At 36.6% G+C, this 56,011-nt stretch carries 63 protein-coding genes and 1 tRNA gene (2 of these 64 cut by a window edge); 35 read left to right on the forward strand and 29 right to left on the reverse strand.

All coding sequences use genetic code 11. The annotated features are described in order from the left end of the window. On the forward strand, positions 1-475 hold the 3' end of the coding sequence (locus PMN2A_RS02720) for a transaldolase (RefSeq protein ID WP_011294483.1). The gene continues 524 nt to the left of window position 1, outside the view; 475 of the gene's 999 nt are visible here — the last part of the coding sequence; the start codon falls outside the window, past its left edge; the stop codon is at positions 473-475. Between the two features lie 3 nt (positions 476-478). Here the strand turns inward: PMN2A_RS02720 and PMN2A_RS02725 are convergent, their stop codons facing one another. The 5 genes from PMN2A_RS02725 to PMN2A_RS02745 form a co-directional block, all read right to left on the reverse strand. Then, on the reverse strand, positions 479-1,609 hold the full coding sequence (locus tag PMN2A_RS02725) for an NAD(P)/FAD-dependent oxidoreductase (RefSeq protein WP_011294484.1): 1,131 nt from the start codon (positions 1,607-1,609) through the stop codon (positions 479-481). Then, positions 1,606-2,154 carry a ribosome recycling factor gene (gene frr / locus PMN2A_RS02730; RefSeq protein ID WP_011294485.1) on the reverse strand — a complete coding sequence of 183 codons (549 nt, stop codon included), beginning with the start codon at positions 2,152-2,154 and terminating at the stop codon, positions 1,606-1,608. The genes PMN2A_RS02725 and frr overlap by 4 nt, the downstream gene beginning before the upstream one ends. A 68-nt stretch (positions 2,155-2,222) precedes the next feature. Next, on the reverse strand, positions 2,223-2,936 hold the full coding sequence (gene pyrH / locus PMN2A_RS02735; protein ID WP_011294486.1) for a UMP kinase: 714 nt from the start codon (positions 2,934-2,936) through the stop codon (positions 2,223-2,225). A 97-nt stretch (positions 2,937-3,033) separates the two neighbouring features. Then, positions 3,034-3,726 carry a cob(I)yrinic acid a,c-diamide adenosyltransferase gene (gene cobO, locus PMN2A_RS02740; protein ID WP_011294487.1) on the reverse strand — a complete coding sequence of 231 codons (693 nt, stop codon included), beginning with the start codon at positions 3,724-3,726 and terminating at the stop codon, positions 3,034-3,036. Between the two features lie 82 nt (positions 3,727-3,808). Next, entirely contained in the window at positions 3,809-4,969 is a 1,161-nt protein-coding gene (locus PMN2A_RS02745) for a site-specific integrase (RefSeq protein ID WP_011294488.1), read from the reverse strand. A gap of 71 nt (positions 4,970-5,040) precedes the next feature. On the opposite strand from PMN2A_RS02745, the gene hemH reads away from it, so the two are divergent. The 3 genes from hemH to PMN2A_RS02760 all read left to right on the forward strand — a co-directional run bounded on the left by hemH (position 5,041) and on the right by PMN2A_RS02760 (position 8,485). Further along, positions 5,041-6,216 carry a ferrochelatase gene (gene hemH / locus PMN2A_RS02750; RefSeq protein WP_011294489.1) on the forward strand — a complete coding sequence of 392 codons (1,176 nt, stop codon included), beginning with the start codon at positions 5,041-5,043 and terminating at the stop codon, positions 6,214-6,216. Positions 6,217-6,361: 145 nt separating this feature from the next. Further along, the gene (gene ilvB, locus PMN2A_RS02755) at positions 6,362-8,110 is read left to right on the forward strand and encodes a biosynthetic-type acetolactate synthase large subunit (RefSeq protein WP_011294490.1); all 1,749 of its coding nucleotides are present in this window, start codon (positions 6,362-6,364) and stop codon (positions 8,108-8,110) included. A gap of 27 nt (positions 8,111-8,137) precedes the next feature. Continuing rightward, positions 8,138-8,485 (forward strand): hypothetical protein, encoded by a 348-nt coding sequence (locus PMN2A_RS02760; protein ID WP_011294491.1) that lies wholly within the window; start codon positions 8,138-8,140, stop codon positions 8,483-8,485. 297 nt (positions 8,486-8,782) lie between these two features. Here the strand turns inward: PMN2A_RS02760 and PMN2A_RS02765 are convergent, their stop codons facing one another. Beyond that, positions 8,783-9,670, reverse strand: a complete 888-nt coding sequence (locus PMN2A_RS02765) for a Tab2/Atab2 family RNA-binding protein (protein ID WP_011294492.1) — start codon at positions 9,668-9,670, stop codon at positions 8,783-8,785. Positions 9,671-9,693: 23 nt separating this feature from the next. Beyond that, the gene (locus tag PMN2A_RS02770; RefSeq protein WP_011294493.1) at positions 9,694-10,989 is read right to left on the reverse strand and encodes a S1 RNA-binding domain-containing protein; all 1,296 of its coding nucleotides are present in this window, start codon (positions 10,987-10,989) and stop codon (positions 9,694-9,696) included. 102 nt (positions 10,990-11,091) lie between these two features. On the opposite strand from PMN2A_RS02770, the gene PMN2A_RS02775 reads away from it, so the two are divergent. The 5 genes from PMN2A_RS02775 to PMN2A_RS02795 all read left to right on the forward strand — a co-directional run bounded on the left by PMN2A_RS02775 (position 11,092) and on the right by PMN2A_RS02795 (position 15,612). Then, positions 11,092-11,889 carry a creatininase family protein gene (locus PMN2A_RS02775; protein WP_011294494.1) on the forward strand — a complete coding sequence of 266 codons (798 nt, stop codon included), beginning with the start codon at positions 11,092-11,094 and terminating at the stop codon, positions 11,887-11,889. Positions 11,890-11,963: 74 nt separating this feature from the next. Next, complete coding sequence (locus PMN2A_RS02780; protein WP_011294495.1) at positions 11,964-12,689, forward strand: aldehyde oxygenase (deformylating); 726 nt, start codon at positions 11,964-11,966, stop codon at positions 12,687-12,689. Positions 12,690-12,827: 138 nt separating this feature from the next. Further along, complete coding sequence (locus PMN2A_RS02785) at positions 12,828-13,868, forward strand: long-chain acyl-[acyl-carrier-protein] reductase (protein WP_011294496.1); 1,041 nt, start codon at positions 12,828-12,830, stop codon at positions 13,866-13,868. Between the two features lie 20 nt (positions 13,869-13,888). Continuing rightward, the gene (locus PMN2A_RS02790; protein WP_011294497.1) at positions 13,889-14,878 is read left to right on the forward strand and encodes an acetyl-CoA carboxylase carboxyltransferase subunit alpha; all 990 of its coding nucleotides are present in this window, start codon (positions 13,889-13,891) and stop codon (positions 14,876-14,878) included. 26 nt (positions 14,879-14,904) lie between these two features. Continuing rightward, positions 14,905-15,612, forward strand: a complete 708-nt coding sequence (locus tag PMN2A_RS02795) for an SDR family oxidoreductase (protein ID WP_041711152.1) — start codon at positions 14,905-14,907, stop codon at positions 15,610-15,612. On the opposite strand, the gene PMN2A_RS02800 is transcribed toward PMN2A_RS02795, so the two are convergent. Then, positions 15,609-16,283, reverse strand: a complete 675-nt coding sequence (locus PMN2A_RS02800) for a phosphoribosylanthranilate isomerase (RefSeq protein WP_011294499.1) — start codon at positions 16,281-16,283, stop codon at positions 15,609-15,611. The genes PMN2A_RS02795 and PMN2A_RS02800 overlap by 4 nt on opposite strands. A 63-nt stretch (positions 16,284-16,346) precedes the next feature. Between PMN2A_RS02800 and PMN2A_RS02805 the strand changes: the two genes are divergently transcribed. Then, a complete protein-coding gene (locus PMN2A_RS02805) occupies positions 16,347-17,576 on the forward strand; it encodes a site-2 protease family protein (protein ID WP_041710944.1) in 1,230 nt (409 codons plus the stop codon). Between the two features lie 2 nt (positions 17,577-17,578). On the opposite strand, the gene PMN2A_RS02810 is transcribed toward PMN2A_RS02805, so the two are convergent. Then, a complete protein-coding gene (locus tag PMN2A_RS02810) occupies positions 17,579-18,328 on the reverse strand; it encodes a lipoate--protein ligase family protein (protein WP_011294501.1) in 750 nt (249 codons plus the stop codon). Positions 18,329-18,486: 158 nt separating this feature from the next. On the opposite strand from PMN2A_RS02810, the gene PMN2A_RS02815 reads away from it, so the two are divergent. Together PMN2A_RS02815 and PMN2A_RS02820 are read left to right on the forward strand one after the other, a co-directional pair. Next, positions 18,487-18,891, forward strand: coding sequence for a hypothetical protein (locus tag PMN2A_RS02815; RefSeq protein ID WP_011294502.1), 405 nt, complete (start codon positions 18,487-18,489; stop codon positions 18,889-18,891). A 68-nt stretch (positions 18,892-18,959) separates the two neighbouring features. Further along, a complete protein-coding gene (locus tag PMN2A_RS02820; RefSeq protein ID WP_011294503.1) occupies positions 18,960-19,973 on the forward strand; it encodes a protochlorophyllide reductase in 1,014 nt (337 codons plus the stop codon). Between the two features lie 16 nt (positions 19,974-19,989). On the opposite strand, the gene bchL is transcribed toward PMN2A_RS02820, so the two are convergent. Beyond that, positions 19,990-20,880, reverse strand: a complete 891-nt coding sequence (bchL, locus tag PMN2A_RS02825; RefSeq protein WP_011294504.1) for a ferredoxin:protochlorophyllide reductase (ATP-dependent) iron-sulfur ATP-binding protein — start codon at positions 20,878-20,880, stop codon at positions 19,990-19,992. Between the two features lie 360 nt (positions 20,881-21,240). Here bchL and PMN2A_RS02830 point away from each other — a divergent pair, with 360 nt between their 5' ends. After that, positions 21,241-22,497, forward strand: coding sequence for a ferredoxin:protochlorophyllide reductase (ATP-dependent) subunit N (locus PMN2A_RS02830; protein ID WP_011294505.1), 1,257 nt, complete (start codon positions 21,241-21,243; stop codon positions 22,495-22,497). A 4-nt stretch (positions 22,498-22,501) separates the two neighbouring features. Continuing rightward, complete coding sequence (locus PMN2A_RS02835; protein ID WP_011294506.1) at positions 22,502-24,079, forward strand: ferredoxin:protochlorophyllide reductase (ATP-dependent) subunit B; 1,578 nt, start codon at positions 22,502-22,504, stop codon at positions 24,077-24,079. Positions 24,080-24,090: 11 nt separating this feature from the next. On the opposite strand, the gene PMN2A_RS02840 is transcribed toward PMN2A_RS02835, so the two are convergent. Then, complete coding sequence (locus tag PMN2A_RS02840; protein ID WP_011294507.1) at positions 24,091-24,456, reverse strand: hypothetical protein; 366 nt, start codon at positions 24,454-24,456, stop codon at positions 24,091-24,093. 101 nt (positions 24,457-24,557) lie between these two features. On the opposite strand from PMN2A_RS02840, the gene PMN2A_RS02845 reads away from it, so the two are divergent. Continuing rightward, positions 24,558-25,334: a hypothetical protein gene (locus PMN2A_RS02845; RefSeq protein WP_011294508.1), complete on the forward strand. Its 777-nt coding sequence runs from the start codon at positions 24,558-24,560 to the stop codon at positions 25,332-25,334. On the opposite strand, the gene PMN2A_RS02850 is transcribed toward PMN2A_RS02845, so the two are convergent. Together PMN2A_RS02850 and PMN2A_RS10260 are read right to left on the reverse strand one after the other, a co-directional pair. Then, positions 25,331-25,921 (reverse strand): non-canonical purine NTP pyrophosphatase, encoded by a 591-nt coding sequence (locus tag PMN2A_RS02850; protein ID WP_011294509.1) that lies wholly within the window; start codon positions 25,919-25,921, stop codon positions 25,331-25,333. The genes PMN2A_RS02845 and PMN2A_RS02850 overlap by 4 nt on opposite strands. A 161-nt stretch (positions 25,922-26,082) precedes the next feature. Next, a complete protein-coding gene (locus tag PMN2A_RS10260; RefSeq protein WP_144043258.1) occupies positions 26,083-26,280 on the reverse strand; it encodes a hypothetical protein in 198 nt (65 codons plus the stop codon). Between PMN2A_RS10260 and PMN2A_RS02855 the strand changes: the two genes are divergently transcribed. From PMN2A_RS02855 to PMN2A_RS02895, 9 genes are all read left to right on the forward strand, one after another. Beyond that, positions 26,279-26,590 (forward strand): BMC domain-containing protein, encoded by a 312-nt coding sequence (locus PMN2A_RS02855; protein ID WP_011130577.1) that lies wholly within the window; start codon positions 26,279-26,281, stop codon positions 26,588-26,590. The two genes, PMN2A_RS10260 and PMN2A_RS02855, sit on opposite strands and share 2 nt — an antisense overlap. Before the next feature lie 71 nt (positions 26,591-26,661). After that, positions 26,662-28,074, forward strand: a complete 1,413-nt coding sequence (locus PMN2A_RS02860) for a form I ribulose bisphosphate carboxylase large subunit (RefSeq protein WP_011294510.1) — start codon at positions 26,662-26,664, stop codon at positions 28,072-28,074. Positions 28,075-28,174: 100 nt separating this feature from the next. Beyond that, on the forward strand, positions 28,175-28,516 hold the full coding sequence (locus PMN2A_RS02865; RefSeq protein ID WP_011294511.1) for a ribulose bisphosphate carboxylase small subunit: 342 nt from the start codon (positions 28,175-28,177) through the stop codon (positions 28,514-28,516). 99 nt (positions 28,517-28,615) lie between these two features. Continuing rightward, positions 28,616-31,006 carry a carboxysome assembly protein CsoS2 gene (csoS2, locus tag PMN2A_RS02870; RefSeq protein ID WP_011294512.1) on the forward strand — a complete coding sequence of 797 codons (2,391 nt, stop codon included), beginning with the start codon at positions 28,616-28,618 and terminating at the stop codon, positions 31,004-31,006. Positions 31,007-31,013: 7 nt separating this feature from the next. Further along, positions 31,014-32,573, forward strand: a complete 1,560-nt coding sequence (locus PMN2A_RS02875; RefSeq protein ID WP_011294513.1) for a carboxysome shell carbonic anhydrase — start codon at positions 31,014-31,016, stop codon at positions 32,571-32,573. Then, positions 32,574-32,849: a carboxysome peptide A gene (locus PMN2A_RS02880; RefSeq protein WP_011294514.1), complete on the forward strand. Its 276-nt coding sequence runs from the start codon at positions 32,574-32,576 to the stop codon at positions 32,847-32,849. Continuing rightward, positions 32,849-33,100: a carboxysome peptide B gene (locus PMN2A_RS02885; protein ID WP_011294515.1), complete on the forward strand. Its 252-nt coding sequence runs from the start codon at positions 32,849-32,851 to the stop codon at positions 33,098-33,100. Before PMN2A_RS02880 ends, PMN2A_RS02885 begins: the two co-directional genes overlap by 1 nt. 44 nt (positions 33,101-33,144) lie before the next feature. Next, positions 33,145-33,693 carry a BMC domain-containing protein gene (locus tag PMN2A_RS11070; RefSeq protein ID WP_011294516.1) on the forward strand — a complete coding sequence of 183 codons (549 nt, stop codon included), beginning with the start codon at positions 33,145-33,147 and terminating at the stop codon, positions 33,691-33,693. A gap of 75 nt (positions 33,694-33,768) precedes the next feature. Next, complete coding sequence (locus tag PMN2A_RS02895; protein ID WP_011294517.1) at positions 33,769-34,032, forward strand: 4a-hydroxytetrahydrobiopterin dehydratase; 264 nt, start codon at positions 33,769-33,771, stop codon at positions 34,030-34,032. On the opposite strand, the gene PMN2A_RS02900 is transcribed toward PMN2A_RS02895, so the two are convergent. The 3 genes from PMN2A_RS02900 to gloB form a co-directional block, all read right to left on the reverse strand. Then, positions 34,029-34,259: a DUF3136 domain-containing protein gene (locus PMN2A_RS02900; protein WP_011294518.1), complete on the reverse strand. Its 231-nt coding sequence runs from the start codon at positions 34,257-34,259 to the stop codon at positions 34,029-34,031. The two genes, PMN2A_RS02895 and PMN2A_RS02900, sit on opposite strands and share 4 nt — an antisense overlap. A gap of 87 nt (positions 34,260-34,346) precedes the next feature. Continuing rightward, positions 34,347-34,754: a RidA family protein gene (locus tag PMN2A_RS02905; protein WP_011294519.1), complete on the reverse strand. Its 408-nt coding sequence runs from the start codon at positions 34,752-34,754 to the stop codon at positions 34,347-34,349. 45 nt (positions 34,755-34,799) lie between these two features. Further along, a complete protein-coding gene (gene gloB, locus PMN2A_RS02910; protein ID WP_041711155.1) occupies positions 34,800-35,555 on the reverse strand; it encodes a hydroxyacylglutathione hydrolase in 756 nt (251 codons plus the stop codon). Between the two features lie 50 nt (positions 35,556-35,605). Here gloB and hisG point away from each other — a divergent pair, with 50 nt between their 5' ends. From hisG to PMN2A_RS02925, 3 genes are read left to right on the forward strand one after another with little or no spacing between them, the layout of a single operon-like run. Continuing rightward, positions 35,606-36,268, forward strand: coding sequence for an ATP phosphoribosyltransferase (hisG, locus tag PMN2A_RS02915; RefSeq protein WP_011294521.1), 663 nt, complete (start codon positions 35,606-35,608; stop codon positions 36,266-36,268). Then, positions 36,255-38,051 (forward strand): ABC transporter ATP-binding protein, encoded by a 1,797-nt coding sequence (locus PMN2A_RS02920; protein WP_011294522.1) that lies wholly within the window; start codon positions 36,255-36,257, stop codon positions 38,049-38,051. Before hisG ends, PMN2A_RS02920 begins: the two co-directional genes overlap by 14 nt. 13 nt (positions 38,052-38,064) lie before the next feature. After that, positions 38,065-38,607, forward strand: coding sequence for a GNAT family N-acetyltransferase (locus PMN2A_RS02925; RefSeq protein WP_011294523.1), 543 nt, complete (start codon positions 38,065-38,067; stop codon positions 38,605-38,607). Positions 38,608-38,630: 23 nt separating this feature from the next. Here the strand turns inward: PMN2A_RS02925 and PMN2A_RS02930 are convergent, their stop codons facing one another. After that, positions 38,631-39,335, reverse strand: coding sequence for a TIGR04283 family arsenosugar biosynthesis glycosyltransferase (locus PMN2A_RS02930; protein WP_011294524.1), 705 nt, complete (start codon positions 39,333-39,335; stop codon positions 38,631-38,633). Further along, on the reverse strand, positions 39,284-40,015 hold the full coding sequence (locus PMN2A_RS02935; RefSeq protein ID WP_011294525.1) for a TIGR04282 family arsenosugar biosynthesis glycosyltransferase: 732 nt from the start codon (positions 40,013-40,015) through the stop codon (positions 39,284-39,286). The genes PMN2A_RS02930 and PMN2A_RS02935 overlap by 52 nt, the downstream gene beginning before the upstream one ends. Before the next feature lie 223 nt (positions 40,016-40,238). Here PMN2A_RS02935 and dnaA point away from each other — a divergent pair, with 223 nt between their 5' ends. Beyond that, positions 40,239-41,639 carry a chromosomal replication initiator protein DnaA gene (gene dnaA / locus PMN2A_RS02940; protein ID WP_011293535.1) on the forward strand — a complete coding sequence of 467 codons (1,401 nt, stop codon included), beginning with the start codon at positions 40,239-40,241 and terminating at the stop codon, positions 41,637-41,639. A 36-nt stretch (positions 41,640-41,675) separates the two neighbouring features. Here the strand turns inward: dnaA and PMN2A_RS02945 are convergent, their stop codons facing one another. Next, on the reverse strand, positions 41,676-42,917 hold the full coding sequence (locus PMN2A_RS02945; protein WP_011293536.1) for a glutathione S-transferase: 1,242 nt from the start codon (positions 42,915-42,917) through the stop codon (positions 41,676-41,678). A 41-nt stretch (positions 42,918-42,958) separates the two neighbouring features. On the opposite strand from PMN2A_RS02945, the gene gorA reads away from it, so the two are divergent. After that, positions 42,959-44,320 carry a glutathione-disulfide reductase gene (gene gorA, locus PMN2A_RS02950; RefSeq protein WP_011293537.1) on the forward strand — a complete coding sequence of 454 codons (1,362 nt, stop codon included), beginning with the start codon at positions 42,959-42,961 and terminating at the stop codon, positions 44,318-44,320. A 13-nt stretch (positions 44,321-44,333) separates the two neighbouring features. Here gorA and PMN2A_RS02955 read toward each other — a convergent pair whose 3' ends face one another. Then, entirely contained in the window at positions 44,334-45,428 is a 1,095-nt protein-coding gene (locus PMN2A_RS02955; protein WP_011293538.1) for a calcium/sodium antiporter, read from the reverse strand. A 148-nt stretch (positions 45,429-45,576) separates the two neighbouring features. On the opposite strand from PMN2A_RS02955, the gene pyrC reads away from it, so the two are divergent. Next, positions 45,577-46,641, forward strand: a complete 1,065-nt coding sequence (pyrC, locus tag PMN2A_RS02960) for a dihydroorotase (RefSeq protein ID WP_011293539.1) — start codon at positions 45,577-45,579, stop codon at positions 46,639-46,641. A 137-nt stretch (positions 46,642-46,778) separates the two neighbouring features. Here pyrC and PMN2A_RS02965 read toward each other — a convergent pair. Then, positions 46,779-46,864, reverse strand: a tRNA-Leu gene (locus tag PMN2A_RS02965). A gap of 209 nt (positions 46,865-47,073) precedes the next feature. Between PMN2A_RS02965 and ndhL the strand changes: the two genes are divergently transcribed. The 4 genes from ndhL to PMN2A_RS02985 all read left to right on the forward strand — a co-directional run bounded on the left by ndhL (position 47,074) and on the right by PMN2A_RS02985 (position 48,925). After that, positions 47,074-47,343, forward strand: a complete 270-nt coding sequence (gene ndhL, locus PMN2A_RS02970; RefSeq protein ID WP_011293540.1) for an NAD(P)H-quinone oxidoreductase subunit L — start codon at positions 47,074-47,076, stop codon at positions 47,341-47,343. 3 nt (positions 47,344-47,346) lie between these two features. After that, entirely contained in the window at positions 47,347-47,679 is a 333-nt protein-coding gene (locus PMN2A_RS02975) for a DUF3007 family protein (RefSeq protein WP_011293541.1), read from the forward strand. 83 nt (positions 47,680-47,762) lie between these two features. Next, a complete protein-coding gene (gene trpA / locus PMN2A_RS02980; RefSeq protein ID WP_011293542.1) occupies positions 47,763-48,578 on the forward strand; it encodes a tryptophan synthase subunit alpha in 816 nt (271 codons plus the stop codon). A gap of 77 nt (positions 48,579-48,655) precedes the next feature. After that, entirely contained in the window at positions 48,656-48,925 is a 270-nt protein-coding gene (locus PMN2A_RS02985) for a YciI family protein (RefSeq protein ID WP_011293543.1), read from the forward strand. Here the strand turns inward: PMN2A_RS02985 and PMN2A_RS02990 are convergent. From PMN2A_RS02990 to hisIE, 5 genes are all read right to left on the reverse strand, one after another. Continuing rightward, the gene (locus PMN2A_RS02990; RefSeq protein WP_011293544.1) at positions 48,901-49,272 is read right to left on the reverse strand and encodes a c-type cytochrome; all 372 of its coding nucleotides are present in this window, start codon (positions 49,270-49,272) and stop codon (positions 48,901-48,903) included. The two genes, PMN2A_RS02985 and PMN2A_RS02990, sit on opposite strands and share 25 nt — an antisense overlap. 13 nt (positions 49,273-49,285) lie before the next feature. Then, positions 49,286-49,618: a hypothetical protein gene (locus PMN2A_RS02995; protein WP_011293545.1), complete on the reverse strand. Its 333-nt coding sequence runs from the start codon at positions 49,616-49,618 to the stop codon at positions 49,286-49,288. Beyond that, positions 49,615-49,980: a YkvA family protein gene (locus PMN2A_RS03000; protein WP_011293546.1), complete on the reverse strand. Its 366-nt coding sequence runs from the start codon at positions 49,978-49,980 to the stop codon at positions 49,615-49,617. The genes PMN2A_RS02995 and PMN2A_RS03000 overlap by 4 nt, the downstream gene beginning before the upstream one ends. A 2-nt stretch (positions 49,981-49,982) precedes the next feature. Beyond that, a complete protein-coding gene (locus PMN2A_RS03005; RefSeq protein ID WP_011293547.1) occupies positions 49,983-50,906 on the reverse strand; it encodes a sigma-70 family RNA polymerase sigma factor in 924 nt (307 codons plus the stop codon). Positions 50,907-51,368: 462 nt separating this feature from the next. After that, positions 51,369-52,013: a bifunctional phosphoribosyl-AMP cyclohydrolase/phosphoribosyl-ATP diphosphatase HisIE gene (hisIE, locus tag PMN2A_RS03010; RefSeq protein WP_011293548.1), complete on the reverse strand. Its 645-nt coding sequence runs from the start codon at positions 52,011-52,013 to the stop codon at positions 51,369-51,371. A 77-nt stretch (positions 52,014-52,090) separates the two neighbouring features. Here hisIE and PMN2A_RS03015 point away from each other — a divergent pair, with 77 nt between their 5' ends. Then, positions 52,091-52,561 (forward strand): 6-carboxytetrahydropterin synthase, encoded by a 471-nt coding sequence (locus PMN2A_RS03015; protein ID WP_011293549.1) that lies wholly within the window; start codon positions 52,091-52,093, stop codon positions 52,559-52,561. 55 nt (positions 52,562-52,616) lie between these two features. On the opposite strand, the gene clpB is transcribed toward PMN2A_RS03015, so the two are convergent. The 3 genes from clpB to PMN2A_RS03030 form a co-directional block, all read right to left on the reverse strand. Continuing rightward, positions 52,617-55,208 carry an ATP-dependent chaperone ClpB gene (clpB, locus tag PMN2A_RS03020; protein ID WP_011293550.1) on the reverse strand — a complete coding sequence of 864 codons (2,592 nt, stop codon included), beginning with the start codon at positions 55,206-55,208 and terminating at the stop codon, positions 52,617-52,619. Between the two features lie 379 nt (positions 55,209-55,587). Further along, on the reverse strand, positions 55,588-55,938 hold the full coding sequence (gene petE / locus PMN2A_RS03025; RefSeq protein WP_011293551.1) for a plastocyanin: 351 nt from the start codon (positions 55,936-55,938) through the stop codon (positions 55,588-55,590). 54 nt (positions 55,939-55,992) lie between these two features. Next, positions 55,993-56,011: the end of an NAD-dependent epimerase/dehydratase family protein gene (locus tag PMN2A_RS03030; RefSeq protein ID WP_011293552.1), read on the reverse strand. 968 nt of this gene lie beyond the right edge of the window; 19 of the gene's 987 nt are visible here — the last part of the coding sequence; its start codon lies beyond the right edge, outside the window; its stop codon occupies positions 55,993-55,995.

Consider the following 56,011-nt stretch of genomic DNA (forward strand, 5'->3'; position numbering starts at 1 on the left):
AACGCTTATTTCACCCTTTGTTGGAAGAATTTTAGATTGGTATAAATCTGCTACAGGAAGGGATTCTTATCCAGCGACTGAGGACCCAGGGGTAGTTTCGGTTACTAAAATATTTAATTTTTTCAAGTCAAATGGTTATAAGACAGAGGTCATGGGAGCAAGTTTCAGAAATATAGAGGAAATAACCGAGCTTGCAGGATGTGATCTCTTAACGATTTCTCCCAAATTACTTCAGCAACTTAATGAAACTCATATGGACTTGCCCATTAAGTTGAATGCACAAAAACCTTTAGTCATTGAAGAGAAAATACATCTAGACCAGACTTCTTTTGAACTAATGATGGCTGGAGATAAAATGGCTACGGAAAAACTTGACGATGGAATTAGCGGTTTTAGTAAAGCAATTGATAAATTAGAAAATCAATTGAACGAAAGACTTGAGTTGATTGAAGGAGAAGTTGCCCTAACTCACTGAGCTTTAATTTTGAAAGAGTAATCGCTTGATTACTCTTTTTGCAATGTCTTCATAACTCATCTCACCTGAAAGAATTTGTGCAATTCTTTTTGGAGCAGTAGGCCTTTTTACACCTAATTGGTATCCGACTTTGGGAAAACGATAAAAAACTTGAGAAATTCTTTTACCCCAAGCCATCGAATTCCCCCAGTTTATTTGCATCGTATTTGTATATGCGTCTAAACAATTCACTTCTCCATCTAGCCAATAAATAAGGCTTTTTGCAGCTTCAAATCCACTCATCAAAGCGGGCCTTAATCCTTCCGCTAAAAAGGGATCACATAATGAGGCGGCATCGCCAACCAAGAGAATTCCTTCTCCGTTTAATTTACAGTGGCCATTCCATATCCTTAATTTTTTTTCATGACCAATTACTTCAGAAGGATCAAAACATAAATCAGGAAGAAATGATTTAAGTATTTCATTAACTGGAAGTGAATTCTTATTATCTAGGAAAGTTCCCATCCCAATATTTACTTCATTGTCTAATGGAAAGGCCCATGCAAATCCATTTTTTACTAGACCAAATTCAAATCTAGCAGTTTCATTCCTTAAATTTCCCCTCCTTTTAATTCTCCCTGAGAAAGTGGAGGCAAATTTCTGTTGAGTTGGACCTAAATTAAAAGTTTTAGGCCATGGCGATTGAGAACCATCAGCAATAACAACTGCTCTTGCCTCTATTTGTCTCCCATCAAGAGCGGTAATATGCCAGACATTAGATTTTTTTTTTATATCGACTACCTTAAAAGTAGTCAATAAATTACAACCAGAATTTAGTGCTTGATCTAATAAGAATGAATCAAGTTTTTCACGTTTAACTATCCAAAAGGGAGAAGATCCCGAGAGCTCAGCGACTACCTTGTCGGTATTGCACCAACTAAACTCTACATTTGTTATTACTTCATCAACTATTGGTAAAAGTTTAAAAGGAAACCAGTTTTGCACTGCAGCAGACATTCCACCCCCGCAAATTCTCTCTGAAGAAAAAATATTTTTTTCAAGAATACATACCTTTTTACTATTACTAGCCAGATGAAATGCTGTAGTAGTACCTGATGCTCCCCCTCCAATAATGGCAACATCTATGAGGGTCAAACTTTTAAAATCTCAGCTTCTTTTTCTGAAAGTTTTTTTTCAATATCTTTAATAAAATTGTCCGTCTCTTTCTGAATTGTTTCTTGTTCATCTCTGCTTTGATCTTCTGAAAGATCACCATCCTTTTCAGATTTTTTGACTCTATCTATTGCTTCACGGCGTATATTTCTTAAGGCAACTTTTCCTTCCTCTGCATACTTGGATGCGAGTTTGCAAAATTCTTTTCTACGCTCTTCAGTCAATGGTGGAACATTTATACGAATTATCTTGCCATCATTATTTGGCGTAAAACCTAGATCACTTGTTGCAATTGCTTTTTCGATTGAAGCTAATGAGCCTAAGTCGAAGGGTTGAATTGCTATCGTTTGAGAGTCAGGGGTAGTGATAGTTGCGAGAGATTTTAATGGAGTTTCAGCCCCGTAGTATTCAACTGATATTCTGTCTAATAAAGATGTATTTGCCCTCCCCGTCCTGATGGTATTGAAATTCCTCTGAGCTGCCTCTATAGATTTGCTCATTGTGGTTTTTAGCTCTTGATTTGACATTCAGATAAAGTTATTGCGAATTGATTTTTAAAAGTTTAAAAAGCTTAAAAAGCTTAAAAAGTTTAATTTTAACTTGAATTAGAAATTCTTGATCCAATTGGTTCACCAGAAATTGCTTTAGCAATATTCCCAGGTTGGAAAATATTAAATACAACTATTGGGATTTTATTATCTTTGCAAAGAGCGATAGCAGTGCTATCCATTACTCCTATTTCGTTAGCCAATACATCTTGAAAGGTGAGATTGTCATATTTGACAGCATCAGTGAATTTTTTTGGATCTCGATCGTAAACCCCATCAACTTTCGTAGCTTTGAAAACAACTTCGGCGTTAATTTCAGCGGCCCTAAGTGCAGCAGTGGTATCAGTTGTAAAAAATGGATTGCCGCAACCACCTCCAAAAACTACTACTCTTCCTTTTTCAAGATGTCTTATTGCTCTTCTTCTTATGTACGGTTCTGCAATCTGTTGCATGTCAATAGCAGATTGAACTCTTGTAGGTACTCCAGCTCTTTCTAATCCATCTTGAAGTGTAATTGCATTCATTACGGTTGCAAGCATCCCTACATAGTCAGCCGTGGCTCTATCCATTCCTGCCGCTGATCCTTTTAAACCTCTAAAAATATTTCCGCCGCCAACAACAATTGCTATTTGCGTGCCATTTTCAACCACTTTTGAAACATCCTTGGCAATTGATTGAACAATTTCAGGATCAATCCCATAAGGTTTATCTCCCATAAGAGCTTCACCACTGAGTTTTATTAGTGCTCTAGAGTATGTCATTAAAAATTCATAACAATTTGACAGTAGCAAGTCCTGGGTGAACGTCTTGAAATCTGTATTGGATCCCTTGCGATGGAAATATTCTTAGGACTATAGATTAATATTCAATTCCTTCTTGTGCTTTTATTCCCTGCTCTCTAAAGGGGTGGTGGATTAATTTCATTTCTGTCACAAGATCAGCTGAATTGATTAATTTTTCTGAGGCTCCTCTTCCAGTCAAGACTATATGTGTAAGTTCTGGACGCAAATTTATACCATTTATAATTTCATCTTCATCAATATATCCAAGTTTTATTGCAACAATGATCTCGTCTAAAATTATAAGTTTATAATTTGGGTCTTTAATATATGAGACCGCCTTTCTCCAGCTTGACTTGACTAAATTTATATCTCTATTTCTATCTTGTGTTTCCCACGTGAACCCTTCCCCACATGCATGAAACTTTAACTTATCCCCAAATATTTTGAAAGCTAATGACTCACCTGGTTCCCATCCACCTTTGATAAATTGAATTATTGCAACATTGTGGTTATGACCAATAGTTCTTAATCCCATACCAAGAGCAGCTGTAGTTTTACCTTTACCTTGACCTGTATTAACTATTATTAGACCTTTTTCTTTTTTTCTTTCTTTTAATCTTTGTGTTTGAACTTCTTTTCTCTTTTGCATTCGTTCTTTATATTTTTCTTCGGTCATATTTGGTATTAAATTACCACCCATTCCGATTCTTTCTGCACTCTTATCTAGCTTATTAAGTCTTGAATCCTCTTTAGTGATTTTATTTTTCATTTCCTTGGCTTAAATTAAATAAGTTAATAAAAGAATAATTTTCAAAAAAAGATATAGCTATAAATATTAATTATTCTTCTTGTTAATATTTGACTCTAGATAGAGCACTATCGACTGCAATTTGCTGATCTCTTCTTGTTATCCAATGATGATAGGTTTTTGTATGTATTGACACTGAGTGTCCCATCATTTTTGCAGCTACAGTATTTGGTAGGCCTATTAAGATGGTCCTAACTGCCCATGCATGTCTTAAATCATAGGGGGTAAAAGATATTTCATATCTTCTAAATTGCTCAGATACTCTTCTTCCTATATGTTGAAGAGTTGTCTCTTTTAGATCTGTTTTAATATCTGGGAGTAAATCTGAAGTATCAGTTATGTTCCCTAGCTCAAATAAAGCAACCCATTCAGGATGAAATGGCCAAACTTGATGCTCTCCTGTCTTCGTATTTGGGAAAACCCGGAGTATTTTATCCCCACCTTTTTTTAAACAAGATAAGTCACTAAAAAAGACTTCATGATTTCTAAGCCCATAAGTTGCCATTAACGCATAAACAAATCTCCATTTTGGATTTGGTATTAATTGAAAGCTATTAATAATTTCTTTATCACTAGGTAACTCTCTGAAATTTGATTCGTGTATTCCATAACCACTTTGAAGTTGCTTCCAGTTCTTGGGTAGCTCTACTTTAAGGTGCCTAGCTAAAGCACTTAAAGCAATTCCACATTGTTGCCTGCTCCTTGAATTTTCTCTGTAACTTAAAAGGATTTTCACTAGGAGCTCCTCGCTTAATTTAAGAGTAGATTTATGACTTACTGCAATTAATCTGTTCAAATAGGGTTTGTAAGCAGACTGCCAAGTGCTGATCATTCCGGCTGATGATTTGCTCCTGGATGTATCAGAAAAAAATTGTCTTTTAAAACTTTCTATTTCATTGCTTATTACGGTTTTATTAGTCTTTGTTGATGAGAGAGCTTTCTCTTTAATCCAATTAGACCAACAAAATTGATTTTTTTTAAGTTGAAAATCTATCAATTCTATAGCTTTTCTAGCCTCTTCTAGACCGTTAATGTCGTGTGGAAGTTTCAGACTTATTCTTTGAACTTTAGAAAGATTATGAGATTTTTTATCTGGCAAAGAACCACGAATGTTTAAAACTTTACCCCTTTTCTCAATTCTTAGATTGATTCCCTTTGATTCAAGGTCATGGTTGATATCTAGTAACTTTTGATTCTCGTCCATGATCCTGTAAATTTAGTTAGCTTTACTTTGATAAGGGTTTGTATATCCTTTTATAAGGAGTTTTTTCTAAAATGGCTCGGGTTGGTGTCCTCTTATTAAATCTCGGAGGTCCTGAGAGGATTAAGGACGTGGGACCATTTTTGTATAATTTATTTTCTGATCCAGAGATAATTCGTTTACCAGTGCGTGCTTTTCAAAAACCTCTGGCTTGGCTTATAAGCTTATTAAGAAGTAGTAAATCACAAGAGGCTTATAGATCAATTGGAGGTGGATCACCTTTGCGTCGTATTACCGAGCAACAGGCAAGAGAACTCCAAAGCTATCTAAGAAATATAGGAATAGACGCTACAACATATGTCGCAATGAGGTATTGGCATCCATTTACTGAGTCAGCTGTAGCGGATATGAAGGCTGACGGTGTTAGCGAAGTTGTTGTTTTACCTCTTTATCCCCATTTTTCTATAAGTACAAGTGGATCCAGCTTTAGAGAATTGAAAAGGTTAAAAGATGGTGACGATGAGTTTGCAGAATTATCAATTCGTTGTATCCGAAGCTGGTTTGATCATCCAGCCTATGTCTCTTCAATGGCTGAATTAATAAAGAAGCAAATCTTAGCTTGTGATTTACCCCAAGAGTCCCACGTTTTTTTTACTGCACATGGTGTTCCTAAAAGCTATGTAGAAGAAGCCGGTGATCCATATCAAGATCAAATACAGAACTGTTCACTTTTGATTATTGACCAGCTTGAAAATTCGCTTGGATTCACCAATTCATTTTCACTCGCTTATCAAAGCAGAGTAGGCCCAGAAGAGTGGCTCAAACCATATACCGAAGAAGTATTAGAAAAATTAGGAAAATCAGGTGTTAAGGAACTTGTCGTGGTCCCAATAAGTTTTGTGAGTGAGCATATTGAAACTCTCCAAGAGATTGATATCGAGTACAAAGAAATTGCTCAGAAAAATGGAATTGTTAATTTTAAAAGAGTTCCAGCTCTTGATGTCTATCCGTTGTTTATTGAAGGATTGGCCGATCTAGTTTCTTCTTGCTTAAACGGCGAGGGAATTAGTTTAGAGGAAGCATCAAAATTGCCAGAAAGAGTAAAACTTTATCCTCAAGAGAAATGGCAATGGGGTTGGAATAACAGCTCTGAAGTTTGGAATGGAAGAGTTGCAATGATTGTGTTTCTTAGCTTTTTGATGGAATTAATAATTGGTGGTGGTCCTTTACACCAAATAGGATTGCTCTAAAGAATTAAAATAACTATTTGTGTTGATTAGTTTGATAATCAACTTGCTGTTAAAACTTAGAGAATTTAATTAAATCTTTGCTTAATTTAGTTGAATTGAAATTATGCATACTAAGATTTATTGTTAGTTTAGATTTTCTTCTGCCGTGACCCTGACTTCTACGCCTAATCAAATAGAAGATTCAGGGACACAAACTCAATATGAGATGTCAGGAGCTGATGCCTTGATGGATTCTCTTCGTAGGCATGGAGTCGATACTATTTTTGGTTATCCTGGCGGAGCAATCCTCCCAATATATGACGCGGTTTTTAAAGCGGAGCAAGAGGGATGGTTAAAACACATTCTTGTTCGACATGAACAAGGTGGAACTCATGCTGCAGATGGTTTTGCTAGAGCGACGGGGAAAGTTGGGGTTTGTTTTGGCACATCAGGTCCAGGCGCTACGAATCTAGTCACAGGAATAGCAACCGCTCAGATGGATTCTGTACCTCTTGTCGTCATAACAGGGCAAGTTCCTAGACCTGCTATTGGAACTGATGCTTTTCAAGAAACAGATATTTTTGGAATAACACTTCCAATTGTTAAACATTCATGGGTCGTAAGAGATCCCTCTGAAATTGCAAAAGTTGTAGCACAAGCCTTTCTCATCGCTTCGTCGGGTAGACCAGGCCCTGTTTTGATTGACATACCGAAAGATGTTGGACAAGAGATGTTTAAATATGTTCCTGTTGAGCCTGGTTCAATAAAGCCACTAGGGTTTGAACTACCATTCGCGCCAGAACATAAAGCCATAAGTTCAGCCTTAGATCTAATTGAAAATGCTGAGCAACCACTCCTTTACGTTGGCGGCGGTGTTATTTCTTCGGGGGCACATGAAACTCTGGCTGCGATTGCTAATAGATATCAAATACCTGTAACAACAACTTTAATGGGCAAAGGCGCTTTTGATGAACGTGATCCTTTATCAGTTGGAATGCTTGGTATGCATGGAACAGCTTATGCCAACTTTGCTGTGACTGAATGTGATTTGTTGATTGCCATTGGAGCAAGATTTGACGACAGAGTTACAGGTAAATTAGATACTTTTGCTCCTAAAGCAAAAGTAATTCATTTTGAGATTGATCCTGCTGAAATAAATAAAAATAGAGTTGTTGAAGTTTCTGTATTAGGTGATGTTGGAATTAGCCTTGTTAAATTATTAGATCTCAGCAACCAAAGGAAAACAAATCCAAGAACTTCTCAATGGCTTAACAAAATTAAAAACTGGAAAAATAATTTTCCTTTGATAACTCCCCCTAAAGAAGGAGAAATTTATCCACAGGAAGTTTTAATTGCGTTGAGAGATTTGGCTCAAGATGCTTACATTACAACTGATGTTGGACAACATCAGATGTGGGCTGCTCAGTACTTGTTAAATGGACCAAGACAATGGATTAGCAGTGCCGGACTTGGGACAATGGGCTTTGGAATGCCCGCTGCAATGGGAGTCAAAGTTGCTTTGCCTAAGGAGAAAGTAATTTGTATCGCCGGTGATGCAAGTATCCTCATGAATATTCAGGAGCTTGGAACTATTGCTCAATATAAGTTGAATTTAAAAGTAATTATCATCAATAATCATTGGCAAGGGATGGTTAGGCAATGGCAAGAAAGTTTTTACGATGAACGATATTCGGCATCTAACATGTCTGTTGGGGAGCCTGACTTTATTTCGCTATCTAAGGCTTTTGGAATTGAGGGTATAGTAATTTCAGAAAGAGAAAACCTAATTCCTCAACTCCAAAAAGCATTGGAAAATGAAGGACCAGTTCTTGTTAACGTAAATGTAAGAAAAGGTGAAAATTGTTACCCTATGGTGCCACCCGGGAAAAGTAATGCTGAAATGGTTGGCATATAAGATAAAGAAATAAGTTAAAAACGTTTTATGAATAAATTTTTTACAAAGATTTTAATATTATTAGCTTCTCTTTTTTGGTTTCATTCGGGAGTTGATGCCGCTGAAATTTTACAAGTGACTAGTTCGTCTGTTTTGCTAATCGGAGATCATAATCGTACCTACACTGTGAAATTAGCATGTACAGAAATCACTCCTGATTTAGAAGAAGAATCTCTTAAGTGGCTCAAAAAACAACTACCCAGACATACAAAAGTAAATTTAAAACCTAAAGGATCAGTAAATGGTGTTCTAGTTGCCAAAGTTATTCCTTTTGATAGTGAAATCGACATAACTGAGAAATATATAAATGAAGGATTAGCAACAAATAAATGTTAAATAAATTGTAAACTTCTAGATGAAAATGACTATGAATTAATGAAACTCTATTTTCATTAATTAGCTTTATTTACTCCTATAAGTATTAAATAGTTTTGTATATGAGTATGTACAAAATCTATGTATATTGATTTCATATTTATCTCCTTTTGTAGAAGCTCCTATGGCAAAAATCAAATTATTTTCTTGTAACAGATCAGATTAATAAATTCAATATCCTTAAGGATTTATATTTTTATTTATTGCTATCTGTTTAATCCAAAAACTATATTTGAAATCTATTTTTAGAGGAAATTGTTAATACTCTTCAATATCTTTTAGCATCCAAAACCCATGTAGAGAATTTTCTTCAGGACTTTTTTGAACTGAAATAAATTGAAGTCCATCTGCATATAATTTTGTATTTAGAAAATTATTTTCAATAACTTTTTTAGCTTCTTCTTCGACATCAGTTACTAACCATCTGTCAGCTTGCCCTGCCTCTAGAATTATTTGAGTACCTTCTATTAAAAGCTTTGCTGGTTCAAGTCCCCCTAGCCAAGCTGCAAGTGCCAAGGATCTTTTTGGGCTAAAAAGCCTAATACCTGGAATAGATATATTTTCATTAATTGAATCTTTTATGGGAATTAAATTAGAAAACTCTATTTCCCATTCATCAGCCTCTCTAAGTGTATTTAGAGATAAGGAAGCAAAGCTCCATGATTCACCTCTTACTTCCTCTGGTAAAGGGATGGCTTGGTTTGTAATTGGGTTTGAAGGAGGAGCAAGATTAACGCCGGTATACCCTTTTTGCTGAGGATAGAAACTCCTTTCTCTTTCAATAAGCCACTCCAATAATGAATATGTTCTTCTGCTAGAAATAAGTTCAATTCCTATTTGATCTGCTGCACGTTTTATCATTGTTTTCATAGAGGATCGCCAACATCGAATAACTGATGGTTTATCCCAACCTTGTAAATAAGCTTCATCAATGGCTTCATCAAATGCATCTTTTAACCAAATTGAATTAACACTTGATGCTGGACATATCTTTTCCCATTTAAATGTTTTCTTGTCTTTGAAATTATTTGTAGATGTAATTAATAATTCCCATCTTTTTTTTCCATTTTCATCAATTATTGGGCGGGAATAAAAATCTATTTCCCAGTCTGTTTTTTTTAAATTAGGTTTTTTTGATGCAATCACAATTTTTTTTCTTCAATGTAAAGTTATGAGGATAAGTTGATGTCTTCCTTTTCCTTTTGAGGATCAACTTTTTCTTTATTCAAGCTATTTCGCGCTTTAATCGCTCTCTCATTTGCCTCTTCCATAACTTTTGTCTTATCAGTAATAAGTTCTCCTGGAGGGCCCTCTAAAAGAGCTGTATTTAATCCAATTCGTCCTCTAGAGGGATCTAAATCAGTTATCAAAGCTTTGATGGATTCACCTGGTTGAAAAACTTCTCTAAGGCTTCTCATGCTTCCATTAGTTACCATTGAATGATGCAACAATCCACTTACACCCCTCAAATCAACAAAAAAACCATAAGGTTTTATTGTTAAGATTTCGCCCTCGATTAGTTGTCCAATTTCTAATTCTGAAAATCTTGAAGCAATTGCAGCTTTCTTTTCGGAGAGAACAAGTTTTCGCCTCTCTGGATTTACCTCTAAAAAAGCAGTACTAATTGTTTTTGAAACAAGAGATTGATGATTTTCTCCATCTTCAAGCTGAGATCTAGGAATAAAACCTCTTAAACCTTCGAAGTCGCAAGTAACACCCCCACGGTTAAAACCATTTATTTTAACTCGAATAACTTTTCCTTCTTTTGCAAGATTTTGAACTTTGTCCCAGCTTTTTCTTAGTTCTAACGCCCTACAACTGATTGTTACCATCCCATCTGCATTTTGTTCTCTAGTAACAAGAACTTCGACTTTTAACCCTTTTGGGAAACGCTCTTTTAAATTTGTAATTACACCTAGACCACATTCATTTTTCGGCATGAATCCAGGAGCTTTACCCCCTATGTCTACATAAATACCATCACTTTCAACTGCAATAACTGAACCTTTTGCAATTTCTCCAGTTGTCCCGATTGGTTGGTTTTCTTCTAAGGCTGCTAAGAATTCGTCTTCATCAAAATCAAATTCATCAACTGTTCTACTTTTTTGTTCAAAAATATTTTGATCATCGAAGGCTTCAATATTATTTTTATAGTTAGTATTATTCTCAGATCTTAGAAGATCTTCCATTGTCTCTGACTGGAAATCATCGCTAGAGTCTTTCCCGATTGAATTTTGTTGTTCAGGTGCTTTCTTTAAGTAAGAAATTTCTTTTGGAGCTAGAACCTTTTCAGCAAATCTTCTATCCTTAGGTTGCTCGGAGAATTCTTTCTCAGATGATTCTTCATTGATTATTTCTTCTTCAGGCTTTCGACTGATATGCATAACCTGCAATGGCTTGCGAGGTGCATTTATTGCCGGCCTTTGGGGAGTTGCTTTTTTAGGCTGAGGATCTGACCCGGCCATAATACCCTTGGTAATAAGTGAAACATTCTTACAGCCAAGGGTAAGTTGTTTTTTAATTATTAGGAGATTTCTATCATTTTTCAAACTCGCCGATTTGAGCATTTGACATGGCCTGAGGCCTCTAAAGCCGCTTCAGAGAATGGATCTACATTGGTTTGGCCCTTTGGTGCATGTGAACAACATGGACCACATTTACCTTTGATTACTGATACTTTTTTTGCTGAAAATATTTTAATCAAGACTCTTAATAGGTTGCCAGAAAATATGCCGATATGGATGATGCCATCTCAATCGATTGGTTTTTCTCCTGAACATCAAGCTTTCCCAGGAACTTTGTCCCTATCAGCTGATGTTTTGATTTCAATGGTTACTGATGTTGGCCAGCAAATAGCCTCTATGGGATTTAATAGATTAGTTTTTTTTAACGCTCATGGTGGGCAAATTGGTCTGCTCCAGGCGGTTTCAAGGCAGTTGAGAATTCAATGTCCTTCAATAGCTGTATTGCCTTGTTTCCTTTGGAGTGGTGTCCCAGGATTAGATCAACTTTTACCTGAAAAAGAGGTTGAGGAGGGACTTCATGCGGCATTAGCGGAAACAAGTCTTATGTTGCACATGGCTAGAGATTTGGTACGAAATGATTCTTACTTAGAAATAAAGAATGTAGATAAACAAATAGTTACTACCCCAAAAGGGTGGAGCCTTGAAGGAGCATCACCGTGCGCATGGTTGACAGAAGATTTGAGCTCATCTGGAGTTATTGGCGATGCAAGTTCTTCAAATTCTGAATTGGGTGCCGCTTTAGAAAATGCACTAGTAGATCATTGGATTGCCCTATTTACAAGCCTTTTGGAGAGTGATTGGCCGCCAATTAGGTCAGAAAGGCCTGTTTCTAGCAGTTAAGATGTGGTAACTGAACTACCGTTTTGGATTAAATTCTGTAAGATCACTCAGATTGACAAATTTCTAATAGATCTATGCAAGCTTTTGCATCCAACAATTTAACCGTAGAAAAAGAAGAGCTAAGTTCTAACTCTCTTCCAGATTTCACCTCAGAATCTTACAAAGATGCTTACAGCAGAATCAATGCAGTTGTAATTGAAGGGGAGCAAGAAGCTTATTCTAATTTTCTTGATCTCGCTAAATTGATTCCTGAACATGCAGATGAGCTTGTGAGGCTAGGGAAGATGGAGAAAAAGCATATGAATGGTTTTTGTGCTTGCGGGAGAAATCTTGCTGTAAAGCCTGATATGCCTTTTGCAAAGACCTTTTTCTCAAAACTCCATAATAATTTTTTAGAGGCTTTCAAAGTAGGAGATACGACTACCTGTCTCCTAATTCAATGCATCTTGATTGAATCTTTTGCAATATCCGCATATCACGTTTATATACGTGTTGCTGATCCATTCGCCAAAAGAATCACAGAGGGTGTTGTCCAAGATGAATACTTGCATTTGAACTATGGTCAAGAATGGCTTAAGGCCAATCTAGAGACAGTTAAGAAAGATCTTATGAGGGCTAATAAGGAAAACTTGCCTCTTATAAAGTCCATGCTCGATGAAGTTTCAAACGACGCCGAAGTCCTTCATATGGATAAAGAAGAGTTAATGGAGGAATTTATGATTGCTTATCAAGATTCCCTTCTTGAAATAGGTCTTGATAATAGAGAAATTGCAAGAATGGCTCTTGCAGCGGTGATATAAGGATTTAATATTTTGCATCTTTCGTTATTCCTCAAGAACTTAAAGTTCTTGAGGAATTCTTTTTTTTGTGACCGTGGTGGTCTAATCTTCAAACTTGGATAAATATTTAGTTTCAATTTTGATCTTGCTTGGTGCCAAATGTTTGGTCTAATTGGACATTCAACAAGTTTTGAAGATGCCAAGCGAAAGGCATTAGGCTTGGGGTATGACCATATCGCTCAAGGGGATTTGGACGTATGGTGTACTGCACCTCCTCAGTTGGTTGAGAATGTGAAAGTTGTCAGTGCGATCGGAAAGACTATTGAGGGAGCATATATAGACTCATGCTTTGTTCCAGAGATGCTAAGTCGCTTCAAAACTGCAAGAAGAAAGGTTTTGAATGCAATGGAGTTGGCGCAAAAGAAAGAGATCAGTATCACTGCTCTAGGTGGCTTTACATCAATAATTTTTGAGAATTTTAATTTGCTCCAAAATCAACAAGTTAGAAATACGACTCTTGATTGGCAAAGGTTTACCACTGGTAATACTCATACAGCTTGGGTGATATGTAGGCAGCTAGAGCAAAATGCACCTCGAATAGGAATTGATTTGAGTAAATCAAAAGTAGCTGTTGTTGGCGCTACTGGTGACATTGGCAGTGCTGTTTGTAGGTGGCTTTCCAATCGAACTGGTGTTTCTGAACTCCTTTTAGTAGCCAGACAGCAAAAGCCTTTACTTGAACTTCAATCTCAACTTGGAGGAGGAAGAATTCTTAGTCTTGATGATGCTTTACCAGAAGCAGATATTGTTATTTGGGTTGCAAGCATGCCTAAAACCTTAGAAATTGACCCATCTAAAATTAAAAGACCTTGTTTAATGATTGATGGTGGATACCCTAAAAACTTGGGTGAGAAGTTTTCAGGACCTGGAATACACGTATTAAAAGGAGGAATAGTTCAATTTTTCAAAGATATTGGTTGGAGCATGATGGAATTGGCTGAGATGGAAAATCCTAAAAGAGAAATGTTTGCTTGTTTTGCTGAAGCAATGCTTCTTGAATTCGAGAATTGTCATACCAACTTCAGTTGGGGAAGAAATAATATAACGTTGGAAAAGATGGATTTCATCGGCAAGGCTTCTGAAAGGCACGGGTTTTCGGCTGTTGGTTTGAAATCAAATATTCAGACATTAACCGTCTGAACATTTGGTTACTTTTTTTTATGGCTAGACGTTTTCTCCTCGAATTTGAAAAACCTCTTGTTGAATTAGAGAATCAGATTGATCAAATCAGAGAATTAGCAAGAGATTCAGAAGTTGATGTAAGTCAGCAACTTTTGCAATTAGAAACACTTGCAGCACGAAGGCGAGAAGAAATATTTAATGCACTTACTCCAGCTCAGAAGATTCAAGTAGCTAGGCACCCCCAAAGGCCTAGCACACTCGATTACATACAGATGTTTTGTGATGATTGGGTTGAATTACATGGAGACAGGAACGGAACTGATGATCAAGCTCTAATAGGAGGGTTAGCTCGAATAGGTGAAAAATCCGTCCTTTTAATTGGACAACAAAAAGGTAGAGATACAAAAGAGAATGTTGCAAGAAACTTTGGCATGGCAAAACCTGGAGGCTACAGAAAGGCTTTGAGGCTGATGGACCATGCCGATCGCTTTAATCTTCCAATAATTTCTTTCATAGATACTCCTGGAGCTTATGCAGGGCTCATAGCAGAAGAACAAGGACAAGGAGAGGCAATCGCAGTGAATCTACGAGAAATGTTTAGGCTTAAAGTTCCAATAATTGCAACTGTAATAGGGGAAGGTGGCTCTGGTGGCGCATTGGGGATAGGCGTCGCAGACAGGTTACTTATGTTTGAACATAGTGTTTACACAGTTGCAAGCCCTGAAGCTTGTGCTTCGATTCTATGGAGGGATGCTGGCAAGGCTCCGGAAGCAGCATCAGCATTAAAAATTACTGGACCTGATCTTATGAAGTTAGGAATTGTTGACGAGGTACTAAAAGAGCCTTCTGGGGGGAATAATTGGGCCCCGCTTCAGGCTGGAGATACTTTGAAAAATGCCCTTGAGAAGCATTTATCCGAATTGTTGGCTTTATCCCCTGATGAATTGAGAAACAATAGATATTCCAAATTTAGAAAAATGGGAAAATATTTGGAATCTCAGTCTATCGAAAGTGAAATTTCAGTTTAAAGTTTTAGTGTTTGCTTTTAACTTTCTTGTCAACAGTATTAATTACGGGCGCTTCTAGAGGAATTGGGAGAGCAACTGCTAAAGCTTTTGCTGATTCTGGATGGGACTTACTACTTCTAGCTAGGTCTGAAGAAGCTCTAGCAAGACTTGTAGAAGAAATTGATAACAAAAAAGTTAAGGTTTTCTACAAATCTATTGATCTAAGTAATCCTAAAAATATATCTAAGGGAATAGTTGAATTAATGAATAATGGTTTGATTCCCTCAGTTCTAATTAATAATGCTGGAGTTGCTTGGACTGGAGATCTTTTATCAATGCCCCTTGAAAAATGGGAATGGATCATGCAAATGAATCTCACCAGCATCTTTCAGGTTTGCTCTGAGGTGGTTCCTTTAATGAGAAATAAAGGAGGATTAGTTATCAACGTTAGTAGTCATGCTTCTCGAAATATTTTTCCACAATGGGGAGCCTATTGTGTTTCCAAAGCAGCTCTAGCAAGTTTTACCAAATCCTTAGCAGAAGAAGAACGTAAGAATTTAATACGAGCATGCACACTTACTCTTGGATCGGTAAATTCATCTCTTTGGGATTCTGATAGCGTTGGGATGCAATTTGATAGAGATTCGATGCTTTCAGTTGATCAAGTTGCATGTGAACTTTTACATCTTGCTAGTCAACCAACTAATCAAATTATCGAGGATGTAACTTTGATGCCATCTGCCGGAGCCTTTTAATCTTGTTCTCTTATTTCGCGAACAAGAGATGCAACTTTCTTAATGTCTTTAATACCTGGAGATATCTCTAGTCGACTAGATGCATCAATACCATCAGGTCTAAGTTTAGAAAAAATTTCAGGAATTATTTCAGCAGATATTCCACCAGCTAAGATCCAAGGAGCTTTAAAAGTTTTATTAAGTAGTAATTCTATTGGGACTCTATTCCCAGTGCCTCCAAGTGATTTTTTATCCCAAGCATCTATGAGAATAGCATCAATATTCTTTTCATATTGACTTATATTTTCTAAATCATTAATAGCTTTTAACCTGAAGGCTTTCCATATTTTAATTCCTGGAAATTCATTCTTTAATTCTCGACAATAATCAACTGATTCATTCCCATGCAATTGGATTACTGATGGTGGGGTTGATCTGTTATTTATACATTTGACCTCCTCTAATTTTGCATTTGCGATTACTAATACTTTCTCAATACTTGAAGAAACTTTTTCTACTTCATTAAAAATTTTCATGCATTCTTCTTCAGGTACAAAACGAGGTGAATTTTTAACGCCAATAACGCCAATAGCATTTATTTTTAATTCCGCTATCGATCGTGCTTGCGAAGTCTTTGTTAGGCCACAAATTTTTATTGCTGTTGACTTTTTAGAAGAAGATTTTCTGATCATTACCAGAACTTTTATTAGGATTGATTGAAATGGATTTTATTGTGAGCTTGGAGGCATTTAAGTTTGGGTAGTTGGGAAGTTTTGAAAATCAGAGGTATCCCTTTGAGGATCCATCCAAGTTGGTTTTTGGTTTTCTTGTATTTTACTTTGTCAGCTAAAGATCAGTTCGAGACGCTTTTGAATGGTCAAGCATCTATTTGGAATGGATGGGTGATTGGTGCATCTACCTCTTCTCTTTTGTTTTTATCTGTTTTATTGCATGAATTGGCTCATTCTTTTGTAGCAATTGGAGAGGGTCTAAAAGTTAGAGACATAACACTTTTTTTTCTTGGAGGTATGGCAAGTCTTGAAAAGGAATGTCCGACTTCAAAAGGAAGTTTGAAAATCGCTATTTCAGGTCCTGTTGTTAGTCTTTTATTAGCTTTTTTAATGATTTTATTAAGTAATAATTTATCAGTATCAAATTTTATTCTCTCTAATTTATTTAAGCAGGTTGGTAGCCTCAACCTTTTAATAGGTGTATTTAATTTACTTCCGATAATGCCTCTAGATGGTGGCGTAATATTAAAATCTTTAATTTGGTACTTTACGGGGAGTAAAAGAGCAGGGATTAAAGTGGCTATTGGCTCTGCAAGATTAATTTCTTTTCTTGCTATTTTTATTGGTATTTTAAGTTTGCTTAGGGGCAACTTCTATCTTTCCATTTGCTTTTCTATTATTGGTTTATTTGTTTTTTCTTCATCTAAATCACAGAGCCAAATTATTCAAATACAAAAGATATTATCTGAATTATATGTTAATCAGGTTTGTAGTCGTTCATTTAGGGTCCTAGAGGATGATTTGCCTGTGAAAGTTTTATCTAAATATAGTTCATTTAATAAAGATAATTTTTCCAATGAAGTATGGATCCTTTTGTGTAGAGAAGGGAGATGGGTCGGTTATGTAAATGAAAAAATCTTGAAGAATATTTCTGTACAAAACTGGGATAAAAAATTTCTTTATGAATTCTCACAACCAATAAATGAATTGCCATCTATTAGTGAAAAAGAATCATTATGGAAAGCAATATTAAAAATAGAAAAAACAAAAGATGGAAGACTACTTGTACTATCATTTTCTGGTCTTCCTCTTGGAACTTTAGATAGAGTAGATTTAGGTAAAGCAGTACTTAAAAAAATCGGATTAAATCTTCCAGACCAATTAATTAAAATTGCAAGAAAAGAAAATATTTATCCACTGGGATTAAATTTACCTAATATTGCACAATCAATGGATTCAAGTGACTTGATCTAGGATTAATAATTATTTATTTTTTTAAATTTATTTATAGCAAAACGTTTTATTATTTCTTTGTCTTTTTGATTTAATGTATATGTAAATATCTGTGAATTAGGCCATGTTTTCCCTAACGAATCTTTTAGAAAATTTATAATTTTATCTTTATCTTTAATTTCATTTTTTATCTTGGGTGGATCTGCATTAAAAACTTTTTGCCATAACTGTTTTGACGGTTCCATTAAGATCTCTCCATGCTGAAGTAAGTGACCATTTCTCCAGTACTGAGCACTTCCAATATGTTTGTTTTTATCTTGATCAACTAGGTCAGCTAATGTTGAAGTCGAAAAACAATTACTATTGGATATATTCACAGGCTGATTACCATAAAATAAATCCACTCCAGCTTTTTTAATACCATCTTTTAGCCATTCAGTTGTCTTTAAATATGATTCTTTTTTATTCCTTGGTGGATATTTCCATATAAGAGCGTAAGTGAGTCCTCTGCTATGAAGAACAGCTTTCCCTCCACTAGGTCTTCTTACAATTTTTAACTGTTCATTTTTTAAAAGTTCAATCCATTTTTTTGGGAGTTCTTTTTGATTTTTTCCAATCGATAGCCAGTCTCCATCCCACGTATAAAAACGTACTGCCATATTAAAATTGTTTTCAGCTAATGACTTTTCTAATAGGAAGAGATCAATTGCCATTTGCTCTGGACCACTTAATTCAAGAGGGTTTAAATAAAGGACTTCTTCTAGTTTGTTCATTTTGATTTTTAGTTATTCGTCATAAAAAAGTTAGGTTATTTATATACCCCCCAAATTTATTGTCTTTTGAATTTATAAATGCATTGGAAGAAGTCAAATAATTGATTCCATTATTAATTAAGTTACCATGAAAAAAATTAGGACTTTCTAATTTAATTTTGGGACAACCTCAACGAATTGAAGAGCCGTTCAGAAGGAAACGTTCAAAAAAAATTAATAAAAGAAATCCTTCTGTAAATGAAAAAATCGATGCTTTTACTCAAGTTTCTGAATTCCAGAAAGAAGCAGTTAGGCGGGAGCTTTTATATAGCAATGTGGGATTAATTTTGAAGTTTGGATTATTTATTGTGTTTGCAACCAGCCTCGTGAACTTAGGACTTGCTTCTCATCAACGTGTGAATAGAAATCTAGAGTTGTCATATTTATTAGAAAAAGAATCAAAAAAACTTCACAAGTTAAGACTGCGTTTTGATGAAATGTTTACTAATGGTGGAGAACAAAGTTTTTTTAAGGAGCAAGATCAGTGGATTACTCCAAATAGTGTCAGAGTTATCTGGCGATGATTAACTTTGCTTCTCTTAGGTTTAGATTTGTGTTTGAAAATTGATTTAGATAGTTTTTATTAAGGAATATGGCTCTAGTACAAGCGGCACCAGGAACTGTATTGATTACTGGAACAACATCAGGAGTTGGGTTATATGCCACAAAGTCTTTGGTTGAGAGGGGGTGGAGAGTTATTACTGCTAATAGATGTTCTTTGAGAGCTGAAGCGTCTGCATCCGCAGTTGGATTACCTACCAATAGTCCAAGACAACTTAAACATATACAAATTGATCTTGGCGACTTGGATAGCGTACGTAATGGGGCTAAAAGTCTTCTAGAAGATTTGGAAAAGCCATTGGATGCTTTGGTTTGTAATGCTGCTGTATATCTTCCGCGTTTAAAAAAACCTTTGAGATCTCCACAGGGATATGAAATATCAATGGCAACGAATCATTTTGGGCACTTTTTATTAATTCAGATGCTATTGGAAAATCTTAGTAAGTCTTCAAGACCAGTTTGGAAGGGAAGATCTTGGGGGGTGGAATCATCTAGAGTGGTTATCTTAGGAACAGTAACTGCTAACAATAAAGAACTTGGCGGGAAAATACCAATACCAGCTCCTGCTGATCTGGGAAATCTATCTGGTTTTGAAGAAGGTTTTTGCGATCCCATCTCAATGGCTAGTGGAAAACGTTTTAAACCAGGGAAAGCCTATAAAGACAGTAAGTTATGCAATATGATTACAACCCAAGAATTACATAGGCGATTTAATTCTTCTCCAATTCTTTTTAGTTCTCTATATCCAGGATGTGTAGCTAATACTAGATTATTTAGAAACACTCCTAAACTATTTCAGTGGTTGTTTCCATGGTTTCAGAAATTAATAACAGGAGGTTTCGTAAGTGAAGCACTGGCTGGCGATAGAGTCGCCCAAGTTGTTTCAGACCCTCAATTTGCTATTTCTGGAGTTCATTGGAGTTGGGGTAATAGACAACGCAAGGATAGACAACAATTTTCACAAGAATTGTCTGATCGAGTCACTGATCCAGTGACCTCTAGAAAAGTTTGGGAATTGTCTATGCGATTAGTTGGGCTGAAATAATTCTTGAACTAGCTCTTTAATCAAAGCCCAATAGATCAAATATTTCACGGTCTTTTAAGGGTTCTGCCTCTAATGGCTCAACGTTATCTATCATTTTCTGGGCTAATGAAAGATACTCATTTTGTACTTCCACTACGCCTTCCTCTTCCGAATCCATCTCGAAAATTGTGCACTTTTTGAGTCTTGATCTGCGTATGGCATCTACGTTACGGAAATGAGCCATGGTCTTAAGACCTGTTCTTTCATTGAATTTCTCTATCTGATCTAATTCAGCAGATCGGTTCGCTATGACACCTCCTAGACGAACTTTGTAATTTTTTGCTTTAGCGTTTATTGCTGCGACGATGCGATTCATTGCGAAAATAGAATCAAAATCATTTGCGGTAACAATTAGACAATAATTTGCGTGTTGCAATGGAGCTGCGAAGCCACCGCATACAACGTCACCAAGAACATCAAATATAACTACATCAGTATCTTCTAAAAGATGATGCTCTTTTAATAGTTTGACCGTTTGACCTGTGACATAACCACCACAGCCAGTTCCCGCTGGTGGTCCACCACTCTCAACGCACATAACCCCATTGAAACCTTTAAACATAAAGTCTTCAGGTCTTAGTTCTTCACTATGAAAATCTACTTCTTCAAGAATATCTATAACGGTAGGCACCATTTTGTGCGTAAGGGTAAAAGTGCTGTCATGCTTTGGATCACAACCAATTTGAAGTACTTTCTTTCCAAGCTTTGAAAATGCGGCAGACAAATTAGAAGAAGTAGTTGATTTACCAATACCTCCTTTGCCATAAACAGCAATAACCAGTGCTCCTTCCTGAATTTGTGCTTTCGGGTCTTGTTTTACCTGAACGCTACCTTCACCATCCTCCTTACGAGTTATTGTCGAAGTCATTAATCTTTTTCTTTCGAAAGTCCTTATTTATATTCTTGCAGTCAAATATCTCTTTAGGAAATGTTTAGCGAATTCGATACATTTGGCATTAAATATATGTCTTCAAATGAAAACATATATATATTGAACAGCACATATGCGTATTTTTACTCATGCCTTTAACCTGCGTATTGGATAGTGAATTAGCTTTCAAATGTGTTGTGGGCACTAAGGGCTGCTAACTGTTGGGAGCACAAAAGTCACCGTAGGCAGATATTAGGTAACTAAAAAGTAACTAAATACGAAAGAGATTAAGTGTTTGTTGACGCTTTACCCTTTTTGGATGCAATTTGAATATATACATGTATCGAATTTATTTCTATGAGCGGTGCAACGCTCCTTAAGGAATCTGGTCCAAGAGAGGTTTTTTGCGGCCTAACATCTATTGTTTGGCTCCATAGGAGAATGCCTGATGCTTTCTTTCTGGTTGTGGGTTCTAGAACCTGTGCCCATCTGATTCAAAGTGCAGCTGGTGTGATGATTTTTGCTGAGCCGCGTTTTGGCACAGCCATTTTGGAAGAAAGAGATTTGGCAGGATTAGCTGATGCTCATGACGAGTTAAACAGAGTAGTTAAAAATCTTTTAGCAAGACGTCCGGAAATAAAAACTCTTTTTCTAGTTGGTTCATGCCCAAGCGAAGTAATAAAAATAGATCTTTCAAGAGTTGCCGAAAATCTGAATATTGAACTTAAAGGTCAAGTAACAGTATTGAATTATTCGGGTAGTGGAATTGAAACAACTTTCACTCAAGGCGAAGATGGAGCTTTAAAAGCATTGATCCCATTGATGCCGAAGAGTGATCAAAAGAAATTGCTTTTAGTAGGTACTCTTGCAAATGCTGTAGAGGATCGGCTTACTAGTATTTTTAATCGACTTGGCATAGACAAAGTAGAAAGTTTTCCACCCAGGCAGTCAACTGAATTACCTTCAATTGGCCCGGAGACTAAAGTCCTACTTACTCAGCCATATTTAACTGATACGGCAAGAGAGTTGAAAAATAAAGGTGCTGAAATAATTGAAGCTCCCTTTCCCTTAGGTGTCACGGGAAGTACCTTATGGATTCAGGCTGCTGCGGATTCATTTGGAATAGAGAAATCTCTAGTTGATTCAATATTAAATCCATTGATATCTAGGGCAAAGCAAGCCTTGATCCCCCATGTAGAGAAACTTTCTGGAAAGAAACTGTTTCTTTTGCCCGAATCTCAGTTAGAAATACCTCTCGCCAGATTTCTAAGTAACGAGTGTGGAATGGAGATTATTGAAATAGGAACGCCTTACTTAAATAGAGATTTAATGAAAGCAGAAATAGACTTGCTACCACCCGATTGTCGTATCGTTGAGGGACAGCATGTTGAGAGGCAATTAGACAGAGTAAGAGATAGTTCGCCAGATCTAGTTGTTTGTGGAATGGGGCTTGCTAATCCACTCGAAGCAGAAGGGATATCAACTAAATGGTCGATTGAAATGGTTTTCAGCCCAATTCACGGGATTGATCAAGCTTCTGATCTCGCAGAATTGTTCTCAAGGCCACTTCGCAGGCATGACATTTTAAATCCTAAAACACTTACATCAAATTAATTTCATGGAATTAACTCTCTGGACATACGAAGGACCTCCTCATATCGGAGCGATGAGGATTGCTACGTCTATGAAAAAATTACATTATGTTTTACATGCTCCTCAAGGGGATACTTACGCTGACCTTCTTTTTACGATGATTGAACGCCGCGGAAGTAGACCACCTGTAACTTATACAACTTTTCAAGCTAGAGATTTAGGAGGTGATACAGCAGAACTTGTAAAAGGACATATAAAAGAAGCCGTAGACAGATTTAAGCCAGAGACTCTTTTGGTAGGAGAAAGTTGTACAGCTGAATTAATTCAAGATCAGCCCGGATCACTAGCAAAAGGTATGGGTTTTGATATCCCAATTGTCAGCCTCGAATTACCGGCCTATAGCAAAAAGGAAAACTGGGGTGGATCTGAGACCTTTTATCAAATCGTAAGAACTTTACTCAAAGACCACTCGAATGAATCCAAGCATACGTGGCAGGAAGAAAAAAGAAGACCGAGGGTAAATCTACTTGGTCCAACTTTGCTTGGATTTAGATGTAGGGATGATGTTTTGGAAATACAAAAACTACTTGGTCAGTACGGGATAGACGTCAATGTTGTGGCGCCACTAGGAGCATCACCTGCAGATATATTGCGAATCCCCAATGCTGATGTAAATGTTTGCCTTTATCCAGAAATAGCGGAATCAACTTGTATTTGGCTTGAAAGAAATTTAAATATTCCTTTTACAACAACAGTTCCGCTTGGTGTTGGGGCTACTCAGGATTTTCTTAAGGAATTACACAAAGTGTTAGAGATGGAAATCCCTCAATCAGTAAACGAATCTAATAATTCGAAATTAACCTGGTACTCGAATTCAGTGGATTCGAATTACCTAACAGGTAAAAGAGTCTTTATTTTTGGAGACGGAACACACGCTCTTGCTGCAGCAAGAATTGCTAATGAGGAGCTTGGTTTTAAAGTTGTAGGTCTAGGAACTTATAGTCGAGAAATGGCTAGGAAAGTTCGTCCAGCCGCTAAGGCACTTGGTTTAGAGGCATTGATAACCAATGACTACTTAGAAGTAGAAGATGCGATAAAAGAAACATCTCCAGAACTAGTCCTTGGCACACAAATGGAGCGACATAGTGCAAAAAGACTTGGTATCCCATGCGCTGTGATCAGTACACCAATGCATGTGCAGGATGTACCTGCTCGATATAGCCCTCAAATGGGATGGGAGGGTGCAAATGTCATTTTTGATGACTGGGTTCATCCATTAATGATGGGACTGGAGGAACATTTAATTGGAATGTTTAAGCATGACTTCGAATTTGTTGATGGCCACCAAAGTCATCTAGGACATTTAGGTGGAAAAGGAACTCAAAATACAAATAAAGAGGCTATAAAAACAAACTTACAAGATTCAGTAATTACAGATAGCGACCCTATCTGGACACATGAAGGTGAAAAAGAACTTTCGAAAATCCCATTTTTTGTAAGAGGTAAGGTAAGAAGAAATACAGAGAATTATGCTCGCCAAGCTGGATGTAGAGAAATCAACGAAGAAACTCTATATGACGCTAAGGCTCATTATAAAGCCTAAATTTGGTCCTTCTAATTACGCCAATGAGAACTTTCTTGGCTTGATTTGATTAATCTCCAAACATTTCTTGATAACTTCTTAGCAATTAGACCACCTCTCTCAACTTTTGAGGAGCCTGGCCTAACGCCCAAAAGTTTTGATACTTCTGTTGTGCTTAGTGGAGCACCTGTTTCTAGAGCTAGAGAAGTTAGTTCAAGTCTTTGACGCAGCTCATACGTATCACATTTTTCGTCTTCTTTTAACCAATTCAAGTCGGCAAGTCCTTTGTCAGACAATTTTTGCATAAGACCTAACGAGACTAAACCTAGCGCTTGCTCCGGATTGATTTCAGCATTTGAGTTATTGTTTTTGGGATCCTTTGGCTGAGTTGCAGACATTCTTTCGTAAAATCAATATATCTTGAATTTATCGGCTTACAATCAGCATGCAAGTCTCAATTGCTAGCTAAAAAGACAATCTTTGAGGTAGTATCTCGCGCATGACGAGATTCGCCACATTTGAAAATAATGAGAGGCGACCAGGAGGAAGTCAAAGAATTACTGGTGCAGAGGTTAATAAATATCTTGTCGATGATCCAAAGAGAGTAATAACAACTGATTCTGAAAAATCGTTAGTTGCTCGTCAAGCAAGTCATGTAAAACAAATTGAATTAAGAACATATGTATTTCTAGATTCTTTGCAACCTCAACTTGCTGCTTATATGGGTACTGCAAGTTCAGGATTTTTACCCATACCCGGTGATGCTTGTCTTTGGATGGAGGTTTCTCCTGGAATGGCTGTGCATAGGGTTACAGATATCGCACTAAAAGCCAGCAACGTTCGATTAGGGCAAATGATCGTTGAAAGGGCATTTGGATCTCTTGCTCTTTATCACCGAGATCAAAGCACAGTACTGCATTCAGGCGATGTCGTTTTGGATGCCATAGGTAGCACAATTGATAGGAGAACGGATCCGCAAGTTACTTGGACTGAGGTTATTCGCTCTATTACTCCGGACCATGCTGTTTTGATCAATCGACAAAATAGACGTGGCTCAATGATTCAATCTGGAATGAGTATGTTCATTCTTGAGACTGAACCAGCTGGATATGTTTTGATGGCTGCGAACGAAGCAGAGAAGGCATCAAACATCACAATCGTTGATGTGAAAGGAGTTGGTGCTTTTGGAAGACTGACTTTAGCTGGGAAAGAAGGAGATGTTGAGGAGGCTGCGGCTGCGGCGATGAGATCTATTGACCAAATCAATAGAAGTTAATTATTTTTAATTCCTATAGCTTTCAAAAGGTAAGGCGCTAATTCTCTGGCGGCTTTACCTCTACTTCCATGTTTTGATAATTGTGCATTATTTAATTCTCCATAAGTGCAATTAGTTTCACGAACCCAAAATAATGATTCAAATTCACCATTGGGGTAAGCAGGCTCTTTTAAAATTTCGCCCCAGCAAATTCCTATTGTATTTTGGATTATCTCTCCACTGTTAGAGCAGAGAACCATTACGCTGCAAACTTTTGCGCTTCTATAAGGACTGTCTCCGAGAGCAGTTAGGATTTTTTCTATTTTTTTTTCATTTGTATTAGCAAGTCGTGCAGAAAAGATACCTGGAGCATTACCAAGAGAATCAATTTCAAGTCCAGAATCATCTGCAATAGTCCAACTGTTAGTCAATGCCGCTGCTGCTTTTGCTTTCAATATGGCATTCTCCAGATATGTTTTTCCTGTTTCTTCAACATCTAAAGAACTAGGTTGTTTTTTAACTTCAATTGGTAGCGGCCCAAGCATTGCCTCTATCTCAGCAACCTTCTTGGGATTACCACTAGCAATGGTTATTAGTGGTTTTTTCAAATCGAATAATTTAACTAGTCTTATATAGTCTTACAAGAAGAAGTCAAAAACAATAGTCGTTGAATTTTATAGATGATTTTGAGACAGTTTTTTGGTGAACATTCCAACCCTGACATAGCAAGGAGGCTGTCTCGTGAGTAAAAATAACTACATGAACTTGTTTACGCAATGCAATATGAGTATGTCCTGACTGTTGATCGAACAGTGTTACTCAACTGTCGTAGCAAGGGTGATAAGCTCAGCTTATGAATAGGACTAGAAACTGTAATCAGCGCTATTAGAAAATCCCCTTGACTAATTGCTCTTTGGCGGGCCATTGTCCCTCCTGAACATTCCATCCCTTTACAGAAATAGGACATGGCTAGCGAAACAATGGGTATTGCTCTCGGCATGATCGAGACACGCGGATTAGTACCAGCTATTGAAGCTGCTGACGCTATGACCAAGGCAGCAGAAGTGCGCTTGATTGGTCGTGAGTTTGTTGGTGGTGGTTACGTAACAGTTTTGGTTCGCGGAGAAACTGGTGCTGTAAACGCAGCAGTTCGTGCAGGCGCAGATGCTTGTGAGCGTGTAGGTGACGGACTAGTTGCAGCGCACATTATTGCTCGTCCTCATCGTGAAGTTGAGCCAGCTTTGGGCAACGGTAACTTCTTAGGTCAGAAGGACTGAATTTGACTAAGTCCTAAGAGGAGAGGACTTTTCAAATTTTCAACCTTCTAACTAATTAACCGGAGCTATCAATGGCTAAAAAGTATGATGCTGGAGTTAAGGAGTATAGAGATACTTACTTCACTCCTGATTACGTCCCCCTAGATACTGATCTACTTGCATGTTTTAAATGCACAGGTCAGGAAGGTGTACCTAAAGAAGAAGTTGCAGCAGCTGTTGCGGCTGAATCATCTACAGGTACATGGTCAACAGTTTGGTCAGAATTACTTGTAGATCTTGAATTCTACAAAGGCCGCTGTTACCGCATTGAAGATGTCCCTGGTGACAAGGATGCCTTCTATGCATTTATTGCTTATCCCTTAGATCTTTTTGAAGAAGGATCTATAACTAACGTTTTGACATCACTTGTTGGAAACGTCTTTGGTTTTAAAGCTTTGCGTCATCTTCGACTTGAAGATATTCGCTTCCCAATGGCATTTATCAAAACCTGCGGCGGACCACCTAGTGGAATAGTAGTTGAACGTGATCGTCTTAATAAATACGGTCGTCCATTACTTGGTTGTACTATTAAGCCAAAACTTGGTCTTTCTGGTAAAAACTACGGTCGTGTTGTTTACGAATGCCTTCGTGGTGGTCTTGATCTAACTAAAGATGATGAGAATATCAATTCTCAGCCATTCCAGCGTTGGAGAGAGCGTTTTGAATTTGTTGCTGAAGCGGTAAAGCTAGCTCAACAGGAAACTGGTGAAGTTAAAGGTCACTACCTGAATTGCACAGCAACTACTCCTGAAGAGATGTATAAGCGTGCTGAGTTCGCTAAAGAACTTGACATGCCAATCATCATGCATGACTACATAACTGGTGGTTTTACTGCTAATACAGGTCTTGCTAATTGGTGCCGTGAAAATGGCATGCTTCTTCATATTCACCGTGCTATGCATGCGGTTATCGACCGTCATCCTCAGCATGGTATCCACTTCAGAGTTCTTGCTAAGTGTTTGCGTCTATCTGGCGGAGATCAACTTCATACCGGAACAGTTGTTGGAAAACTAGAAGGAGATCGTCAAACAACTCTTGGTTATATCGATAACCTACGTGAATCCTTTGTTCCTGAAGACCGTACTCGCGGTAACTTCTTTGATCAAGATTGGGGTTCTATGCCTGGTGTATTTGCTGTGGCATCTGGTGGTATTCATGTTTGGCATATGCCAGCATTGCTTGCAATCTTTGGAGATGATTCATGTCTCCAATTTGGAGGTGGTACCCATGGACACCCTTGGGGATCAGCTGCTGGTGCGGCCGCTAACCGAGTAGCTCTAGAGGCATGTGTGAAAGCGCGTAATGCAGGCAGAGAAATCGAAAAAGAAAGTCGCGATATCCTTCTAGAAGCCGCAAAGCATAGCCCTGAGTTGGCAATTGCTCTTGAGACATGGAAGGAGATTAAGTTCGAATTCGATACAGTCGATAAACTCGACGTTCAGTAGAAAAGATATAGAGGTGACATTATAAGTTGCCTCTAACTTTCTTAAATTCACTAGTCGATAACTAAATCGACTTTCACTCATTCACTAACTTAAGTTCACCATGCCTTTCCAGAGCACAGTAGGTGACTATCAAACAGTCGCCACCCTGGAAACATTCGGCTTCTTACCGCCGATGACCCAGGACGAAATCTACGATCAAATCGCTTATATCATTGCTCAGGGTTGGAGCCCGGTTATTGAGCATGTTCAGCCAAGTGGTTCAATGCAGACTTATTGGTCTTATTGGAAGTTACCTTTCTTTGGCGAGAAAGATTTAAATTTGGTTGTTAGCGAGTTAGAAGCTTGCCATAGAGCATATCCTGACCATCACGTTCGTATCGTTGGATATGACGCGTATACACAAAGTCAAGGTACTTGCTTTGTAGTTTTCCAAGGCCGCTAGATTAGTAGTCTTTTATTAATTAGCCCCGAAACATCTTTGGGGCTAATAATTCTTTAGAGAATTAAAAATTATTTTTTGTAACCTCTCCATTGGGTTGATATGGCAAAACAAACAAGTCGACAATTAGTTCTTGAACGCCGCCAGGCTCTTAGTCAAGGAGGCAAAAATGCATCTATTAAAGGCGGCTCTACAGCTAATAGAGTCCGTTCTTCTGCTGATGCAAGAGCTACTAGGACAAACTCTGGTTTTGTGAAACCCAATAAATCTATTGCTAGTGCAAATAATTCTTCCTCTCAATCAAGTACTAGTAGTTTTCAATTAAGTACCTCTGGGAGCGCAAGTAGTTCAAGATCATATAGAAGTTCCGTAGCGCAACCAAGTCGTCAGCTTGTTATTGCAAGAAGAGAAGCATTGTCACGTAGAGGTAAATCTGCAGATAATACTAAAGATATAACTCGTGTTGAGCTTGAAAGGAAAAAGGTTCAGAGTGCTCCTTCTTATGACGCAAAAAATGCCGAACATTGTTGTCCAGAATGTGAGCAAAAAGCTTTAGAAGAGACTAGTAATACAACCCAAAAACCAGAGATCAGTTTGAAATTGAATAAGAGAACTACTGATCACCGTTCAACTGTAAAAAGAAAAGCAATTACGAATTCAAGTAGAGCTTTTGTTTTGGCTCGGAGAGAAGCCTTGTCAAAACATGGTAAGTCTGCAGGGAAACAACCAACTACAGCTGCATCAGTTGCTCGACAAGGTAATCCAGATTTAACGACTAAGGAAATAGCTCAACGAGTTAGAGAACTTAAAAGTAAAACAGGTGCCACTGGATCAAAACGCACATCAGTAACTCGTCCATGTGGTCCAAATAAGAATGGAGCGAAGCAAAATGCTAGTGTCCCTGATGCTCATTGGAAAGTTGGTATAAGTGAGACGTCTACTGGACAAATTGTTACCGGTACTCAGGCGAATAGATCTTTGAAAACTACTGGTAATGAGGCAAGTACATGCCGTTCAATAACTGGTACTCAGTATTTAGGTTCAGAAGTTATTGATTCTTTCTGTAATGGATCAAATACCCAGATAAGTCAGCCTGCAAAAGTTGCAGTTACAAGTACTAGTCATGGAAATCTTGTAACTGGTAACGAGGTTGGTAGATCAGAGAAGGTTACGGGTGACGAACCAGGAACTTGTAAAAACCTTACTGGGACTGAATATATTTCTGCGAATCAATCTAATAATTATTGCGGAGGCGTTAACCCTTCACCCTCAAAAATTGGCTATAGCCAGACTATTGATGGTCAAAAAGTCAGTGGAACAATGACAGGAAGGTCCGCTTTAGTTACTGGAAATGAAGCCGGATCAAATAAAGGTTTAACTGGCGATCAGTATTTAGGATCTGATCCACTACCTTCTGGTAGACCAGCAGAAAAGGTTGGCTCACTAACGACAATTCGCGGGAACGGAGTAACTGGTACCGATGTCTCTAGAAGAGAGAACGTTACAGGTAATGAGGCTGGTAGTTGTAAGAACGTGACTGGAGATGAGTATGTGGGTGCTGGGCAATTTGATTCTTTTTGTGGAAGCAAGCCTGCTCCTGATCCAGCAAAAGTTGGTCTAAGTATTACCAATAAAACTCAATCAGTTAGTGGAACTATGACAGGTAGATCGCATCTCGTAACAGGAGATGAACCTGGTACATGTAAAGCAGTAACAGGTACTCCCTATGCAGGATTAGATCAGGCAAATCAATGGTGTGACAATTCTGCATCATCTGAGGTAGAGGCTAGAACTCCTAGGAAAACTGGTACTCCTGGAGCAAGATTGACTGGTCAGCAGCCAGGTATAGGCGGAAAAATGACAGGTGCTCATAAAGGCGCTTGTGAGCCTTTAACTGGAACTCCTTATGTAGGAGGCGATCAACTAGCAGACAATTGTGGTATTTCAACTTCTCCCGAAGGTTATGCTCATCAGGAAACTACTGAAAAAGCAGCTGCATGGACAAGTTTCAGTGTGAAATCTCCTGCAAGGCAAGCACACATTCAAAATGAAATTAATGCAGGTGTCACCGGTACGAGTTACGAAGATAGTTCAAGAATTACTGGTCCATTCGACATGGCTGCAAACAAAGTGACAGGTACTGAACAATTTCGCTTTGACAGAAAACCATCAAACTCTACAAATAATAAAGTTGATCAAATAGTTAATGAAGAATCTAAGCAACGCCCAACCTCACAAATAACAGGAGAAGGACAATCCGCAGGATTGAATATAACTGGTGATGATTGGGCTAGAGGAGAGCATGTCACTGGAACAGAAGGGGCATCTGCTAAGCGTAGAAATCCTTCTCGTCCAGGACCAATGAGTGCAATGAATGCAGCTGAATTAAAAAGAAACCAAGAGGTTCCCGAACCAGACTTCCTGATCACTGGTTCTAGTGGCAATACAAGGGATGGCCAATTGGTTACTTTCTCTGGTGGAGCAAGAGGTTAAATAGTCAATGGCCTATCGTAATTTGGCCAAGAAATCTCGTCGTGGGCCTACAGCTCCTATGAAGAGGTTTATCGACCTAGAGACAAAGAATTTGAATTCTGAAGTTATTAAAACTACTAATTCTTTCTCCGATGAAATAAAAACTATTAGCTCTTTTTCTACTGATCATCCCTTAACCAATTCTCAGGAAAACCAGAAGTTAAATCAATACGAAAATAAGGTTAAAGGTCGATTTGACAATATTGTTCCTCTTTTAAAAAGAGTATCTAGTCTTCAAAATGATTTGAATTTTGTAGAAAGAGCTCAAAATTTATGTCGATCAGAATTAGGTTATGAGTTGCCATTGCATATACTTGAAAAGGCGTGGGTTGGAAGTATAGACATAAGTGCCTTGTTTGCATGGTGTGTTTTTCAGTCACACCAATTAACGAGTAATGAATTTTTTAATTCAGATCCAATAGAGGGATCTGAAAATAGTCAATATGCTAAATCTTTTCAGTCATTTCTCTATCAATGTGGGTTTCATCTTTTAGATATAACTCCTTGTGCAGATGGTCGATTAGCTCATGCTATTTCTTATGCATTACGTATACCTTTTAGCTCTGTTAGGAGGCGTTCTCATGCAGGTGCACTATTTGATATTGAAAAAACAGTTAATCGTTGGATTAAAACCGAACATAGTAGATATAGAGAGTCAACTCCGAATTCTGCAACTGAGCCAACAAGATATTTAAAATCAGTAATCTATCATTTTAGTTCTGTTGATCCTACACACCAAGGATGTGCTGCTCATGGTAGTAATGATGAATTAGCAGCATCAGAAGGCCTACAGCGATTATTAGATTTTAGGGAAGCAGTCGAAAATAGTTTTTGTTGTGGTGCCTCTGTTGATTTGCTTTTAATTGGTATTGATACGGATACAGATGCAATAAGAGTTCATACACCTTCGAAAACTAATGAAGTTGATTTGAAATCATGGGTTTGTGCAAATGAAATATACAAAGAGACTCAATTTCTAAAAGCTGAAGAGGCTCTTCAAAAAATTCAAGAAAACATCAAAAGGGTTTGCCCTGGAGAAACAGATCCAAATATGGTTATGTTTATTACCAGACTCATTTCAAATAATATTTCTCAAATTGATTATGTTAAGAATTTTCATTCCGGAAGCTACCAAGATGCAGGTCATGCTGAGAGGTTTATTGGTGTAGGTATTGGTTTTAAAGAAGTTCACTTAAGGAATCTTACTTATTTTGCTCATTTGGAGACTGTTGAACAAGGAGCTCCTGATCTAGATGTCGGAGTGAAAATTTTTACAGGTCTCAATATCTCTAGGAGTTTACCAATCCCTATTGTTATTCGCTTTGATTATTCAGGTAGTGTCCCTCATGCAAGGAATAGAGCATTATCTGATTGTCATAGAATTAATGAGGCTATTAAGTCTCGTTATCGAGATTTAATAGATAATGGTTCACTTCACACATTTCTTACTATTCGAGATCGAGATAAAAAGGCTCCTGCAGAAGTTGTAGGCTCTTCCCTCGATCCAGTCACTCAGGAGGCTCACTAAATGCTCATTTGTAAAGTTCTCAAACCACTTGTCTCAACCAATCGTATTCCAGGCTTTGAACATAAGCATTTACAGGTTGTATTGGACGGCAGCTCAAAAAAAGTTGCTGTTGATGCTGTTGGATGTAAACCAGATGATTGGGTTATATGTGTAGGAAGTTCTGCCGCTCGCGAAGCTGCTGGAAGCAAGTCTTATCCAAGTGATTTAACTATTGTTGGAATTATTGACCATTGGGATCCAGAGACACAGCAACAGATATCAGGAGGAGCAAAGTAATGGAGATAATGCAAGTTATGGGACGCTTGGTTTGTACACAAAGAGTGGAAGGGTTAGGACATATGCATTTAAGAATATTGTGTAATAACAAAGGTAAAAGACTTGTGGCTGTTGACCCTGTCGGTGCACGAGAAGGTAATTGGGTTTTTACTGCAACAGGAACCGCTGCGAGGTGGGGGTGCCCAGACCCTAATGTTCAAACTGATTTAACTATTGGTGGGATTATTGATCATTGGAATCCTGATGATTAGCCTGACTGCTATTCAATAAAACTTGATTTTATAAATTCCTAACTATGACTAACTCTTCAAATCGTCGACCAAAAAGTAGTAATAAAACTATTAAGCCTAAAGATCAGGTTGTTGATGTTACTCCTTTGAATTCAACCACTAAATCAAAAAACTCTTCAAGGATACAGTCTTCCTCAGCTGAAAAAGCATCTAATACTAAAAGCATTCCTAGTGCTAAAAATCTATCCAATGCTTCCGGGGGTGGGGGCTCATTTAATGCCCGAATTGGACAAAACAAAGCTTTTGAAACTAAGTCAAATTTTGGAATAGCTCTAGGAATGATTGAAACTCGTGGTCTTGTACCAGCAATAGAAGCAGCAGATGCAATGACTAAGGCTGCTGAAGTTAATTTGATCGTTAAAGAACTCGTTGGTGGAGGATATGTAACAGTAATGGTTCGTGGTGAGACTGGTGCTGTAAATGCTTCAGTAAGAGCAGGTGCTGATGCCTGTGAGCGCGTTGGAGATGGATTAGTAGCTGCACATATCATTGCCCGACCTCATGGCGAGATTGAGCCAGCATTGAGAGGAAGTGGAGCAAAAAGGAGAAGTTAAGTAGTTTTTGATTTATAAATTATTTCTTCAATCAATTCACGATGTAGTAGTTTTTATAAGAGAGAAGGTTTTTTCATGGAAGGGTGGAGGCAAAAAAAAAGACCAGAGTGTCTAGAAAAAAGATTCGAATTTCAATCTTATGAAAAAAATAGAGATTTTCTTGATGCACTAGGAGAATATTGCGAGAAGGTTAATCGCTTCCCCGATATAAGTTTTGGCAAGACTTATGCAAATATAACCATCAGGCCTGAAGAAAATAATGTAAAAGAGGAAATATCAAATGATGATCATGATTTCGCAAGTGAAATAGATTTTTTAAATAAACAAGAAGAAAATTAATCTTCTTCTTTTGGTTGTTCTAGGTCTCTTTTGATTAATGCCATCAAGTAGGAGGGGGTTTTATATCTTCCTGGTAAGCAGCGATTTAGAGTCTCTAAGTGGCTCCAGCAAACAGTTCTTTGAATCTGATCAGCGGTACGTCCTTGTTGCAAAAGCCTCCTAAGTGCTTTGCAATAAAGAGGGTATCCTGCTTCTAATTCGCCAATGGTCAACTTGGCAGTGGACATTGTGTATTGCTAATCAATAATTAACTTAGTCAATAATGGGGCCACTTAGCAAAGTGGCAAGGCTCGATTTAGTCATAATGTTGTTTTTTACTTTTTGTTTTCTAACCAAGCGATGCAATCTATCTCAATCTTTCCTCCTTTAGGAAGCTTTGATACTTCAACGCATGCTCTTGCGGGACTTACTGTTTTGTTGAAAGTTTCTGCATAAATTTCATTTACTTTTGCGAAATCATTTAAATCCGTTAAGTAGATGGTTGTTCTTATTACAGCTGAACTTTTTCCTCCAGCGGCTTCAACTACAGCCATTAAATTTTTTAGAACTTGTCTAGTTTCTTCTTCTATATTTCCATTCCCGACCATTACACCAGTTGAAGGGTCTAAAGCAATTTGTCCTGAGCAATATAAGTAGTTTTCAACCAAAATAGCTTGGTTGTAGGGACCAACGGGCTTAGGCGCAAATTTTGTTTCTATGGCCTCAATCGATGAACTTTTCATGAATGATTAGACTTTAATGAATAGATTTGATACACAAATTAGAATTTAACATTTCCATCTATCTTTGTGTTTCCTTAGCATTGTAAATTTCTCGACATTTTCTGCTATTAAAAATAAATTTGTTTTTCTTTCTTCTGAGAGTGTTGATGGGAGACTAGACATTCCCTTTTGAAGTTTTTTTTGAATAAGCTTTAGTCTTTCGATGATAGAAATATTTCCAGGCTCTAATGATAGGGCCCATTTTAAGTTGCTTTCTGTGTATTCATGAGCTGGGTATATTTCAGTGTTTTCTGGAAGAGAATTAAGTTTATATAAACTTTCAAACATTTGAACAGGACTACCTTCTAGTAGACGACCACAACCCCCTCCAAATAGCGTATCTCCTGGGAATAGTATATTACATTTAGCATTTTGTTTTGATATGTAAAAAGCTATATGGTTGTCAGTGTGACCATGCACTTCGATAACTTTAATCTCAGCATCCATTAAATTAAAAATATCATTATCGTCAACCGAAAATGTTTGAAAAGGTATTCTTTTATGTTCTTTTTTTGATGCAACTACCTTTGCCTCTGGCCATGTTTTGATTAACTTTTGTGTTCCACCAATATGGTCATCATGATGATGTGTTTGAAGGATAGCTTTTAATGATAGGTTCTTTTCTAAAAGCCATTTTTCTACTGGGCCTGATATGGAGGGATCTACTACCACTGCATTGCAATTGTGGACCCATACCCATACGATATTGTCCTGTAAGACATTAATTGGGTGAATAGTGAAGTCGCTTTTTTTCCCTAACATTGTTTCTTTAGGTAATGGAGTAATTAGAGTCCATTTCAAGGGTTTTTGACATGTTTACTGTTGCATTAGCTAAAGGTGCCTTATTGCAAGAATCAGTCTCAATGTTTTCTGACGTTGGACTTGATTTCTCTGCTGTTTTAGACGATAGCAATCGGCAATTAATGGTTCCGTCAGCTTGTGGCCGTGCTAAAGCTCTTTTGGTGAGGAATAGCGATGTTCCTGTTTACGTATCTTATGGTCAGGCGCAACTAGGAATAGTGGGTTTTGATGTATTACAAGAGCAAAAATTGCAAGTGTCTAATTTAGTTGACCTTGGATTTGGAGAGTGTCATATGTCGGTTGCAGTTAAATCCAGCAGTGGTTATTTGAGTGCTTCTGATCTGCCACCAAACTGTCGCGTGGCAAGTAAATTCACTAACTGCGCAAAGCATTTTTTTGATCAAATTGATTTGCCCGTTCAATTGGTACATTTGAGTGGATCTGTTGAACTGGGTCCCATAACGGGTATGGCTGAAGCAATCGTTGATTTAGTCGCAACTGGTCGTACTCTTAGAGATAATGGTCTTGTAGAAATTGAAGAACTTTTTAAATCAAGTGCTCGGCTTGTCGGTCATCCACTATCCCTGAGACTTGATAAAGGGCCACTTCAAGAAATTATTGATTCAATTCAAATCCAATCTCAGACAAACCTCCTTTCTGATGGCAAAAAATGATTTTCGAAGAATTAAGAAACTTGGAAAGTATTTAAAAAGAGAAAAAAAACGTTTAATTCTCATACTTTTAATATTAATACCTGTTGCATTAGCTGGTTCGATCCAACCACTGCTTGTAGGGCAAGCTATTTCTGTCTTAAGAGGAGAAGATACAATAGCTTTTTTTAATAATTTGCCTAAGGAATTAACTATTAATTTTATAATAGGAATATTATTCATAACAGTATTACTTAGGCTTGGATTACAGGGATTTCAGTCATACAATATTCAGTCTGTAGGCCAGAGATTGACGGCACGTATTAGGAATGATTTATTTGCTCATTCCATGTCATTATCTTTGCGTTTTCACGACAAAATGCCTGTTGGTAAATTACTTACAAGATTAACTAGTGATGTTGATGCATTGTCAGAAGTGTTTGGTAGTGGAGCTGTTGGTGTTTTGGCTGACTTTGTAAGTCTTATCGTTATATCAATAACAATGATTTTAATAGAATGGAGGTTAGGTCTTCTCCTTTTGATTGTTCAAATACCTGTTACGTTATTTATACTCTGGCTTCAAAAACGTTATCGAAAACAAAATTATAAAGTTAGAGAAGAACTTTCCCAATTAAATGCAAATTTCCAGGAAAATCTGCAAGGCTTAGAAGTTGTTCAAATGTTTAGAAGACAATCATTAAATGGTCAAAACTTTTTCAAAACTGGAACTAATTATAAAAATGCAGTAAACGGTATAATCTTTTACGATAGTAGCATTTCTGCGTTTATTGAATGGGTCTCATTAGCTGCAGTGGCCTTAGTTATTTCTCTGGGAGGTTATATGGTTACAGCAGGGGCGATGGGATTAGGAACTTTAACGACATTTATTCTTTATTCACAAAGACTATTTGAACCTTTAAGACAGTTAGCAGAAAGATTTACACAAATACAGGGAGGGTTAACAGCAGTTGAGAGAATAGGTGAATTGCTTGAGAAGAAAATTGAGATTTATGATCATATTAACCACAAAGCTGAAAATAAAGAATCATTAAATTCAAATAAGACTGTTCTTGGTGAAGTTTTATTTGAAAATGTAAGTTTTTTTTATAGAGAAGATGAACCAATAATAAATGATCTAAGTTTCAAAATTAAACCAGGCGAGCATGTTGCTCTTGTAGGTCCAACTGGTTCTGGGAAGACTACTTTAATTAGGTTATTATGTAGACTTTATGAACCTCAGAAGGGAAACATATATATAGATGGTCAAAATATTAAAAGTATCCCTATCGATTCATTGAGGAAACAACTTGGAGTTGTTCTTCAAGATACTTTCCTTTTTAGCGGAAATGTTGCAGATAATCTACGTTTAGATTCTTCAATAGATAATCAACGCTTAAAAGATGTATGTAGTGACTTAGGTCTTGATAATTTATTGAGAAAGTTGCCAAATGGTTTAGATACTTATATTCGAGAAAGAGGAGGAAATCTTTCTTCAGGTGAGAGACAGCTTTTGTCTATAGCAAGAGTTGCAATAAGAGATCCAAAAATATTAATCATGGATGAAGCAACTGCTTTTATGGATCCATCTACTGAGGCAACTTTACAAAGAGATCTTGATAGATTATTAGAAAAAAGGACAGCACTTGTGATTGCTCATAGATTGGCAACAATAGAAGCTTCTGATCGAATCTTAGTAATGAGAAAAGGAAGTCTTATTGAAGAAGGTACCCATGAAGAATTGAGGGCTTTAGGTGGACTTTATTCGCAACTTTCTGAATTGCAAGAAAAAGGTCTCGCAACTATCTAATTAGGATTAATTTATGATTAATTTAGGATCAACAAAAATTGGAATGTCAGGATGGAAAAATGAAAAACTTCTTTCTGATGAAACTTTGAAAAATATATACGGAAAACAAGCTTTTCAATATTTTAACCAAACTAATTCATCTCTCTTTGTATTTAGTCATTCAAAGTCTTTTGATTTAATTGAACTTGAGCAACTTCTTCAAGCAGTAGGTTGGGGAAGAAGGCCTCTTAGAAGAGTAAAACGTGCACTTGATAATAGTTTAATTAAGGTTGGTCTATGGCAGCATGATCCTAAATTTCCAAAGTTGATTGGATTTGCAAGATGTACAGGTGACGGAATTATTGACGCAACAATCTGGGATGTGGCTATAAACCCTGTTTATCAAGGTTATGGATTAGGAAAGCAACTAATGGAATATTTAATGAAGAGTTTAAAAAGAGAAGGTATTAGTAGAGTAACTTTATTTGCTGATTCTGATGTTATTACTTTTTATAAAAGGCAAGGATGGACTTTAGAGCCAAAAGGTAATAAATGTGCATTTTGGTATTCAAACTGATTGGTTAGATAGGGATTAGAAAATCATGAATTATATTCTTTTGAAAGATAATCTATGTCAAAACCCTGACGCCACTTATTTCTTAATTTAGCATTTTTAATTGCACGTTTTATTATATTTGAATTTGTCCACTTTATATCATCTGTATATATATTTTCTCTAATACGCTTTACTTTAGTCTTTTTAGTAATTCTTGTTATCAAGTCGATATCTTCCATTATTTTCAAGGAAGAATACCCTCCTGTATTAGAATAGAGATCTTTATGTATTAGTAGGCCTTGATCTCCATAAGGATGTTGTAAGAAATAACTTCTTAGTGCTACTGCTATTTCTAAAAATCTGAATTCTAAATTATGTTTTTTGATTTTAAAGTCAAAATACCATGCAAAATTTTCTGACTTTTTATTTTGTATTATTTGAGATAAATTTTTAAACCAAGTGGGTCTTAGTCTACTATCGGCATGTAGAAATAAAAGCCAATCTCCTCTTGCATTTGATGCACCTTTTTTTAATTGATAGCCTCTATTCTTTTTACTGCTTTTAATAACATCTATTCCTTGTATTTGTGCAATCGAAATAGTTAAATCTATACTTCCTCCATCAACTATGATTAATTCAAAATTATATGGCCATTCATTTAAATCAGCAAGAAGAAGAGGGAGGTGATCCGCTTCATTTAAAGTTGGTATGATGATGCTGAGAGCAGGAATTTTTTGTGATCTAGCCATGGTGACAAATCCATAATATTATCCAGATCATTTTTAGTTTGAAGTAGTTGATAATCGATTTGATTGAAGGATGCTAATCGAATTGTTTCTTTTAGGACTTTATCGCTTCCCCAACTGATACCAGAAAATGGCCAGGCACATAAAGGATTTAAAAGTTTATTTGATAGACCTATAAGCCAATATCCTCCATCATTTGAAGGTCCTAAAACCATTTCTTTATGATTAAGTATTTGAATAGCTTGAATTAATTCAAAATGTGAAATTGATGGTAAATCACTGCCAATAATTAAGATAGGATTTTGAATTTGGTGAGAAAGATTTTTTTCCGAATGAGTCTTTGAAAACTGTCTTTTCATTTTTGTTCCTAGATTGCCAGGGCCTTGAATCTCAACCGTTTTGATTTTATTTAATACGGCCCATTTTTTTGCGGCTTTAATCCCAATTCCATCGATTGCAACTTTTATTTCTGCAAGACCTTTTTTTTGAATCTCTTTGGCAACTTTAATTGTGTGATTCGTTAGTTTCTCTTGGATTTTTGCTGCTTTAAAAGCCCCTATATCCTTTGCTAATCGACTTTTACATCTAAATATCGCGTGCCATTTCGTCATTAAAACAATAGTTGGTTTGCTATTCACAGAAAGTTTTTTTGTGCTTTTTGTTTTACTGATAGCCAGATTCATAGCTTCTCATCTCAAACCATTCTATGTTTTTGAAGCTTAAGTTACTATTTATTGCATCTGATTAAATTTTGTTCTGAAAAAAATAAATTCACACTTGCATTTATTTCCCTAATCAATTGCAATAGTTGCTTTTAGAATAATGTATTAAAAATTTTACAACTGGATTCCCAAATTTAAGAATGACTCATAAAGGTTTTTAGCTACACTCATATTCCATTAAGTAATGCCTGTGCCAACTCGGGATGAGCTATGGACGAAGGTGCAGCAATTACTGCAAAAGAATTTAAGTAAGCCTTCATATGAGACATGGATACGTCCGGCTGAATTCTTTGATTTCAAAGATGGATGCTTGACTTTGATTGCTCCAAATAGTTTCTCAAGTGATTGGTTAAGGAAAAATTACTCTCAAACAATTGAGGAGATTGCATCAGAGATATTTGGCCATGAAGTTAAAGTATGTATAAAAGTTAAGGAAGAATTTTCATCAAACAAAAGCAATAAGAAAAAGAATTATTCAAATGTAGAAGCAAATTCTATTGCCACTAGTGAGAATTACGACGTTAAATCTAAACAAACTCAAATAAAAAAATTTTTACCGAGTTTGAATCTTCGATATGTTTTTAATAGATTTGTTGTTGGTCCTAATAGCCGGATGGCTCATGCTGCTGCAATGGCAGTAGCCGAGGCCCCTGGTCGGGAATTTAATCCATTATTTATTTGTGGGGGGGTTGGCCTAGGTAAAACACATCTAATGCAATCTATAGGTCATTACAGGTTGGAAATCGATCCAGGAGCAAAGGTTGCATATGTTTCTACTGAGACTTTTACCAATGATTTAATAGTTGCAATCAGAAAAGATGGAATGCAAGCTTTCAGAAATAGATATAGAGAAGCTGATTTGATTTTGGTTGACGATATTCAATTTATAGAAGGTAAGGAATATACTCAGGAAGAATTCTTCCATACATTTAATGCTTTGCATGAGGCAGGCAGGCAAATTGTTCTTACAAGTGATAGGCCTCCAAGTCAAATACCTCGTTTACAAGAACGATTGATTTCAAGATTCTCAATGGGACTAATTGCAGATATCCAAGCGCCCGATTTGGAGACGAGAATGGCAATATTACAAAAAAAAGCTGAGCATGAAAGAATGCGTTTGCCAAGAGATTTGATTCAGTTTATTGCTGGACGATTCACTTCTAATATAAGAGAGTTAGAGGGAGCGTTTACTCGTGCTGTCGCATTTGCCTCTATAACTGGGTTGCCAATGACAGTGGAATCAGTAGCACCAATGCTTGATCCTACTGGACAAGGAGTAGAAGTTAAGCCTAAGCAAGTACTAGAAAAAGTAGCTGAGGTCTTTGGAGTTACCGAGGAGGAAATGCGTAGTCCAAGTAGACGTAGGCCTGTTAGTCAGGCAAGACAGGTAGGCATGTATTTAATGCGTCATGGGACAGATTTAAGTCTTCCTCGTATTGGAGAATCTTTTGGGGGAAAGGACCATACAACAGTTATGTATGCCATTGAACAAGTAGAAAAAAAATTATCAAGTGAGCCACAATTAGCAAGTCAAGTTCAAAAAGTTAAGGATCTTCTTCAGATCGATTCACGGAAACGTCGTTAAATTTAATATTGGATAGTGAGAGAGATTTTATATTTATTAATTAAACTGTATGGGATTTTGATCTAGCCTATTTCGTGTAGGTATTTTAGGGCCTAGATCACTACCATCAATATTTGCTGTGCGTTCAAGAGCTTGTCTAAATAATCTCCCTGATAATAAAGGCATATCTCTCGGCACTGAAATTCTATCTCGGAGGTAACGTAATGCAGAGGCACTATTCTCCTCTGGACGGCAATCTTTTTTTGAAATCATTGAAGTTAAGGCTGCTCTCAATGGCTGATCAAATAATTTATTTTTCATTGGGCTTACAGAAACGATCCTTTCTTTATGTCTGATCACTCTTTCTAAAGCTAATGCCTCAAAATGTTGTTCCGATTTTTGGTCAACTTTGAAATCTACTAGTTCTAATTGTCCTAATCCAGCACCTATATCAATTTCTTGGGCAAATAATTGTTGGTTTTTATTTGAATAAGTAAAGCAACCTCCCATTTGAGGAGGTAAATCATGAGCATGAGTATGAAAATCTCCTTGAGTCCCTCTATACTCCTCAAGTTTCTCAAGGTTTTTAAGCCATATATTTATAATAGGATGCTCTTCTCTCAATGAATATCCTTTGTAGTAAGCCAATGAGGCATTCATTCTTTCAACATATGGAATGAAAATTACGTCTGCTGATCCAGGCTTTTCGCCATTCTTTGTTGAGACAGGTGTTAGCCACCTTGAAGCATTTTTTTGTAGTTCTTTTTCAAATTTATTTGCAACATTTTTGAAATTCTCTTTCTTTTGTTCTTCTTGGGCTTGGAAAAGAGAGTTGCGACATAACCAGTTACACCATGATGAAAATAGTTCTCTTTCAAGTCTCCTATGCTCTAAGACTTTATTCTCATTTAGAGATTGACCTAAAGGACCATAAATTTCTTCTAACACAAATAGGATCTCATCACTTTCTGTGATTACATGATTTTCAATTTCTATTGCAGGAAGCATTCCTGAGGGCACTTTTTTTAAATACCATCTTTCCTTTTCTCCGTAGCAACGCATTGTGACTTTTTTAATCCGGTAAGGAATATTTTTAAGCTCTAACCAAATCCAAACTTTTTGGCAATAAGGACACCAAGCATGATTGTCTCTGTAAAGAGTAACAATTGCCTGAGACTCATTTTTATTAAAAAGACGTAGTGAGGAATATGGGTTGTTTAACCCATTGATTTGATCAACTGGATCGGCTGCATATATTGCTAATTCTTCCCAACTCATTGCATTTCTGGTTGGATTCATTTATTTCAACGAGAATAGGGAAATAATACTAGGTTGCAAAATTGAAAAGTTCTTTTGATTTAATTGTCATTGGTGCAGGATCCGGTGGATTAGCTGCTGCAAAGAAAGCAGCAAGTTATGGAGCATCTGTAGCGATCGTTGAGGGTGATCTTGTCGGAGGAACGTGTGTAATAAGAGGTTGCGTTCCTAAAAAATTATTAGTTTGTGGCTCTTCTCTCTTGGAGAGTTTTTTGTCTGCAACATCTTATGGCTTTGATTTTGATAATATAAAGATCAAGTCAGAAGTTTTATTAGCTAATATTCGGAAGGAAGTGCAAAGGCTGAATGAATTACACGAGAATTTTTTAAATAAAGCTAATGTTGAGCTTTTTAAAGGTTGGGGTGAGTTTAGAAATTCAAATTGTGTTGAAGTAAAAGATCGAAAAAATGGAGAGACTTTAAATGAACTTTATGGAGAAAGAATTTTGATTGCAGTGGGAGGCAGACCTAAAAGACCAAGTATCGAAGGTGCATCTTTAGGATGGACCAGTGATGATATGTTTCTTCTTAAGAGCTTTCCGAAAAAAATTACAATTGTTGGTGCAGGCTATATTGCTTGCGAATTTGCATGCATATTGCATGGTTTAGGTGTTGAGGTTACTCAATTAGTAAGAGGTGACAGGATTTTAAGAGGGTTTGACTTTGAACTTTCTTCAGCATTAACCGAGGCAATGAAAAACAAAGGAGTTAACATAAGCTTTGGCGAGCAGATTTCTTCACTAAAAGGAACTCCTGGATCTTTAATTATAAAAACAAATGCAGGTAAAGAGTTTGACTCGAATGGATTGCTTTTCGCTACTGGCAGAGAGCCATTTTTAGATGGGTTGAAGTTAGAACAAGTGGGTATAGAAATTCTTGAAAATAAAATTAAAGTTGATAGTGAAGGTAAAACAAATATTTCTAATATCTTTGCCATTGGAGATGTAACTGACAGGATTAACTTGACACCTGTCGCAATTGATGAGGGTAGAAAGTTTGCTGATAGAAATTATGGCGAATCAGATCATAAGGTTAATTATAATTTTGTTCCTTATGCTGTATTTAGTCAGCCTGAAATAGCTTCTGTGGGCATGACTGAAGAGAAGGCTATCCAGTCGATGGGGAAAGATAACATTAAAGTATATAGATCAATATTTAGACCCTTATCTAAATCATTGCCAAAGACTGGCTCTAAATGTATTTTAAAGCTAATAGTTGATAAAAATAATAATAAAGTTTTGGGATGTCACATGATTGGTGATAATGCATCTGAAATCATTCAGATGGCATCAATCTCTCTAATGTTAGGAGCTAAAAAATCTGACTTTGATAATACAATGGCCTTGCATCCTACAATAGCCGAGGAATTCGTGACAATGAGATGATTTAGAGAAGGCATTAGTTATTAGAACTTTTTCTTAGTCTTAACCAGTAAGCAATTGTTTTGTATATAATTATTGTTATTGCTAATAATATAGCTATAAAAACTAATTCTTTGAATGCTGTATGTAAAGTTGGTAGAGTTAGAGGTATTATTTTGTCTGCAATATAAAGCATATACAATCCTAATAAAACGCCACCTTCTCCTCGACTTATTATTCCTTTTGTCCAAAAAATTGGCATGCACGCAAGTGTAGTAATTACCATGATAGGAATATCCTTAGTTATTAGTAAACTCTCAACCACTAAACCACTGCCTCCAGATAATAGAGAACAGCTACCTAAAACTAGTAATTGATTTAATAAACAACTTCCAATTACGTTGCCTATCGCTAGATCAGTTTGACCACGAATAGCGGCCACTAATGACGTGATTAACTCAGGTAAAGAAGTGCCCAGTGAAACTATCGTTAACCCAATTATAGCTTCGCTTACCCCTAACAATCCTGCAATTGTAGATGCGCCTTCTATTAAAAGTCGTGATCCAAGAGTTAGCAAGAAAATACCACCTAATAATTTCACGCCTGCCTTTAATAAACTGGTTGAGTCTTTTTCTATATTGATTTCTGGCTCTGCTTCTTGGGTTTTTTGAGGTTCCTCTCTTGCTGTACGAATTTCCCAAGTGGTATTTATTATTAGCGCAACTATTAAAGCTACTCCAAATTGCCAAGTTATCAGCTCTGAAGCGGCCATCCCCCAAACGGCAGTTGAGACTGCTAAAAGAAGAGGAATGTCTCTTCTTACAAGACGACTTTCAACTCTTAATGGTCGTAAAAGTGCACTTCCTCCGAGAACTACCATCACATTGAAAATATTGCTGCCAACAATGTTGCTCAAAGCTAGACTATCTGATCCATTGAGGGAGGAGTTGACACTCACAAATAGTTCAGGTGCACTTGTCCCTAGAGATACTATTGTTAAACCAATGACTAGTTGAGGAATCCCAAGGATTAAGGCTAAAGCTACAGATCCTTGAATAAAGAACTCCCCGCCGCTAAAAAGTAAAAGTATCCCAGCAATAAGCTCTAAAAATGACAATAATATTGATGGCATAATTGAGTGATTTATTGAGAAACTTAATTAGTGAATTAATTTATATTATTTCCATTTGGTATTATCTTAATATCTTAGCCCTTTATGGATACTTGAAGACTTATAGATCAAGGTTGCATAAGATATACATTGAAAAAGCTTTAATCCTGTGATTGCTTCTGTTAATCAAATCTCATTATTAAAGCCGGATGATTGGCATCTGCATTTGAGAGATGGAAAGATTCTTAAAGGTGTTTTAAGTCATACAGCTGATGTGTTTTGCCGTGCAATCATCATGCCTAATCTTGATCCGCCAATAACTACTTTAAGCCAAGCACAAGAGTATAAAAAAAGAATTATCCAGTCTATCCCTAAAGGTGTTTCTTTTACCCCATTAATGACAGCATATCTTACAGATGATATGCCTGCGAATGTCTTAGAGAGAGGCTTTAGAGAAGGTGTCTTTCATGGGGCAAAGCTCTATCCAGCTAATGTGACAACTAATTCTTCTTATGGGGTTACAGATATAAGTAAAGTCAGCAATTTATTTGAGACGATGGAAAGAATTGGTATGCCATTATTGATTCATGGAGAAGTGACCGATTTTAATGTTGATGTATTTGATAGAGAAGCTGTTTTTATTGAGCGTCACCTTGAACCACTATTACGAACATTTTCATCACTTAAAGTGGTTTTAGAACACATCACGACCATAGATGCAATTGACTTTGTAGAAAAAAGTGAGTTTGATATAGCCGCTACAATCACACCTCATCATCTACATATCAATCGAAACGCAATGTTCAATGGTGGTTTAAGGAGTGATTTTTACTGCTTACCAACAGCTAAACGTGAAATCCATCGTATTGCTCTAAGACAAGCGGCTACTAGCGGTAAACCTTGCTTTTTCCTGGGAACTGATTCAGCACCTCATACCCGTAGATTTAAGGAAAGTTCATGTGGATGTGCAGGAATCTTTAATGCCCCTTTCGCTTTGGAAAGCTATTTAAAAGTTTTCGAAGAGGAAAATGCCCTAGATAGGTTTGAAGCTTTTTCAAGTATTAATGGAGCAACTTTTTATGGATTACCTTTAAACACAGAGAGAATAACTTTAATTAGAAAAGATATTTCCGTACCTCAAATGATTGATGTTGGATTAGATGGTGATCCCAATGATTTTGTAAAACCATTTCATTCAGGAGAAACTCTTAGATGGGCAATAGAGGATGTTTAGTGAGATTGCTGATCCTTATGTAAAACAATTTGATTTAATGACTTTTGGTGGATGGAAAACTTTAAAAGCTATGCAAGTTTATTTACAAACTAATATCCACCCCCTAAATAGATGTGGTGAGGCCATTCATAAACGAATACCAGCGACGAGACTTGAACTCGTACGACCCTTGCGGATCTCAGGATTTTAAGTCCTGTGTGTCTACCAATTCCACCACGCTGGCAAGTGGTTCTTCAATCCTATAACCCTAGGTTAATTACCGCCAACAGATGTCATCTACTGAACTTAAAACTCTGCACATTTTTCACCATGAACTAGAATCCTATTAATGAAAATCCTTGAGTCGCAGTCAGTGTTCTCGATGAATCCACCCAGCTTGAAATCTGTTGGCCGCTTTTTAGCTGTGGGGGTTCAACTCCCCTCACTCAAGTAATGTCTTTGATCTCGATTGTGTGTTTAATCCCTTTTGGATTAATCGGAGCTGTTAATCCAATAATTACATTATCTGCATATGCGGTATTGGGGGGGATGTATTTATTGGTAGTTCCTTTATTTCTTTTTTATTGGATGAATAATCGTTGGAATGTTATGGGAAAGTTAGAACGCCTTTTTATATATGGACTTGTGTTTCTTTTCTTTCCAGGAATGATTTTGTTTGCGCCGTTTCTTAATTTAAGAATGAATGGGAAAGAGGGGTCTTGAACTTTGACAAGAGCACAGGTTTTTCAAATAGGTTTTATTGTTTTTGTTTTAGGAGGCTTGGGATATGAAATGTTTCAGTTGCTTGGATTTGAATCAATATCAGCGGGTATTGCTGCGCAGTCAATATTAATTTTAATTATTTTTGCATGGACAGCTTCTTACCTTTTTAGGGTTTTTTCTGGGAATATGACTTTTATGGAGCAACGTAAAAGATACAGAGAGGCTTATGAAAAATTGACTGATGAAAAAATCAGAGAAAAGTTTGAGGCAATGACAGATGATGAAAAAAATGAATTACTAAAATCCGTTGAGGAAGAAAGTATTGAACAAACTTAAGTTTTAATTACTAAGTCTCAATAATTTTTTACTCTTAGGGATACAAAAATGATAAAAAAGAAAGAGACCCAAGTCTTAGAACATTGAAAAGTACAAATATCAGTAGGTCTTTTTCCAAAATAAAAAAGGAGAAAAGAATTGCACTAATGCCTTTCCTTATGGCAGGTGACCCTGATTTGGAAACTACAGCAAAGATTTTGTTAGAGCTTCAGGCAAATGGCGCTGACATGATTGAGCTAGGCATTCCATACAGTGATCCTTTAGCAGATGGTCCGATTATTCAATTAGCAGCTTCTCGAGCTCTTTCTGCAGGAACCTCCCCTGACAGGGTTTTTAAAATGTTGTTTGAATTGAGAGATCAATTGACAATACCAATAATTTTATTTACTTACTCAAACCCACTTATTAATAAAGGTCTGGAAGAATTTTGCTTGCAAGCATCGAAAGTAGGTGTTTCAGGACTTGTCGTACCAGATCTTCCTCTAGAGGAAGCAGAAAAACTTTCTGATATTGCTGAATCTAAGGAAATTGATTTGGTTTTACTTGTTGCTCCTACAACCCCAAAGGATCGTATGAAAAGAATCGCAGCGACTTCTAATGGATTCACTTATCTTGTAAGTGTTACTGGGGTGACTGGAGAAAGGTCATCATTAGAAGATAATGTAGGATCTCTTGTGCAACAACTAAAAGATTCTTCATCTAGTCCAATTGCTGTGGGCTTTGGAATTTCAGATGTAAAACACATTGAACAAGTTAGAGAATGGGGCGCTGATGGCGCAATTGTTGGTAGTGCTTTAGTTAAAAGAATTGCTAATGCCTCGATCGAAATGAAAGTCGAAGAAGCTGGTTCTTTTTGTAAAGAACTAAGAGCCGCAACTAATGAATATTTTTTTAAATAGCAACAGATCAAGCTGAATATTGAATTCTTTTCTATGTTTGATCTTGAGAAATATTGTCTTTATTTAAATTGAAAACCATGGATAAATTTGTCCTTTGGGGGTCTTACTGTGAAGATGCTCTACTAAAGAGAACACCTTTTAGGGAAGAGCATCTTCAAAGGCTCTCATTACTTAAGGAAAAAGGTATATTAATAACTTTAGGCCCGACAAAATGTAATAGATATGTTTTTGGGATATTTAAATCTGGAGACATTGAATATATTAGAAGTCTTATCAAAGAGGACGTTTACTGGAGAGAGGGAATATGGACTGATTTCGAAATTTACTCTTGGACCCAAGCTTTTTGAGCTTGCTCCCAGACCCAATTAGCTACGATTTGGTCGCCATTATCTCCTAGCTCATCTTCATAACCACTCATTATTCCTACCCCTTGTCTTGCGATCTTCGCTATAGCTTCTGGATTGTCAATTCCATTACGCTTTAATGATGAAATCTTCAAATTTTTTGATCTTCTGATGATGTTCCCACCATTAATATGACATCCAGCACAGTTGTGGTTAAAAAGAGTTCTCCCTGAATCTGCTTCAATAGCATTGAGCTCTTTTGGCAAACTTAAATAAAAAAATGTGCAACAAATACTGATTAGAAAAAAAACTCTTAATTTTATGAAAAAAAAATTTGTATTTTTTTTCATAGTCTTGTAAACCTTATTTATTGAAATTAATTTTTGAAAGATCCTCACAAATCTCGTCAAGAAGATCAAGTTGTCCAGAAGAATTTAATTCAAAGCTCTTCTTTGTTTTCCCTTCTTCACCGTTTGTCCATAACTCTTCAACTTCACAAAGTCGATTTGCAATTTTTGGAATTCCACCAGAACTAAAATCTTTTTTTAAAGATTCAATTAAAGTTGGCATTCTTGCTGAAGGGAGATTAAGACTTCGGCAAAGTTCTGATTGCGTTCTACCTGTTTGCCTTAACCAGTCTTTGATTAGAAGTACTAGATCCTCTTCGATATCTTTTGACCAGCGTTCTTTGCTCATAGTGGAAACCATTTATCCAGCTTAGATTTTGCTCTGAATTTTATCTCTGGAGTAATGTGATGTTGCCATAGACTAATGACAGCTGTTAGGGCCACAAGATCATCGCTAAAACCTGAAGCGGGAATAAAGTCGGGAATTAAATCAAAAGGAACAATTAAATAAGTAAGTGCTCCCATAATGGATAACCTCACTTGGGGAGGAGTTGTATTATCCATAATGAGTTCAAATCCCTCTAAAGCAGGCTGTGCAATTACTCTGCCTGCTCTTAATAAGATCTTTTTAAGTACCCCCTCGTCTATAACAGAACTTTCAAGTACCTCTGCTTCAAAAACTTCTTTATTGGAGTTTCTTGAACTAACCACAATTAAATACTTTTCTCTAAAAGACCACTTTGAATCCCTGTTTTTCTCAACTTTCTTAATGCACGTTGAACTACTTGTCTGCAATATTCCCTGCTGCAATTCATTTGTCTGGCGACTTCGGCTAGAGTTCTCCATTCGTTCGATCCATCTAGGCCAAATCGAAGGCTTAGTATCGTTCTCTCTTTGGGTGTGAGATTTGATTTATCCAATAACGACCAAGCTGATGCACTTCTCTCTGCTAATTCAGCTAGTTCCATGGGAGGTACTTCTTCACTTGGAAGAATATCGACAAGCTCAGAGGGGTCTGCTTTAGATTTGACTGCCCCTTGCAAGCTCACTGTGATACTTCTCAGCTCGCATGCAAGTAATTCCTCTACTTCCTCTAAAGGAATTTTCATTTGTATGGCTATCTGGTTAGTTGAGGGATGAACCCCAAGCTCTTGCATTAGTCGAGACTTGGCAGCACGAAGTTTTGTTAGTTTCTCATTTATGTTTACAGGAATTCGTATTGTTCTACTTTGCGTTGATAGCGCTCTATTTAGTCCTTGCCTAATCCACCAGTAAGCGTAAGTTGAAAATCGATGACCTCTTTTGGGATCGTACTTCTCAACAGCTCTTGTTAATCCTAAGGTGCCCTCTTGAATTAAATCAAGAAGGTCAAGCCCTTTGCCTTGATAGCGCTTGGCCAAATTCACAACAAGCCTCAGATTTGCTGTGATCATTTGATTCTTGGCCCGTTCCCCTGCCTTAAATTTTTTCTTCTCTGCGCTTGAATATTCGCACTCTGGTCCATGACCTCCAGCTTGTTGACAGCGTTCATTAAGTGCAACCATTGCTTGCACTTCTCTACCCAAAGTGAGTTCTTGCTCTGGTGTGAGCAATTCGTGTCTTCCTATTTCTCCAAGAAAGTCGCTTAAAGAACTCACGATTTATTCCTCCTTATATTTATAACCTAGAGAAAAATTGTTTACTTTCAATAGGCGTAATAAAGTGTTCGGAATTTATTAGTAATCCTTTTATCTATTCTTAATGCCTTCGCCAGGTCAATTAATCTAAAAAAAGTTTCCTTTGTTCTTTAGTTGGCTTTTTTAAAATAAAATTAGATAAATTATGTTTTAATTAAAATGTCTTAAAATCATTGATATGAACGACATTCTTTAAAGCAGTTTCTTTACCTATAAAACTCTTTAAAGAATTCTTAGTCTCGAAAAAATTATTTTTACGCACTACTCCTGATTTTAGGTAAACGATAAATTACCAAAGATTTAAGAAAATCAGTTGATTTGTTTTTTTCTCTTTCAAGACTTTTTATTAATTTGATTCTTTGTCTTTCTACCAAAGCAATTTATTTATAAGTAAAAAAGATTATAAAAGAGTTAGTTCTTTGCCTATTGATTTCTTCTGGGAGCGCCTCTTCTTTTGACTAGAACTTTTAGAACTTCTTCCCAGGAAACGTTTTGATGGGCTAGAGAAACCTGCATATGGAAAAGTAGATCTGCAGCCTCATTAGCAACTGAAATAGGATTTTTATCTTTACAAGCCATAATAAATTCGGCTGTTTCTTCTCCTATCTTTTTTAGGATTTTATTATCGCCTTCCTTCAAAAGAGTATTTGTATAGCTTCCCTCCTCAGGATTACTCTTACGACTCTCTATGACGTTGAATAATTCACTACAAGCATTAGATGGAGGGTGAAGAACGTCTTTATTTGTTTCTAAATCTTTAAAAAAACAACTTCTTTTCCCTGTATGGCATGCGATTGAACCAATTTGCTCAATTGACAAAAGTATTGTATCTGAATCGCAATCAGTCCTAATTCCTTTCAATTTTTGAAAATGTCCGCTCGTTTTTCCTTTGTGCCAAAGTTCTTTCCTTGAACGACTCCAATAGTGAACCTCACCAGATTCTAATGTTTTTGTAATGGATTCTTTGTTCATCCATGCCATCATTAAGACTGCGCCATCGACCCAATCTTGCGCTATGGCTGGGATCAAGCCGTTTTGATCAAAATGAAGATTATCTATAAAAAACATTTTTAATTAAGCCAGTTAGGCTTTTTAACTTTAATTATTTAAATTTAATCCTCTATTGGTTTTTTATTCATCTTTTTATGACGATTAAAGATATTACATTTAATTGCTCAAAGCATTTTAAAGACTATCCATGCTCTCACCGTCAATGGAAACATAAAGGACACTGTCGTTATGTTCATGGATATAGTCGAAGCTTTACCTTTTATTTTGCTTCAAACAAACTTGATGAAAATGGCTTCGTTGTCGATTTCTCAAGTCTGAGACCTTTGGAAGAGCACTTAAAAGATCATTTTGATCATACTTTTCTAGTCAATTCTGATGACCCTTTTCTTGAAACATGGAAAGAACTTCACTCTAAAGAAGTACTAGATCTTAGAGTTATGAACAATGTTGGTATGGAATCAACTGCTGAATTAGTGTGGGGATGGGCAAATGATTTATTATTTTCAAGAGAGAAAGGTAGATCTTGTTGTTGGAGAGCAATAGCACATGAAAATGATGTTAATTCCGCTAGTTATACCTTCCTCCCTGAGTGGTTCACCCCTTGATACAGTAAAATTTTCCTGTTGAAATACAATTAACGTTTTAAGTTTTTTAAGTTTTTTAGTGGAAAATTAATTTTGATTCTTTATTCTCTATCTTTATAGTGCATCCTTCTTTATATTTGCCTTTAAGAATATATCTTGCTATTTCACTTTCTAGTTCTTTTTGAATAACTCTTTTTAAGGGCCTAGCACCATAGCTAGGGTTGTATCCAAGTTCAGTAATGAAAAATAGGACATCATCATCAATTTTAAGCTCGATTCCTTTAGCTCCTAACCTTTCTCTTAAACGGTTTAATTGTAAATCGACTACTTTAAGTAGAGTTTCTTTTTTAAGTGGTTCAAAATTAATTATTTCATCAAGTCTGTTTAGGAACTCAGGCCTGAAATTTGATTTCAGTTCTTGATTAATAAGTTCATCTATATTTGTCAAAGGATCATTAGTTACATCATTTTCAGAAATTAATTCGCTTCCTAAATTACTGGTGAGAATAATAATAGTGTTTTTGAAATTTGTTGTTCTTCCTTGTCCATCAGTTACTCGGCCTTCGTCAAGTATCTGAAGCAATACATTGAAAACATCTTTATGTGCCTTTTCAATTTCATCGAAGAGCAAAACGCAATAAGGTTTTCTTCTGATTGCTTCTGTTAATTGTCCACCTGCTTCGTAACCAACGTAACCAGGAGGAGCGCCAATTAAGCGACTTACAGAGTGCTTTTCCATATATTCAGACATGTCTATTCTGATTAAGGAATTTTCACTATCAAAAAGTTGAGAAGCTAAAGCCTTGGACAATTCTGTCTTCCCCACGCCTGTCGGTCCTAAAAATAAAAAACTTGCGATTGGTCTGCTTGGATCACTAAGTCCTGTCCTAGATCTTTGTATCGCAGAAGATATTGATTGAACGGCTTTATCTTGACCAATAACTTTTTTTTGAAGCTCAGATTCAAGATTGAGTAATTTTTCGATTTCTGTTTGAGCCAGTCTTTTAACGGGGATAGATGTCCACTTTGCAATTATTTCAGCTACATCATCGGCTACAACCTCTTCTCTCAAAAGTGATTTTTCGGCATTTTGAGAGGAATTTTTTAGATTAAGTTCTTTTGATTTTAGATTTTGTTGATAATTCACAAGGGTGCCGTATTCAAGTTCAGCAGCCCTATTGAGGTCATAATTCCTTTTTGCTTTTTCTATTTCTAGTTGTACTTTCTCAATTTCTTCTTTAAGTGTTGAAATTTCTTCGATTGATTCTTTTTCTCGTTTCCATTTTTTGTTTACTTCAATTTGATTTTTTGTTAGCAATGCTAGTTCTGACGTAATTAATTCTAGTCTCTCTTTACTTGAGGTGTCTGACTCACCTTCCAAAGATAATTTCTCCATTTCAAGTTGGATGATTTTTCTATCAATCTCATCAATTTCTTCTGGCTTTGATGTTATTTCCATCTTTAAACGTGAGGCTGATTCATCTATTAGATCAATTGCTTTGTCAGGTAAAAACCTCTCTGGTATATATCTATCGCTCAAAATCGCCGCAGCTATTAGAGCGTTATCAGAGATACGAACACCATGATGGACTTCATATCTTTCTTTTAGTCCACGTAAGATCGAAATTGTATCTTGGACTGAGGGTTGTTTTACAAGTATTTGCTGAAATCTTCTTTCCAGCGCAGGGTCTTTCTCAAAATTTTCTCTATGTTCATTTATGGTTGTTGCTCCAATGCATCTTAGTTCACCTCTAGCAAGCATTGGTTTTAGGAGATTACTAGCGTCCATTGCTCCACCACTCGCTCCTGCTCCGACAACTGTATGTATTTCATCGATGAACAAAATTATTTTCCCTTCTGAATCTGTGACATTTTTAAGAACTGACTTAAGTCTCTCTTCAAATTCACCACGGAATTTTGCACCTGCAATTAATGCCCCCATGTCTAAGGAAATTAGTTGACGGTTTTCAAGGGCTGTAGGAACATCACCATTGATAATTCTTTGTGCTAAACCCTCAATAATTGCTGTTTTACCAACGCCAGCTTCTCCAATTAATACAGGATTATTTTTGGTTCTGCGGCTTAGTATTTGAATCGTTCTTCGTATCTCCTCATCTCTTCCAATTACAGGATCTAATTTTCCATCTCTGGCGGCAGAAGTAAGGTCTAATCCATACTTTTGAAGAGCTTCGTAGCTATTTTCAGCATTTTTCTGGGTCACTTTTTTGTCACCTCTAAGAGCATTTATAGCCTCAAGAAGGCTGTTTTTGTCGACATTATTTTCTTCAAACAACCTATTACAAATTCTCTCGTCATCAAATAGGGAAATCACTAAATGTTCGCTTGAAATAAAATCATCTTTGAAAGATTGTTGAATGTTTTTTGCTCTTGAAATTGATAAAGATATTTTTTTGCCAAAGAAAATAGATTCTTGGGCCAGTAGCATTTTTGGTTGGTTCTTTATAAAACTCTCTATTTCTGTGAGTAGATTTTTTATTACTCCGCCCGATCTTTCTATTATTTTTATTGCTATTTCATTTTTCTTTAGAAGAGACCAAAAAAGATGTTCTGTCTCTAAAGTCTGATGTTTTTCAATTAATGCTAAATCTTTTGCATCAATAATCCCTTGCCAAGCATTGTTAGTGAAATCATCAGGATTTACCTTCATGCTTTAAATTAATTACCAAATTTATACTATTCAAATTTGTTGATTGAATAAATATAAGAAAACCGACCTTGTTGACTTGGGAAAATAAATTTGTTAGATCACTTTGATTTTTGAACTAATTAGTTGAATTTGTAATATCTTAATTTTATCTACTTTAGACCTACTATTTCTATGGATCAGCAGATTTAACGTAATTAAAATTTTCCCAGTTTTTGGCGAATTAACACTTTTCTCAACTAATAATAAATCCTTAGATGTTTTAAATTGCAATAGTTTTTGCTCAAAAAATATGCTCAGTGAATTTGATTGAAGTTCTAAATATAGATTTTCATAAAAAAAGATGGGGTCTCCCCCATCTTAAATAAATTCTTTTGGAGATTTAGTTGACTACGATTTTTCCAACCATGCCTGCGCCCCTGTGAGGCTCGCAGTAAAAATCGTATGTTCCAGCTGTACTAAAAGTTCTCTCCCAAGACTCTCCTGGAGCGAAAGCTAAATCAGGATGACTTAGATCATCATTTCCGTCAAAAACAGCATTGTGAGGAGCTAGTTTGTTATTTACAAACTTTACGGTGTCACCAGCGCTTATGTTTAGGGTGCTTGGTTCGAAAGCAAGCATTCCAGCATCAGTTCCAAGCTTGACTTCAACAGTTGAAGCATTCACATTGGTTACGCCAATTACTAGGAATGCGAAGAAAGCAAATAACGCTGTTGAAATAGAACGAATCATGGATTTAATTCTTTTCTTTTTTTAATTTTACTACTTTAGCTTCTGTTTACCATTTTAGTGTTTAGTTAAACCA

Source organism: Prochlorococcus marinus str. NATL2A, from assembly GCF_000012465.1.
GTDB classification, from domain to species: Bacteria; Cyanobacteriota; Cyanobacteriia; order PCC-6307; family Cyanobiaceae; genus Prochlorococcus_B; species Prochlorococcus_B marinus_B.

Coding starts and splice junctions, on each gene's coding strand:
- PMN2A_RS02985 (WP_011293543.1), top strand. CDS start 48,656: ATGGATAAATTTGTCCTTTGGGGGTCTTACTGTGAAGATGCTCTACTA.
- PMN2A_RS02920 (WP_011294522.1), top strand. CDS start 36,255: ATGGCAAAAAATGATTTTCGAAGAATTAAGAAACTTGGAAAGTATTTA.
- petE (WP_011293551.1), bottom strand. CDS start 55,938: ATGATTCGTTCTATTTCAACAGCGTTATTTGCTTTCTTCGCATTCCTA.
- hisIE (WP_011293548.1), bottom strand. CDS start 52,013: ATGTTTTTTATAGATAATCTTCATTTTGATCAAAACGGCTTGATCCCA.
- PMN2A_RS02855 (WP_011130577.1), top strand. CDS start 26,279: ATGGCTAGCGAAACAATGGGTATTGCTCTCGGCATGATCGAGACACGC.
- PMN2A_RS02865 (WP_011294511.1), top strand. CDS start 28,175: ATGCCTTTCCAGAGCACAGTAGGTGACTATCAAACAGTCGCCACCCTG.
- PMN2A_RS02820 (WP_011294503.1), top strand. CDS start 18,960: ATGGCTCTAGTACAAGCGGCACCAGGAACTGTATTGATTACTGGAACA.
- PMN2A_RS02955 (WP_011293538.1), bottom strand. CDS start 45,428: ATGCCATCAATATTATTGTCATTTTTAGAGCTTATTGCTGGGATACTT.
- PMN2A_RS02880 (WP_011294514.1), top strand. CDS start 32,574: ATGCTCATTTGTAAAGTTCTCAAACCACTTGTCTCAACCAATCGTATT.
- PMN2A_RS02770 (WP_011294493.1), bottom strand. CDS start 10,989: ATGGCCGGGTCAGATCCTCAGCCTAAAAAAGCAACTCCCCAAAGGCCG.
- PMN2A_RS02900 (WP_011294518.1), bottom strand. CDS start 34,259: ATGTCCACTGCCAAGTTGACCATTGGCGAATTAGAAGCAGGATACCCT.
- ndhL (WP_011293540.1), top strand. CDS start 47,074: ATGTCTTTGATCTCGATTGTGTGTTTAATCCCTTTTGGATTAATCGGA.
- bchL (WP_011294504.1), bottom strand. CDS start 20,880: ATGACTTCGACAATAACTCGTAAGGAGGATGGTGAAGGTAGCGTTCAG.
- PMN2A_RS02925 (WP_011294523.1), top strand. CDS start 38,065: ATGATTAATTTAGGATCAACAAAAATTGGAATGTCAGGATGGAAAAAT.
- PMN2A_RS02845 (WP_011294508.1), top strand. CDS start 24,558: ATGACGAGATTCGCCACATTTGAAAATAATGAGAGGCGACCAGGAGGA.
- hemH (WP_011294489.1), top strand. CDS start 5,041: ATGGCTCGGGTTGGTGTCCTCTTATTAAATCTCGGAGGTCCTGAGAGG.
- PMN2A_RS10260 (WP_144043258.1), bottom strand. CDS start 26,280: ATGTCCTATTTCTGTAAAGGGATGGAATGTTCAGGAGGGACAATGGCC.
- PMN2A_RS02895 (WP_011294517.1), top strand. CDS start 33,769: ATGGAAGGGTGGAGGCAAAAAAAAAGACCAGAGTGTCTAGAAAAAAGA.
- hisG (WP_011294521.1), top strand. CDS start 35,606: ATGTTTACTGTTGCATTAGCTAAAGGTGCCTTATTGCAAGAATCAGTC.
- frr (WP_011294485.1), bottom strand. CDS start 2,154: ATGTCAAATCAAGAGCTAAAAACCACAATGAGCAAATCTATAGAGGCA.
- PMN2A_RS02990 (WP_011293544.1), bottom strand. CDS start 49,272: ATGAAAAAAAATACAAATTTTTTTTTCATAAAATTAAGAGTTTTTTTT.
- cobO (WP_011294487.1), bottom strand. CDS start 3,726: ATGAAAAATAAAATCACTAAAGAGGATTCAAGACTTAATAAGCTAGAT.
- PMN2A_RS02780 (WP_011294495.1), top strand. CDS start 11,964: ATGCAAGCTTTTGCATCCAACAATTTAACCGTAGAAAAAGAAGAGCTA.
- dnaA (WP_011293535.1), top strand. CDS start 40,239: ATGCCTGTGCCAACTCGGGATGAGCTATGGACGAAGGTGCAGCAATTA.
- PMN2A_RS02995 (WP_011293545.1), bottom strand. CDS start 49,618: ATGAGCAAAGAACGCTGGTCAAAAGATATCGAAGAGGATCTAGTACTT.
- PMN2A_RS02935 (WP_011294525.1), bottom strand. CDS start 40,015: ATGAATCTGGCTATCAGTAAAACAAAAAGCACAAAAAAACTTTCTGTG.
- clpB (WP_011293550.1), bottom strand. CDS start 55,208: ATGAAGGTAAATCCTGATGATTTCACTAACAATGCTTGGCAAGGGATT.
- PMN2A_RS02830 (WP_011294505.1), top strand. CDS start 21,241: ATGAGCGGTGCAACGCTCCTTAAGGAATCTGGTCCAAGAGAGGTTTTT.
- PMN2A_RS02885 (WP_011294515.1), top strand. CDS start 32,849: ATGGAGATAATGCAAGTTATGGGACGCTTGGTTTGTACACAAAGAGTG.
- PMN2A_RS03015 (WP_011293549.1), top strand. CDS start 52,091: ATGACGATTAAAGATATTACATTTAATTGCTCAAAGCATTTTAAAGAC.
- csoS2 (WP_011294512.1), top strand. CDS start 28,616: ATGGCAAAACAAACAAGTCGACAATTAGTTCTTGAACGCCGCCAGGCT.
- PMN2A_RS02840 (WP_011294507.1), bottom strand. CDS start 24,456: ATGTCTGCAACTCAGCCAAAGGATCCCAAAAACAATAACTCAAATGCT.
- PMN2A_RS02785 (WP_011294496.1), top strand. CDS start 12,828: ATGTTTGGTCTAATTGGACATTCAACAAGTTTTGAAGATGCCAAGCGA.
- PMN2A_RS02760 (WP_011294491.1), top strand. CDS start 8,138: ATGAATAAATTTTTTACAAAGATTTTAATATTATTAGCTTCTCTTTTT.
- PMN2A_RS02800 (WP_011294499.1), bottom strand. CDS start 16,283: ATGATCAGAAAATCTTCTTCTAAAAAGTCAACAGCAATAAAAATTTGT.
- PMN2A_RS02810 (WP_011294501.1), bottom strand. CDS start 18,328: ATGAACAAACTAGAAGAAGTCCTTTATTTAAACCCTCTTGAATTAAGT.
- PMN2A_RS02905 (WP_011294519.1), bottom strand. CDS start 34,754: ATGAAAAGTTCATCGATTGAGGCCATAGAAACAAAATTTGCGCCTAAG.
- PMN2A_RS02745 (WP_011294488.1), bottom strand. CDS start 4,969: ATGGACGAGAATCAAAAGTTACTAGATATCAACCATGACCTTGAATCA.
- gloB (WP_041711155.1), bottom strand. CDS start 35,555: ATGTTAGGGAAAAAAAGCGACTTCACTATTCACCCAATTAATGTCTTA.
- PMN2A_RS02860 (WP_011294510.1), top strand. CDS start 26,662: ATGGCTAAAAAGTATGATGCTGGAGTTAAGGAGTATAGAGATACTTAC.
- PMN2A_RS02945 (WP_011293536.1), bottom strand. CDS start 42,917: ATGAATCCAACCAGAAATGCAATGAGTTGGGAAGAATTAGCAATATAT.
- pyrH (WP_011294486.1), bottom strand. CDS start 2,936: ATGACATACTCTAGAGCACTAATAAAACTCAGTGGTGAAGCTCTTATG.
- PMN2A_RS02875 (WP_011294513.1), top strand. CDS start 31,014: ATGGCCTATCGTAATTTGGCCAAGAAATCTCGTCGTGGGCCTACAGCT.
- PMN2A_RS02930 (WP_011294524.1), bottom strand. CDS start 39,335: ATGGCTAGATCACAAAAAATTCCTGCTCTCAGCATCATCATACCAACT.
- PMN2A_RS02790 (WP_011294497.1), top strand. CDS start 13,889: ATGGCTAGACGTTTTCTCCTCGAATTTGAAAAACCTCTTGTTGAATTA.
- PMN2A_RS11070 (WP_011294516.1), top strand. CDS start 33,145: ATGACTAACTCTTCAAATCGTCGACCAAAAAGTAGTAATAAAACTATT.
- PMN2A_RS02835 (WP_011294506.1), top strand. CDS start 22,502: ATGGAATTAACTCTCTGGACATACGAAGGACCTCCTCATATCGGAGCG.